54 protein-coding genes (2 of these 54 cut by a window edge) are annotated in these 56,240 nt (G+C 63.7%); 24 read left to right on the forward strand and 30 right to left on the reverse strand.

The genetic code is table 11. The annotated features are described in order from the left end of the window. Positions 1–97: the final stretch of a hypothetical protein gene (locus ACPPVR_RS12580; RefSeq protein WP_426614532.1), read on the forward strand. Its footprint begins 293 nt before the window's first position; only the last 97 of its 390 coding nucleotides appear in the window; its start codon lies off the left edge, out of view; its stop codon occupies positions 95–97. Between the two features lie 1,090 nt (positions 98–1,187). Here the strand turns inward: ACPPVR_RS12580 and ACPPVR_RS12585 are convergent. Beyond that, the gene (locus tag ACPPVR_RS12585) at positions 1,188–1,556 is read right to left on the reverse strand and encodes a hypothetical protein (RefSeq protein ID WP_426614533.1); all 369 of its coding nucleotides are present in this window, start codon (positions 1,554–1,556) and stop codon (positions 1,188–1,190) included. Positions 1,557–1,808: 252 nt separating this feature from the next. Between ACPPVR_RS12585 and bamA the strand changes: the two genes are divergently transcribed. Then, positions 1,809–4,322 carry an outer membrane protein assembly factor BamA gene (gene bamA, locus ACPPVR_RS12590; RefSeq protein WP_426614534.1) on the forward strand — a complete coding sequence of 838 codons (2,514 nt, stop codon included), beginning with the start codon at positions 1,809–1,811 and terminating at the stop codon, positions 4,320–4,322. Here the strand turns inward: bamA and ACPPVR_RS12595 are convergent. The 6 genes from ACPPVR_RS12595 to ACPPVR_RS12620 all read right to left on the reverse strand — a co-directional run bounded on the left by ACPPVR_RS12595 (position 4,319) and on the right by ACPPVR_RS12620 (position 10,269). Continuing rightward, positions 4,319–5,551, reverse strand: coding sequence for a Zn-dependent hydrolase (locus tag ACPPVR_RS12595; RefSeq protein ID WP_426614535.1), 1,233 nt, complete (start codon positions 5,549–5,551; stop codon positions 4,319–4,321). The genes bamA and ACPPVR_RS12595 overlap by 4 nt on opposite strands. Then, the gene (locus ACPPVR_RS12600) at positions 5,544–6,329 is read right to left on the reverse strand and encodes an ABC transporter ATP-binding protein (RefSeq protein WP_426614536.1); all 786 of its coding nucleotides are present in this window, start codon (positions 6,327–6,329) and stop codon (positions 5,544–5,546) included. The genes ACPPVR_RS12595 and ACPPVR_RS12600 overlap by 8 nt, the downstream gene beginning before the upstream one ends. After that, complete coding sequence (locus tag ACPPVR_RS12605; protein ID WP_426616089.1) at positions 6,326–7,099, reverse strand: ABC transporter permease; 774 nt, start codon at positions 7,097–7,099, stop codon at positions 6,326–6,328. Before ACPPVR_RS12605 ends, ACPPVR_RS12600 begins: the two co-directional genes overlap by 4 nt. Positions 7,100–7,133: 34 nt before the next feature. Further along, positions 7,134–8,078, reverse strand: coding sequence for an ABC transporter substrate-binding protein (locus ACPPVR_RS12610; protein WP_426614537.1), 945 nt, complete (start codon positions 8,076–8,078; stop codon positions 7,134–7,136). A gap of 107 nt (positions 8,079–8,185) precedes the next feature. Continuing rightward, the gene (hutC, locus tag ACPPVR_RS12615) at positions 8,186–8,914 is read right to left on the reverse strand and encodes a histidine utilization repressor (RefSeq protein WP_426614538.1); all 729 of its coding nucleotides are present in this window, start codon (positions 8,912–8,914) and stop codon (positions 8,186–8,188) included. Continuing rightward, on the reverse strand, positions 8,911–10,269 hold the full coding sequence (locus ACPPVR_RS12620; RefSeq protein WP_426614539.1) for a formimidoylglutamate deiminase: 1,359 nt from the start codon (positions 10,267–10,269) through the stop codon (positions 8,911–8,913). The genes hutC and ACPPVR_RS12620 overlap by 4 nt, the downstream gene beginning before the upstream one ends. A gap of 85 nt (positions 10,270–10,354) precedes the next feature. On the opposite strand from ACPPVR_RS12620, the gene hutI reads away from it, so the two are divergent. Genes hutI through hutU form a run of 3 tightly spaced genes read left to right on the forward strand, consistent with a single transcriptional unit; the run spans position 10,355 to position 14,806 of the window. Further along, the gene (gene hutI, locus ACPPVR_RS12625; protein ID WP_426614540.1) at positions 10,355–11,569 is read left to right on the forward strand and encodes an imidazolonepropionase; all 1,215 of its coding nucleotides are present in this window, start codon (positions 10,355–10,357) and stop codon (positions 11,567–11,569) included. Continuing rightward, positions 11,566–13,125, forward strand: a complete 1,560-nt coding sequence (gene hutH / locus ACPPVR_RS12630; RefSeq protein WP_426614541.1) for a histidine ammonia-lyase — start codon at positions 11,566–11,568, stop codon at positions 13,123–13,125. Before hutI ends, hutH begins: the two co-directional genes overlap by 4 nt. Positions 13,126–13,135: 10 nt before the next feature. Then, complete coding sequence (gene hutU, locus ACPPVR_RS12635; protein ID WP_426614542.1) at positions 13,136–14,806, forward strand: urocanate hydratase; 1,671 nt, start codon at positions 13,136–13,138, stop codon at positions 14,804–14,806. A gap of 7 nt (positions 14,807–14,813) precedes the next feature. On the opposite strand, the gene ACPPVR_RS12640 is transcribed toward hutU, so the two are convergent. Beyond that, positions 14,814–15,434 carry a TetR/AcrR family transcriptional regulator gene (locus ACPPVR_RS12640; RefSeq protein ID WP_426616090.1) on the reverse strand — a complete coding sequence of 207 codons (621 nt, stop codon included), beginning with the start codon at positions 15,432–15,434 and terminating at the stop codon, positions 14,814–14,816. A 256-nt stretch (positions 15,435–15,690) separates the two neighbouring features. Here ACPPVR_RS12640 and ACPPVR_RS12645 point away from each other — a divergent pair, with 256 nt between their 5' ends. Genes ACPPVR_RS12645 through ACPPVR_RS12680 form a run of 8 tightly spaced genes read left to right on the forward strand, consistent with a single transcriptional unit; the run spans position 15,691 to position 24,066 of the window. Beyond that, entirely contained in the window at positions 15,691–16,551 is an 861-nt protein-coding gene (locus ACPPVR_RS12645) for an FAD binding domain-containing protein (protein WP_426616091.1), read from the forward strand. Further along, positions 16,548–17,072 (forward strand): (2Fe-2S)-binding protein, encoded by a 525-nt coding sequence (locus ACPPVR_RS12650; protein WP_426614543.1) that lies wholly within the window; start codon positions 16,548–16,550, stop codon positions 17,070–17,072. The genes ACPPVR_RS12645 and ACPPVR_RS12650 overlap by 4 nt, the downstream gene beginning before the upstream one ends. Next, positions 17,069–19,444: a xanthine dehydrogenase family protein molybdopterin-binding subunit gene (locus ACPPVR_RS12655; protein ID WP_426614544.1), complete on the forward strand. Its 2,376-nt coding sequence runs from the start codon at positions 17,069–17,071 to the stop codon at positions 19,442–19,444. Before ACPPVR_RS12650 ends, ACPPVR_RS12655 begins: the two co-directional genes overlap by 4 nt. Positions 19,445–19,468: 24 nt before the next feature. Continuing rightward, a complete protein-coding gene (locus ACPPVR_RS12660) occupies positions 19,469–20,719 on the forward strand; it encodes an ABC transporter substrate-binding protein (protein ID WP_426614545.1) in 1,251 nt (416 codons plus the stop codon). A 12-nt stretch (positions 20,720–20,731) separates the two neighbouring features. Continuing rightward, positions 20,732–21,607: a branched-chain amino acid ABC transporter permease gene (locus tag ACPPVR_RS12665; protein ID WP_426614546.1), complete on the forward strand. Its 876-nt coding sequence runs from the start codon at positions 20,732–20,734 to the stop codon at positions 21,605–21,607. Beyond that, the gene (locus ACPPVR_RS12670; protein ID WP_426614547.1) at positions 21,604–22,599 is read left to right on the forward strand and encodes a branched-chain amino acid ABC transporter permease; all 996 of its coding nucleotides are present in this window, start codon (positions 21,604–21,606) and stop codon (positions 22,597–22,599) included. Before ACPPVR_RS12665 ends, ACPPVR_RS12670 begins: the two co-directional genes overlap by 4 nt. Then, the gene (locus ACPPVR_RS12675; protein WP_426614548.1) at positions 22,599–23,354 is read left to right on the forward strand and encodes an ABC transporter ATP-binding protein; all 756 of its coding nucleotides are present in this window, start codon (positions 22,599–22,601) and stop codon (positions 23,352–23,354) included. The genes ACPPVR_RS12670 and ACPPVR_RS12675 overlap by 1 nt, the downstream gene beginning before the upstream one ends. Then, complete coding sequence (locus tag ACPPVR_RS12680) at positions 23,347–24,066, forward strand: ABC transporter ATP-binding protein (protein ID WP_426614549.1); 720 nt, start codon at positions 23,347–23,349, stop codon at positions 24,064–24,066. Before ACPPVR_RS12675 ends, ACPPVR_RS12680 begins: the two co-directional genes overlap by 8 nt. Before the next feature lie 6 nt (positions 24,067–24,072). On the opposite strand, the gene ACPPVR_RS12685 is transcribed toward ACPPVR_RS12680, so the two are convergent. Both ACPPVR_RS12685 and blaBJP read right to left on the reverse strand, forming a co-directional pair. After that, entirely contained in the window at positions 24,073–26,091 is a 2,019-nt protein-coding gene (locus tag ACPPVR_RS12685; protein WP_426614550.1) for a putative bifunctional diguanylate cyclase/phosphodiesterase, read from the reverse strand. Positions 26,092–26,415: 324 nt separating this feature from the next. Next, the gene (gene blaBJP, locus ACPPVR_RS12690; protein ID WP_426614551.1) at positions 26,416–27,306 is read right to left on the reverse strand and encodes a BJP family subclass B3 metallo-beta-lactamase; all 891 of its coding nucleotides are present in this window, start codon (positions 27,304–27,306) and stop codon (positions 26,416–26,418) included. A 267-nt stretch (positions 27,307–27,573) separates the two neighbouring features. Here blaBJP and ACPPVR_RS12695 point away from each other — a divergent pair, with 267 nt between their 5' ends. After that, a complete protein-coding gene (locus tag ACPPVR_RS12695) occupies positions 27,574–28,890 on the forward strand; it encodes an alpha/beta hydrolase (protein ID WP_426614552.1) in 1,317 nt (438 codons plus the stop codon). Between the two features lie 24 nt (positions 28,891–28,914). On the opposite strand, the gene ACPPVR_RS12700 is transcribed toward ACPPVR_RS12695, so the two are convergent. The 3 genes from ACPPVR_RS12700 to ACPPVR_RS12710 form a co-directional block, all read right to left on the reverse strand. Continuing rightward, entirely contained in the window at positions 28,915–29,193 is a 279-nt protein-coding gene (locus ACPPVR_RS12700) for a TonB-dependent receptor plug domain-containing protein (protein ID WP_426614553.1), read from the reverse strand. A 63-nt stretch (positions 29,194–29,256) separates the two neighbouring features. Next, on the reverse strand, positions 29,257–30,396 hold the full coding sequence (locus ACPPVR_RS12705; RefSeq protein ID WP_426614554.1) for a hypothetical protein: 1,140 nt from the start codon (positions 30,394–30,396) through the stop codon (positions 29,257–29,259). Between the two features lie 192 nt (positions 30,397–30,588). Next, complete coding sequence (locus tag ACPPVR_RS12710) at positions 30,589–30,885, reverse strand: hypothetical protein (RefSeq protein ID WP_426614555.1); 297 nt, start codon at positions 30,883–30,885, stop codon at positions 30,589–30,591. A 355-nt stretch (positions 30,886–31,240) separates the two neighbouring features. On the opposite strand from ACPPVR_RS12710, the gene ACPPVR_RS12715 reads away from it, so the two are divergent. Continuing rightward, on the forward strand, positions 31,241–32,050 hold the full coding sequence (locus ACPPVR_RS12715; RefSeq protein WP_426614556.1) for a substrate-binding domain-containing protein: 810 nt from the start codon (positions 31,241–31,243) through the stop codon (positions 32,048–32,050). On the opposite strand, the gene ACPPVR_RS12720 is transcribed toward ACPPVR_RS12715, so the two are convergent. Both ACPPVR_RS12720 and arsC read right to left on the reverse strand, forming a co-directional pair. Beyond that, complete coding sequence (locus ACPPVR_RS12720; RefSeq protein ID WP_426614557.1) at positions 32,024–32,722, reverse strand: ABC transporter permease; 699 nt, start codon at positions 32,720–32,722, stop codon at positions 32,024–32,026. The genes ACPPVR_RS12715 and ACPPVR_RS12720 overlap by 27 nt on opposite strands. Continuing rightward, entirely contained in the window at positions 32,719–33,084 is a 366-nt protein-coding gene (gene arsC / locus ACPPVR_RS12725) for an arsenate reductase (glutaredoxin) (protein WP_426614558.1), read from the reverse strand. The genes ACPPVR_RS12720 and arsC overlap by 4 nt, the downstream gene beginning before the upstream one ends. A 405-nt stretch (positions 33,085–33,489) precedes the next feature. On the opposite strand from arsC, the gene ACPPVR_RS12730 reads away from it, so the two are divergent. The 4 genes from ACPPVR_RS12730 (at position 33,490) to ACPPVR_RS12745 (ending at position 37,901) form a co-directional block, all read left to right on the forward strand. After that, entirely contained in the window at positions 33,490–34,341 is an 852-nt protein-coding gene (locus tag ACPPVR_RS12730; RefSeq protein ID WP_426614559.1) for a 3-hydroxybutyryl-CoA dehydrogenase, read from the forward strand. Between the two features lie 345 nt (positions 34,342–34,686). After that, positions 34,687–35,151: a group III truncated hemoglobin gene (locus ACPPVR_RS12735; RefSeq protein WP_426614560.1), complete on the forward strand. Its 465-nt coding sequence runs from the start codon at positions 34,687–34,689 to the stop codon at positions 35,149–35,151. A 266-nt stretch (positions 35,152–35,417) separates the two neighbouring features. Next, entirely contained in the window at positions 35,418–36,059 is a 642-nt protein-coding gene (locus ACPPVR_RS12740; protein ID WP_426614561.1) for a ubiquinol-cytochrome c reductase iron-sulfur subunit, read from the forward strand. 117 nt (positions 36,060–36,176) lie between these two features. After that, complete coding sequence (locus ACPPVR_RS12745; RefSeq protein WP_426614562.1) at positions 36,177–37,901, forward strand: methanol/ethanol family PQQ-dependent dehydrogenase; 1,725 nt, start codon at positions 36,177–36,179, stop codon at positions 37,899–37,901. 94 nt (positions 37,902–37,995) lie between these two features. Here ACPPVR_RS12745 and ACPPVR_RS12750 read toward each other — a convergent pair whose 3' ends face one another. The 7 genes from ACPPVR_RS12750 to xoxF5 all read right to left on the reverse strand — a co-directional run bounded on the left by ACPPVR_RS12750 (position 37,996) and on the right by xoxF5 (position 45,874). Beyond that, a complete protein-coding gene (locus ACPPVR_RS12750) occupies positions 37,996–38,256 on the reverse strand; it encodes a hypothetical protein (protein WP_426614563.1) in 261 nt (86 codons plus the stop codon). Positions 38,257–38,312: 56 nt separating this feature from the next. Further along, complete coding sequence (locus ACPPVR_RS12755) at positions 38,313–40,625, reverse strand: molybdopterin cofactor-binding domain-containing protein (protein ID WP_426614564.1); 2,313 nt, start codon at positions 40,623–40,625, stop codon at positions 38,313–38,315. Between the two features lies 1 nt (position 40,626). After that, the gene (locus ACPPVR_RS12760; RefSeq protein ID WP_426614565.1) at positions 40,627–41,079 is read right to left on the reverse strand and encodes a (2Fe-2S)-binding protein; all 453 of its coding nucleotides are present in this window, start codon (positions 41,077–41,079) and stop codon (positions 40,627–40,629) included. Between the two features lie 625 nt (positions 41,080–41,704). Next, positions 41,705–42,265: an S-(hydroxymethyl)glutathione synthase gene (gfa, locus tag ACPPVR_RS12765; protein WP_045006757.1), complete on the reverse strand. Its 561-nt coding sequence runs from the start codon at positions 42,263–42,265 to the stop codon at positions 41,705–41,707. A 33-nt stretch (positions 42,266–42,298) separates the two neighbouring features. After that, positions 42,299–43,408, reverse strand: coding sequence for an S-(hydroxymethyl)glutathione dehydrogenase/class III alcohol dehydrogenase (locus ACPPVR_RS12770; RefSeq protein WP_426614566.1), 1,110 nt, complete (start codon positions 43,406–43,408; stop codon positions 42,299–42,301). Between the two features lie 61 nt (positions 43,409–43,469). Then, entirely contained in the window at positions 43,470–43,958 is a 489-nt protein-coding gene (locus tag ACPPVR_RS12775; RefSeq protein ID WP_426616092.1) for a c-type cytochrome, methanol metabolism-related, read from the reverse strand. Between the two features lie 110 nt (positions 43,959–44,068). After that, positions 44,069–45,874 carry a lanthanide-dependent methanol dehydrogenase XoxF5 gene (gene xoxF5 / locus ACPPVR_RS12780; protein ID WP_426614567.1) on the reverse strand — a complete coding sequence of 602 codons (1,806 nt, stop codon included), beginning with the start codon at positions 45,872–45,874 and terminating at the stop codon, positions 44,069–44,071. Positions 45,875–46,392: 518 nt separating this feature from the next. On the opposite strand from xoxF5, the gene ACPPVR_RS12785 reads away from it, so the two are divergent. Continuing rightward, positions 46,393–47,361: a helix-turn-helix domain-containing protein gene (locus tag ACPPVR_RS12785; protein ID WP_426614568.1), complete on the forward strand. Its 969-nt coding sequence runs from the start codon at positions 46,393–46,395 to the stop codon at positions 47,359–47,361. A 53-nt stretch (positions 47,362–47,414) separates the two neighbouring features. On the opposite strand, the gene ACPPVR_RS12790 is transcribed toward ACPPVR_RS12785, so the two are convergent. From ACPPVR_RS12790 to ACPPVR_RS12805, 4 genes are read right to left on the reverse strand one after another with little or no spacing between them, the layout of a single operon-like run. Beyond that, the gene (locus tag ACPPVR_RS12790; RefSeq protein WP_426614569.1) at positions 47,415–48,443 is read right to left on the reverse strand and encodes an FUSC family protein; all 1,029 of its coding nucleotides are present in this window, start codon (positions 48,441–48,443) and stop codon (positions 47,415–47,417) included. Between the two features lie 13 nt (positions 48,444–48,456). Beyond that, on the reverse strand, positions 48,457–49,383 hold the full coding sequence (locus ACPPVR_RS12795; protein WP_426614570.1) for a substrate-binding periplasmic protein: 927 nt from the start codon (positions 49,381–49,383) through the stop codon (positions 48,457–48,459). Further along, positions 49,380–49,736 (reverse strand): c-type cytochrome, encoded by a 357-nt coding sequence (locus ACPPVR_RS12800; protein WP_426614571.1) that lies wholly within the window; start codon positions 49,734–49,736, stop codon positions 49,380–49,382. Before ACPPVR_RS12800 ends, ACPPVR_RS12795 begins: the two co-directional genes overlap by 4 nt. Positions 49,737–49,745: 9 nt before the next feature. Next, positions 49,746–51,410, reverse strand: coding sequence for a methanol/ethanol family PQQ-dependent dehydrogenase (locus ACPPVR_RS12805; RefSeq protein WP_426614572.1), 1,665 nt, complete (start codon positions 51,408–51,410; stop codon positions 49,746–49,748). 335 nt (positions 51,411–51,745) lie between these two features. On the opposite strand from ACPPVR_RS12805, the gene ACPPVR_RS12810 reads away from it, so the two are divergent. From ACPPVR_RS12810 to ACPPVR_RS12825, 4 genes are all read left to right on the forward strand, one after another. Beyond that, positions 51,746–52,138: a calcium-binding protein gene (locus ACPPVR_RS12810; RefSeq protein ID WP_426614573.1), complete on the forward strand. Its 393-nt coding sequence runs from the start codon at positions 51,746–51,748 to the stop codon at positions 52,136–52,138. 170 nt (positions 52,139–52,308) lie between these two features. Then, on the forward strand, positions 52,309–52,389 hold the full coding sequence (gene pqqA, locus ACPPVR_RS12815) for a pyrroloquinoline quinone precursor peptide PqqA (protein WP_018460299.1): 81 nt from the start codon (positions 52,309–52,311) through the stop codon (positions 52,387–52,389). A gap of 28 nt (positions 52,390–52,417) precedes the next feature. Next, positions 52,418–53,323: a hypothetical protein gene (locus ACPPVR_RS12820; protein ID WP_426614574.1), complete on the forward strand. Its 906-nt coding sequence runs from the start codon at positions 52,418–52,420 to the stop codon at positions 53,321–53,323. Positions 53,324–53,426: 103 nt separating this feature from the next. After that, positions 53,427–53,636, forward strand: a complete 210-nt coding sequence (locus ACPPVR_RS12825; RefSeq protein ID WP_045006746.1) for a hypothetical protein — start codon at positions 53,427–53,429, stop codon at positions 53,634–53,636. A 4-nt stretch (positions 53,637–53,640) separates the two neighbouring features. On the opposite strand, the gene ACPPVR_RS12830 is transcribed toward ACPPVR_RS12825, so the two are convergent. The 4 genes in view from ACPPVR_RS12830 to ACPPVR_RS12845 are tightly spaced (at most 59 nt apart) and all read right to left on the reverse strand, a layout consistent with a single transcriptional unit that may run on beyond the window. Then, positions 53,641–53,994, reverse strand: a complete 354-nt coding sequence (locus tag ACPPVR_RS12830; RefSeq protein WP_426614575.1) for a hypothetical protein — start codon at positions 53,992–53,994, stop codon at positions 53,641–53,643. A 59-nt stretch (positions 53,995–54,053) separates the two neighbouring features. After that, positions 54,054–54,764, reverse strand: a complete 711-nt coding sequence (locus tag ACPPVR_RS12835) for an ABC transporter ATP-binding protein (RefSeq protein WP_426614576.1) — start codon at positions 54,762–54,764, stop codon at positions 54,054–54,056. Then, complete coding sequence (locus ACPPVR_RS12840; RefSeq protein ID WP_426614577.1) at positions 54,754–55,491, reverse strand: ABC transporter permease; 738 nt, start codon at positions 55,489–55,491, stop codon at positions 54,754–54,756. Before ACPPVR_RS12840 ends, ACPPVR_RS12835 begins: the two co-directional genes overlap by 11 nt. A gap of 1 nt (position 55,492) precedes the next feature. Continuing rightward, on the reverse strand, positions 55,493–56,240 hold the 3' portion of the coding sequence (locus tag ACPPVR_RS12845; protein WP_426614578.1) for an ABC transporter substrate-binding protein. It continues 233 nt past the right edge of the window; the window shows 748 of its 981 coding nt (coding positions 234–981); its start codon lies off the right edge, out of view; its stop codon occupies positions 55,493–55,495.

The raw sequence follows: 56,240 nt of genomic DNA on the forward strand, positions 1-56,240 counted from the left end.
CGGTGCGGCTGCGGTTGGCGCAGCTGCGGCGGGGGCCTATTACCGCGGTGGCTGCGGCTACGACGCCTATGGCAACTGGGTTTGCCCTCCGTACTGAGCGGCGCGAGGCCGTTTTGAAACATGCGGCTCGAAGCCATGATGAAGTCATCGGCATGCTTTCTGTAACACTGGAGAGGAAGAAATGATCAGACCCGCCGTCGTTGCGCTCGTGCTATGCGTTGCTTCCTCAGCACAGAGTATGCCGTACGCCCCACTTCAGCTGCAGAACAATTCGGTCATTCCAGTTCGCCAAGGATGTGGGCTGGGACGCCAACTGGTCGATGGCATCTGCGTATCGAACGCCAAGGTGCGTGCCGCAGTCCGCAAGTGCAGCGCTCGAAAAATGCGCATGGTGAATGGTCTCTGTGAACCACGCGCCCGGCCTGTTGCGGCCCCTGCCGCGGCGCGACCTGCTGCAGCCCCTGCTGCGGCGCCACTTACGACCCAGCAACCTGTGGCTACTCCCGCACCGCCCCGTTGACCGGCCACGCAAGCGACAACGAACCCTGGAGGCTGATTGCCAAAAGTTTCCCGCAGAGCAATCGCGCTCTGCGGGCCGAACGGCCGTCACGGCAGGTCCGGCCGAGGATTCATAAAATATTATTGCACATCAGACACTTCCCCGGATCGCGACACAACGGTGAATACATCGGCCTCATCGCATTGATTTATTGAGGCTTTTTGGGCTCGGATACTCCCCTGCGCAGGGAAGGCCGTGTATTTGGCTTCACCTGTATGCCGCTGTGCAGTTCTTCTGCGTGCATTTTCGCACAGCGGACCGTGGGTGCCAGCCGGCACCCGGCCTTCCCTGCGCCCTCTTGGATATGAGGGTGGAGCGACGAAGCAAAACTCGGGCGAAACGCGCCGCGAGAATGCGAAACCGCGTCTGCAAGTTGAGATGAAAATTCGAGAATGACGATGATACACCTTGCTCCGTCATTGCGAGCGCAGCGAAGCAATCCAGACTGTCACCGCGGAGGAATTCTGGATTGCTTCGCTGCGCTCGCAATGACGATGTGGGGGAAGCGTGCGCCTCGATCTGCGCACGCGTGCCCGATCGTCGCGCCCCGTGGAATGTTGCTGAATGCGACCGGACATTGCTGACGGTCTTGCCCATCGAGGCGACCGCCAGGGTCGCGGACAGCCGGTCACCAGGAAATCGGCATCCTCTGCTCAAATCCGCCGAGGTCCGAGGCGGGGTTGAGAGGCTGCCGATCGAGCGGCCGATTGTTGTTCTGGCGCGCGAAGGACGTGCCGGGCGGAAAGGCGTAGTCGCTGAATTTGCGGTCGCCGGGCAGCACCTCGGTCCCGCCGTCCAGCCACGATCGCTTGCTGACATAGATGCGCGTATGCGGAGCGGACTGGTTGGAGTGATTGGGGCCGCGCCGACCGTAGTCATAGACGACCTGCCGTGCCGTCTGCTGCCGATCGCGGTTGGTGGCCGGGTCGGCGTTGCAAATGACGGTCGTGGCGAGGACGGCAACCAGCGCCAGTCTGGTCGTGACGATCGGGTTCATCGGGCGGACATTCCATGCGCGTGGGCTGATGCCGACGGCTCTCGCATCGCGCCTGCGGCCTGTAAACAAGCGATGTTTTGCGCGATGTTGCTGCTGCGCGCGCAAACGGGACGCGCGTGCGGCGTTCCGTGCGTCGAGGCGGGAGAGTCGCTCAATCAAATTCAATCCACGGAAACAGTACAGCAATCACAACGCCACACCGCGGCCACAGCCGTTTCGTTTCAGAGCAGTCAGGTGCTCTTGAGGTGTGGAATGTCGGTTTTGCGGGCCTGGCTTGTCGCGGTGGTGGTGAGTGGCGTGTCGATTGCAACGTCACTGCCTCTGGTGTTGTTGCCGCAGCCGGCAGCGGCGCAAGCAGCTGATACGATCGTGGTCGAAGGCAATCGCCGCGTGGAGGCCGAGACGGTTCGTTCCTATTTCAGGCCCGCCGCCGGCGGGCAGCTTGATCAGGCGGCCATCGACGAGGGTCTCAAGGCGCTGGTCGCGACGGGGCTGTTCCAGGACATCAAGGTCAACCGGGCCGGCGGCCGCATCGTGGTGTCGGTATTGGAGAACGCCGTGATCGGCCGGGTCGCGTTCGAGGGCAACAAGAAGATCAAGGACGAGCAGCTCTCGGCCGAGGTCCAGTCCAAGCCGCGCGGCACCTACTCACGCGCGATGGTGCAGTCCGACACGCTGCGGATCGCCGAAATCTATCGTCGCTCGGGCCGCTACGACGTGCGCGTCACGCCCGAGATCATCGAGCAGCCGAGCAACCGCGTGGATCTGATCTTCACCGTCGAGGAGGGGGCCAAGACCGGCGTCAAATCGATCGAGTTCATCGGCAACAGCGCCTACTCGGCCGCGCGCCTGCGCGACGTGGTCAAGACCCATGAGGGCAATCTGCTCTCCTTCCTCGGCAACAACGACATCTATGATCCGGATCGGGTCGAGGCCGACCGCGATCTGCTCCGCCGCTTCTACCTCAAGAACGGCTTCGCCGACGCGCAGGTCGTGGCCGCGTTGACCGAATATGATCCGGACAAGAAAGGCTTCCTCGTCACCTTCAAGATCGAGGAAGGCCAGCAATACCGGGTCGGCACCGTCGATTTCCGCTCCGGTATTCCCGACTTTGACGCGAGCTCGTTGCGCAATTTTTCGCGCGTCAATGTGGGCTCGCTCTACAATGTCGAATTGCTCGAGAAGTCGACCGAGGAGATGCAGATCGAGGCCTCGCGCCGCGGCTATTCTTTCGCCGTGATCCGGCCGAGCGGTGATCGCAATTTCGAAGCGCATACGGTGTCGGTCGTGTTCAACATCGACGAAGGGCCGCGCACCTATATCGAGCGCATCAATCTGCGCGGCAACACCCGCACGCGCGACTACGTTGTCCGCCGCGAGTTCGACCTCTCCGAGGGAGACGCCTATAATCGCGCGTTGGTGGACCGCGCCGAGCGTCGGCTGAAGAACCTCGACTACTTCAAGAGCGTCAAAATCACCACGGAGCCCGGCTCGTCCAGCGACCGCGTGATCCTGATCGTCGAGATGGAGGAGAAGTCGACCGGCGACTTCTCGATCTCGGGCGGCTACTCTACGACCGACGGTGCGTTGGCCGAAGTTTCGGTCTCCGAGCGCAACCTGCTTGGCAAAGGGCTCTATGCCAAGGCGTCGGTGACCTACGGCCAATATGCCCGCGGGGTATCGCTGTCCTTTGTCGAGCCTTATTTGCTCGACTACCGGATAGCGCTCGGAATCGATACCTATTGGCGCCAGCAATTGTCGAACAGCTACACCAGCTACGGCGTGACGACGCTGGGCTTCTCTCCGCGCCTGGGCTTCGCCCTGCGAGAGGATCTCTCGCTCCAGCTCCGCTACTCGCTCTATCAGCAGAGCATCTCGCTCGCCAGCATCTACAATAATTGTAACAACAACGCGGCCAATACGTCGCTGGCCTTCAACCCGACACCGGCTTACATCGCGAATGTCCTGGGTGGGGTGGATCCGACAAATTCCACGAGCTCCGGCGTCTACGGTTACGGCTGCTATGGCGACGGTGAATCGACCCTGCCGGTCCGAAAGGAGCTGGCGAACGGTCCGACCTTGACCTCGGCGCTGGGTTACACGCTGAGCTACAACACGCTCGACAACACCAAGAACCCGACCGATGGCCTGCTGATCGACTTCCGACAGGATTTCGCCGGGGTCGGCGGCGATGTGACGTATTTGAAGACCGCGATCGATACCAAATACTACACGCCGCTGGTGTCGGAGATCGTCAGCGTGATCCACCTGCAGAGCGGCATCCTCAACAAGATCGGCGACAACGATTTGCGCATGCTCGATCATTTCCAGATGGGGCCCAACCTGGTGCGCGGCTTCGCATCCAACGGCATCGGTCCGCGCGATATCACCTATGCCAGCTACGGCGCGGTCGGCGATGCTCTCGGCGGCACGAAGTACTGGGGCGCGTCCATGGAGTTGCAGATGCCGTTCTGGTTCCTGCCCAAGGAAGTCGGCCTGAAGGGCGCGGTCTACGCTGATGCCGGCTCGCTCTGGGGTTATCAGGGCCCGACATCCTGGGCGGCCACGGGCGAGGTCAACACCAAAGCCTGCCCGACCTGCGGCCTTCAATATGATGACAGCAGCGTGGTGCGCTCGTCGGTCGGTGTCGGCCTGATCTGGGCCTCGCCGTTCGGGCCGCTGCGCTTCGACTATGCGGTGCCGATCACGAAGGGCAAATACGACGTCGTCCAGGAGTTCAGGTTCGGAGGTGGCACGTCGTTCTAGCCGCCGAGTATCCGCCGGCACGCGTCGACAAACACCTGCGCACCAGCGACGATATCGGTATCCGCAGTGTTTTCGGTCCAATGGTGGCTGATGCCGCCGATCGACGGCACGAACAGCATCCCCGCGGGCATCACCGTCGCGAGCATCTGCGCGTCGTGGCCGGCGCCGCTTGGCATGCGGAGCGATCGTCCACCGGCAAATGCCTTGCTTGCGGCTTCGATTGCATCCTGAAAGCCGGCGTTCATCATCGCGGGCGCACCCGTGCGGATCTTCTCCACGGTCATCGTGCAGGGGCCTTTCGCGTTGACCTCGCTCGCCATGGTCCGCAGCAGCTCCTCGAGCCGCGCGATGACGGAAGGATCGTCATCGCGGATCTGGAACAGCATCTGGGCCGCGCCCGGAATGATGCTCGGTGCGCCCGGGTCCAGCGTGATCCGGCCGGTGGTCCAGACCGTACGCGGTCCGCACGCGGCCGGGAAACGCTCGTCGATCGCAACGCAGAACTTTGCCAGCGCCAGGCCGGCGTCCTTTCGCGCGGCCATGCGGGTGGTTCCGGCGTGGTTCTGCTCGCCAATGAAATTGATCTGGTATTGCCAGATGCCGACGATCGAGGTCACGATGCCGATCGCGAGCTTGCCGCTTTCGAGCGTATCGCCTTGTTCGATATGCGCCTCCAGATATCCGACGTGCCGGCCCGGTTCGACGGTGATGCGTGGCCGCCCCGCGAGTCCCATATCGGCGAGCGCGTCGCGCATGGTGCGGCCGCCGGTGCGGTCGCGCGCGGCGTCGATATCGGCCTCGTTGACCTGTCCGACATAGGAGCGGGAGCCGAGAAAATGGCCAAAGTGTCCTTCCTCGTCGCACCAGGCGCCAAGTTCAACCGCGCCTTCGAGCGATGGATCGGCGTTGAGCACGCGCGCGGCCTCGAGCGCATAGACGACGCCGAGCGGGCCATCGAGCCAGCCGGCATAGTTTTGGCTTTCCAGATGCGAGCCGGCCAGAAGCTTCGGCCCGGACTTCGCGCTATTTCCAAAAACGTTGCCGATGCCATCGATCGCAGCAGTGAGGCCTGCGTCAGGCAGCTTCCCCACGAGCCACTCCAGCGATTGCTTGTGCGGTTCCGAGAAGGTCGGCTTGTGCACGCCGGTTTTGTAAGCGCCGATGGCGCGGAGCGCATTGACATCGGCGAGGACGCGCGCGCCGTCGGCGGAGGGACGATTGTCAGGCATGTTCGGTAACCTTCAGCGCCTCGGTGCGGATCTCCTCGACCAGCCGTTCCTTCAACTGGACGAACTCGGGCGTGGTCTTGATCTTGTAGGAGCGTGGATGCGGCAGGTCTATCGCGATATCGGCCTTGATGCGCCCGGGACGCGCGCTCATGACGACGACGCGGCTGCCGAGGAAGATCGCCTCTTCGATGTCGTGGGTCACGAACAGCACGGTCTTCTGGTCGCGCTCCCAGATCCCGAGCAGCATCTCCTGCATCAGCGCCCGGGTCTGGTTGTCGAGCGCGCCAAAGGGCTCGTCGAGCAGCAGGATCTTTGGATCGTTGGCGAGCGCGCGCGCGATCGCCGTGCGCTGCTGCATGCCGCCGGAGAGTTGCTTGGGCCAGTGGTTCTCGAAACCGGACAGGCCGACCTGCCTGATGAAGGCGTCGGCGATCATGTTCCGCTCGTCCTGCGGCACGCCGCGCTCGAGCAGGCCGAAGGCGATGTTCTCGCGCACGGTCAGCCAGGGAAACAGAGTGTAGGACTGGAACACCATGCCGCGGTCGGCCCCCGGGCCGGTCACCTCGCGCCCATCAAGCGTGACGCGTCCGCTGGTTGGACGGTCGAGGCCTGCCACGATGCGGAGCAGCGTGGATTTGCCGCAGCCGGAGGGACCGAGGATGGTGACGAAGTCATTGGTGCCGATGGTGAGGTCGGTCGGCTCCAGCGCCTTCGTTGGGGCGTTGCCGTGGCGGGCTGGGAAGGTTCGCGAAACCTGCTCGATCTTCAGAATCGTCATGCGAGCTTCCACGGAAACAGCCAGGCGTTGAACGCCTTGAACAGGAAGTCCGAGACGAGGCCAATCAGGCCGATCACGATGATGCCGAAGATGATCTGGCCGGTGTTGAGCAGCGCCTGGCTGTCGGTGATCATGTGGCCGATGCCGGAGGACGAGCCGATCAGCTCGGCGACGATAACGTAGGTCCAGGCCCAACCAAGCACCAGCCGTAGGATCTCCGCGATTTCGGGCGCCGAGGAGGGTAGCAGCACGCGGCGGATGATGCCGCGGTCGCTGGCGCCCAACGTATAGGCCGCCTCAACCAGGTCACGCCGTGTCGCACCGACGGTCACAGCGATCATCAGGATGACCTGGAATACCGAGCCGATGAAGATGACCAGCAACTTTTGCATCTCGCCGATGCCGGCCCACAGGATCAACAGCGGAATGAAGGCGGAGGCCGGCAGGTAACGCGCGAAGGAGACGAAAGGCTCGAGGAAGGCCTCGACCGGCTTGTAAGCACCCATCAGCACGCCGAGTGGCACCGCGATGATCGCGGCTAGCACAAAACCGCCAACGACGCGCCAGATCGTCATGCCAATGTCGAACAGGAAGCCCTGTTTGGCAATCAGATCGACGCCTTCCTGCATCATAGTCAGCGGGTTGGCGAGGAACACTTTCGACACATGGCCGCCGAACGTCGCCCACGACCAGAGGGCAACAAACAGCACGAAGAACGCAAGGCCATAAGCCACGCGCTGCCTCGATGTCACGGGATCCAGGGGACGCATCAACGATCTATCCGGGTGGCAAATCTTGAAGAGATTACTTGATGAAGCTCGAATCGTAGAGGTCCTCGACCTTCGGCGCGGCCTTGATGATGCCGATCTCGAGCAGGAGCTCGGCGGCATCCTTGTTGAAGGCTAGGAAGTCGCCTGCGAAGAATTTCTGGTTGGCGGCCTTGTCCTGCCAGCGCAGGTATTTGGCCGAGTTGCCGAACGCCTCACCGGTCTGCTTCACGTCGGCGCCCATGATCTCATAGGCCTTGGCCTGATCCTTGGCGATCATGTCGAGCGCCTCGAAATAGCTGTCAGCAAGCGCCTGCGCGGCCTTCGGGTTCTCGCTGAGGAATTTCGGCGTGCAGCCGAAGGTGTCCATCACGATCGGATAGTCGAGCGTGGTGGCGATGATCTTGCCCTTGTCTGGCGCGGCGCGCACGGTCGACAGATACGGCTCATAGGTCATTGCGGCGTCGTTCTGGCCGGAGACGAAAGCCTGCGCGGCCGCGGCGGGCTCCAGATTGACGACGGTGACGTCCTTCACTGTCAGGCCGTTCTTCTTGAGCATCCAGGCCAGTGCGAAATAGGGCGAGGTGCCGGGCACCGAAGCGGCGACCGTCTTGCCCTTCAAATCCTTGATCGCAGCCACGTCGTTGCGCACGGCCATGCCGTCAGCACCAAAACTCTTGTCGAGCTGGAAGATCTGCTTGGTGGCGACGCCGTTGGCGTTCCAGGAGATCCAGGTCTCGACCGTCGTTGCCGCGCATTGAACGTCGCCCGAGGCGATCGCGAGATGGCGGTCCTTCTGCGGGATCTTCTTGATCGTGACGTCGAGGCCGTTCTTCTTGAAGATGCCGGCCTCCTTCGCCAGCGTCAGCGGCGCGAAGCCGGTCCACCCCGAAATGCCGACGCCGACCTTGACGTCGTCAGCGAGCACTGGAGTGGAGGCCGCAAGGGCAATGATTGTCGCAAACACTTTCGAACTACGCATGATTGTTGTCCTCCTGCCGATCGATGGATTGACGTCCTGGTGATTCCTGCCGGTCCATGCAGACCTGTTGCTCGAAGCGTTGCACGAATTGTGCCGACATCGTTCTCTCAGCCTCCCTTGAATCGGGCGACAAGGCGGTGAGAGTCACCGGGATAAAGCAGCCGCACGGCGGTGATGGTGCGCGCGCTGCGCCAGGTATAGCGGTCGATCACGAGGCACGGCGCGCCGACGGCGATGTCGAGCGCTTCCGCCGCGCGATCGTCCGCAATGATGGCGCTGATCGTATGCTCGGCCTCTGTCCATGGGACATGATGAAGCAGCCACGAGCCGGGAGGCTCGTGCGCAAAGTCGGCCGTCGCCGCATCCGGCACGGAGGCAAGATCAATCAGCCTGTCCTCGACGGCAAACGGCACGTTGTCAGCACTGTGCCGGCAAGTGATCGCCACCACTTTGCCGGCCTTCTTGACGCCGAGGCGATCGCGATCGGCGGCGGTGGCCGTGCGCAGCTTGCGATGCATCAGCTCGTAGCCGTAAGCGCGGCCGAGCGCAGTGATCTCGGCGCGCATGTCGGCGATCTTCAGCACCGCCGACTGATGTTGCGGCCGGCGCACGAACGAGCCGGCGCGCCGCCTCCGCTCGATCAGGTCGGCCTGGGCGAGCTCCGACAGCGCCTTGTTCACCGTCATGCGCGAGCAGCCGTAGCGTGCGACCAGCTCGTGCTCGAACGGAATGCGATGTCCGGGCGGCCATTCGCCGGTCAGGATACGCTTCTCGACGTCGGCGCGGATCCGCTTGTAAAGCGTCGGCTGGTCCGCCGCGTTGGTGGCAAGGCTCATGTGACGAGCCTTCGCACAGCAGCGTTGAAGCGTTCGCGCGCGGACTGGCGCAGTTCATGTTGCCCGCCTTCGACGACCTTGGCGCCGCCGGCCCAGACGCAATCGACCGCGCGGCTCCCTGCCGCAAATATCCAGCCGTCGATGATGGCATCGTGGGCGCGCCCCGCCAGTGACGGATGTGCGGCGTCGAGCGTAACGATGTCGGCGCGCGCGCCCGGCGTGAGTCCGACCTTCGCCTGTGCCAGCGCCTGTGCGCCGCCTGCCAAAGCATGGTCGAACAGCGTGCGTCCGGTCGAGCGGCCGGCGCCGCTTGAGAGCACGTTGCGCGCGCGATGCTTGAGACGCTGGCCGTATTCGAGCTGACGTAGCTCGTCGGTGACACCAATGAGCACGTTGGAATCCGTGCCGACGCCAAACGAGCCGCCAGCGTCGAAAAATTGGCGCGCAGGAAAGATGCCGTCGCCGAGGCTCGCTTCGGTGATGGGGCAGAGGCCGGCCACGGCACCAGTCTTCGCGAATGCGGTGACTTCGGCATCCGTTGTGTGGGTCGCATGGATGATACACCAGCGCTGGTCAACGGGCGCATGCTCCAGCAGCCATTGCACCGGCCGTTTCCCCGACCAAGCCAGGCAATCCTCGACTTCTTTCACCTGCTCGGCGGCATGGATATGCACTGGTCCGCGATCCGCGAACGGGATGATGGCCGCGAGTTCGTCGGGCGCCACCGCGCGCAGACTGTGCGGCGCGATGCCGATATTGGCGCCCGGTAATTTTGCGATCGTCTTGTGCGACGCAGCCATCAGTGCGGCAAACTGGTCGACCGAGCAGATGAAGCGGCGCTGGCCGGCATGTGGCGGCGCGCCGCCAAAAGAGCCGTGCGCATAAAAACTCGGCAGTAGTGTCAGCGCGATGCCGGAAGCCTCGGCAGCCTGCGCAATCCGTGAAGCCATCTCGGCGATATCGGCGTAGGCCGTGCCGTCGCGGTCATGATGCAAATAGTGGAATTCGCCGACGCGGGTAAAACCCTGCTCCAGCATCTCGACATATAGCAGCGTCGCGACGGCCGCGACGTCGTCCGGCGTCATGGCGAGCGCGAAGCGATACATCGTCTCGCGCCAGGTCCAGAACGTATCCGTGCTGTCGCCGCGCAGCTCGGCCAATCCCGCCATGCCGCGTTGGAACGCGTGACTGTGCAGGCTCGCAAGTCCGGGAAGCGCGATTTGGTGACGTTCGTCGCCGGCGGCCGGCGCCACGCCCGGAGTCACCGCTTCGATCGTGCTCGCGGTGACGATCACCTGTACGTCATTGGCCCAGCCCGAGGGCAGGAGCGCGGAGGCGAAATGCAGTCGGGTCATGATTACACGCCGGCTGGACAGAACCTCCCCACGATTATATGTCTAGACATATAAGTCAAGCATCCCACGACCAAGGGACGTCCGCATGGCAGAACGCTTCGACCGGATCTGGCACAACGCCCGGCTCGCCACGATGCGCGCCGACCGTCCCGATCTCGGCGAGATCGAGCACGGCCTGATCGCCTCGCGCGGCGGCCACATCGCCTATGCGGGCGCTGAGGCAGACTTTCCGGCGGATGCCGATGCGATCAAGCGCATCGATTGCGAAGGGCGCTGGATCACACCTGGCCTCGTCGATTGCCACACCCATCTGGTTTACGGCGGCAACCGCGCACACGAGTTCGAATTGCGCCTGAAGGGTGCGAGCTACGAAGAAATTGCGCGCGCCGGCGGCGGCATCGTCTCGACGGTGGCTGCGACGCGGAAGGCAAGCGAGGCTGATCTCGTCGCGAGCGCGCTGCCGCGGCTTGACGCGCTGATCGGCGAGGGCGCAACCACCGTCGAAATCAAGTCCGGCTATGGCCTCGATACCGAGACCGAGATGCGGCAGCTCGCCGCCGCCCGCAGCCTCGGCCGTCAGCGGCCGGTTGCGATCCGCACCTCCTTTCTCGGCGCGCACGCGCTGCCGCCCGAGGCCGATGACGACAAGGACCGCTACATCGATCTTGTCTGCATGGAGATGCTGCCGGTCATCGCAAAGGCGGGCCTGGCGGACGCCGTCGATGCCTTCATGGAGGGCATCGCCTTCTCGGCTGAACAGACGGCGCGAGTGTTCGGGACGGCGAGGGGGCTTGGCTTGCCGGTCAAGCTGCATGCCGATCAGCTGTCGAACCTCGGCGGTGCTGCGCTCGCAGCAAAATTCTCCGCGCTATCGGCCGATCATCTCGAGCACACTGATGACGCCGGTGCCGCCGCGATGGCGAAGGCAGGAACGGTGGCGGTGCTGCTGCCCGGCGCATTCTACTTCATCCGCGAGACACAAAAGCCGCCCGTCGAAGCGTTCCGCAAGCACGGCGTCCAGATGGCGCTCGCGACCGACTGCAATCCCGGCAGCTCGCCGCTGACCTCTCTTCTGCTCGCCATGAACATGGGGGCGACGCTGTTCCGGATGACGGTGGCCGAATGCCTCGCCGGAATCACCCGCGAAGGCGCGCGAGCGCTTGGCGTTCTCGACGAAACCGGCACGTTAGAGGCCGGCAAATGGTGCGACCTCGCGATCTGGGACATCGAGCGTCCGGCCGAGCTGGTCTACCGCATCGGCTTCAATCCGCTGCATCGACGGGTGTGGAGGGCACAATGACGGAACAGCGCGCAGCGATCGTCGTCAAACCGGGAACGGTCAGCCTCGACGATCTCGCACGCGTGCTGCAAGGTGCTCCAGTCGTACTCGATCCGTCGTTCTGGCTGCGCGTCGAGGCGGCGGCGGAAATTGTGGCAAAGGCCGCGCAAGCCGACGTCCCCGTCTATGGCATCAACACCGGCTTCGGAAAGCTCGCCTCGAAGCGGATTCCACCGGACCAAACTGCGCTGCTCCAGCGCAACCTCATCGTCTCGCATTGCTGTGGCGTCGGCCTGGCCACACCGGAGCCGATCGTCCGCCTGATGATGGCGTTGAAGATCATCTCGCTCGGCCGCGGCGCCTCCGGCGTGCGACGCGCGGTGATCGAGCAGTTGCAGGCCATGCTGGCGCAAGGCGTCTATCCGCTGGTGCCGCAGCAGGGCTCGGTCGGCGCCTCCGGCGATCTTGCGCCGCTTGCACATATGACCGCCGTCATGATCGGCGAGGGGCAAGCGATCGTCGGCGGCAAGACAGTCTTCGGCGGCGAGGCGCTTGCAGCGGTCGGCCTTGCACCGTTGACGCTCGGCCCTAAAGAGGGCCTTGCGCTGATCAACGGCACGCAGTTCTCAACGGCCTATGCGATCTCCGGCGTGCTGCGCGCATTTCGTCTGGCGCGTGCCGCGCTTGTGACCGGTGCGCTGTCGGTCGATGCGGCGATGGCATCGACGGCGCCGTTTCGTCCCGAAATTCAGGCGCTCCGCGGCCATCCCGGGCAAATTGCAGCGGCCGCGACATTGATGGCGTTGCTCGATGGTAGTGATATCAGGCTGTCGCATCTCGAAGGCGATGAGCGCGTGCAGGATCCCTATTGCCTGCGCTGCCAGCCGCAGGTCGCGGGTGCTGCGCTCGACCTGATCACGCAGGCGGCGCGCACGCTGATCGTCGAGGCCAATGCCGTTACCGACAACCCGCTTGTGCTGGTCGAGACCGGCGAGATCGTTTCGGGCGGCAATTTCCACGCCGAGCCGGTGGCCTTTGCCGCCGACGCGCTCGGGCTCGCATTGTCAGAGATCGGCGCGATCAGCGAGCGGCGCATCGCGACGCTGGTCGATCCCGCGCTGAACTTTGGGCTGCCGCCATTCCTGACGCCCGATCCCGGCATCAATTCCGGCTTCATGATCGCCGAGGTGACGGCGGCCGCGCTCTACGCCGAGAACAAGCAGCGCGCGGCAGCCTGTTCGATCGACTCGACGCCGACCAGTGCCAACCAGGAAGATCACGTCTCGATGGCGGCGCATGCCGCGCGACGTCTCTCCGACATGGCCGACAATCTCGCCGCCATCCTCGGCATCGAGCTGTTGGTTGCTGCGCAAGGCATCACGTTGCGCGCGCCGCATGCGACGAGCGCGGCACTCGTCGCCGTCATCGCCGCGCTTCGCGAGCAGGTGCCTGCGCTCGGTGCCGACCGGTACATGGCTGATGATCTCGCCAAAGCGGCCGCGCTCGTCGAAGCCGATGCACTACCGGCCGCAGCGCTCGCAGCTCTTTCAAATGATCCGTTTCCAAGACTTGACTGAAGAGGTCTTCATGAACCGCCGATTGGACAATGACCGCACCATCCGCGCCCCTCGCGGCAGCGAGATCAGCGCCAAGAGCTGGCAGACCGAAGCGCCGCTGCGCATGCTCATGAACAACCTCGATCCCGACGTCGCCGAGCGCCCGAGCGAGCTGGTGGTCTATGGCGGCATCGGCCGTGCCGCGCGCGACTGGGAAAGTTTTGACCGCATCGTCGCATCGCTGCGCGAGCTCGAAGGCGACCAGACCTTGCTGGTTCAGTCCGGAAAGCCAGTTGGCGTTTTCCGCACGCACCCGGATGCTCCGCGCGTCCTGATTGCGAACTCCAACCTCGTGCCGCACTGGGCGACGCTCGATCACTTCAACGAGCTCGATCGCAAGGGCCTGATGATGTACGGCCAGATGACCGCCGGCTCCTGGATCTATATCGGCAGCCAGGGCATCGTGCAGGGCACTTACGAAACCTTTGTCGAGGTCGGACGCCGCCACTACGGCGGCAGCCTTGCCGGCAAATGGATTCTGACCGCTGGCCTCGGCGGGATGGGCGGCGCGCAGCCACTGGCCGCGACCATGGCCGGCGCCTCGATGCTTGCCGTCGAATGTCAGCCGAGCCGCATCGAGATGCGGCTGCGCACGGGCTATCTCGATCGCCAGGCCGCGACGCTCGATGAAGCACTCGCGATCATGGCGGAGGCCGCGAAGACCAAGAAAGCGGTCTCGGTCGGCCTGCTCGGCAATGCCGCGGAGATTTTCCCGGAGCTGGTGCGGCGTGGCGTCAAGCCCGACATCGTCACCGACCAGACCAGTGCGCATGATCCGATCAACGGCTATCTGCCGAAGGGCTGGACGCTCTCCGAATGGGAGACGAAACGCGCCGCCGATCCGAAGTCGGTGGAGCGCGCGTCGAAGACGTCGATGGTCGAACACGTCCAGGCCATGCTGGATTTCCATGCGCAGGGAATCCCGACGCTCGACTACGGCAACAACATCCGCCAGATGGCGCAGGACATGGGCCTGAAGAACGCCTTCGATTTCCCAGGCTTCGTTCCCGCCTATATCCGTCCTCTGTTCTGCCGCGGCGTCGGGCCGTTCCGCTGGGCTGCACTGTCGGGCGATCCCGAGGACATCTTCAAGACCGACGCCAAGGTCAAGGAGCTGATGCCTGATGACAAGCATCTGCACAATTGGCTCGATATGGCCAAGGCGCGCATCAAGTTCCAGGGCCTGCCGGCCCGGATCTGCTGGGTGGGCCTCGGCGATCGGCATCGCCTGGGTCTTGCCTTCAACGAGATGGTGGCAAGTGGTGAGTTGAAGGCCCCGGTCGTGATCGGCCGCGATCATCTCGACAGCGGCTCGGTGGCAAGCCCGAACCGCGAGACCGAGGCGATGAAGGACGGATCGGATGCCGTGTCGGACTGGCCGCTGCTCAACGCGCTGCTAAATTGCGCGAGCGGCGCGACCTGGGTGTCGCTGCATCATGGCGGCGGTGTCGGCATCGGCTATTCGCAGCACGCCGGCATGGTGATCGTCGCCGACGGCACGCCGGAGGCCGCAAAGCGCATCGAGCGTGTACTCTGGAATGATCCCGCCAGCGGCGTCATGCGCCACGCGGATGCGGGCTACGAGACTGCGATCGACTGCGCCCGCGCCACCGGGCTCGACCTGCCGAGCCTGCCGAGGTAACCGCGCTTTAATCGCGCGCCAGGAGTTTCGGCATCGTCGTCTTCGCGCCGTCCAGGAAGGTCTGGACGGCGTCGCGCACGATGGCGTCGAGATCGGACGGGATCGGCGTCTCGTAGATGAACTTGCGGATCGCGAGATAGAAGATGCGGCCGTGCAGGCCCCAGAGCAGCTCGGTCTCGCGCTCGCTTAGCGGATTTGCCGACGCATCGGGTAGCCTTAGATCGTGGCGCAGCTCCGCGGTGGCGGGCTCGATGATCTCGCGGCGGACGATGTCGAGATAGCGGCCGGTGATGCCGAACGACTTCATGCCGGACGAGACGAAGATCCGCACCCAATTGTACTCGAACACGCGCGCGACATAGTCGAGATAGAAGCGCGTGAGCCGCGCCTCCAGCGACAGCGAGCGGTCGCGGATCAGCGGCCCCCAATCCGGTGACCAGCGGCTGAGATAGACCTCCTGATAGACGCGCTCGATCAACGCCTCCTTGCTCGGGAAGTGGCGATAGATCGCCGAATGGGTGATGCCCATGCGTTTGGCAAGCTCGCGGGTCTGGCCCTCGAAGCCGCGCTCGGCAAAGAAGCGGATGGCTTCGTCGACGATCGCGCGCTCGCGGTCAGCCGCGCGCATGTTGCGGCGCTTTGGCGCGGCTGTGTCACGCGTTTCGGTCCGCCGCTTGGTCGGTCGCTTCGTCGTCTTCTGCGTCTTCTTCGCCATTTTGCCGTTGAATCGCGATCCCTTCCGCCTTCTTAGCCTAAAGGTACATTTGTGACCAAATGGTCATTTCCTGTTGACCGCCCGCGGGCGGCGTGTCAGGATTTTGAGACCAGATGGTTACAAATCTGGCGTCCAGGCTGATGAGCCGATGGATCTCGAGGAAACGGCGGTGAAGGCGAGGGCTTTCAGCTATTTTCGTGCGGCTACGATCGACCAGGCGCTGGATGCCCATGCGCGCGCTGGCGACGACGCGCGTTTCATTGCCGGCGGCCAGAGTCTCGTGCCGGCGCTGTCGCTGCGGCTCCAGGCGCCGCGGCTGCTGATCGACATCACCCACATTGGCGAGATGCGTGGCGTCAGGCGCGAAGGCGCGTTTCTGCGCATCGGCGCGCTGACGCGTCACTGCGAGATGCTGAGCGAACCGCTGATCGCCGAATTCGCGCCGCTGCTGCATGCCGCCGCGCCCTTCGTCGCTCATCCGGCGATCCGCAACCGCGGCACGTTTGGCGGCAGTGTCGCGCTGGCCGATCCCGCATCGGAATTCCCGGCGATGACGCTGGCGCTCGATGCCGAGATCGAGATCGCTGGCGCCACGGGTAGCCGGCGCGTCAAGGCCGACGACTTCTTCCTTGACCTGTTCGAGACTGCATTACAGCCTGGCGAGCTGATCACGGCGATCTACGTTCCGCTGTTCAAGGCCGACCAGCGCTTTGCGTTCGACGAACTAGCGCGACGGCGCGGGGACTATGCGCTGGTCGGTTGCGGCATGGTTGCGACCTGCACCGGCGATCGCATCAACGACATCCGCATCTCCTTCTTTTCCGTCGGCAATACGCCGATACGGGTGAAGGGAGCTGAGGCGACCCTGATCGGCTCCAGCCTCGATGCGGCGCGCATTGCCGCCGCGCAGGCTGCATTGGAACAGGATCTCGCGCCACCAGAAAGCGATGAGGTGCCGCCCGCAATGCGACTGCATCTCGCGCGCGTGCTGCTCGGCCGCCTGCTCGGACGTCTCAGAGAGGGCGCATGAGTGGCTTCGACGAGAGCCTCCTGGATGAAGCCGATGAAACCGTGCGGGTCCGTTTCGTCGTCAACGGCCGCAGGGTCGCCTGCGAGGTCGCGCCGCGCGAGACGCTGGTCGATTGCCTGCGCAACGCGCTCGAGCTGACGGGCACGCATGCCGGCTGCGAGATGGGAGCCTGCGGCGCCTGCCTGGTGCAGCTTGACGGCCGCGCCGTGCATTCCTGTCTGATGTTCGCAGTTCAGGCCGACGGCGCGGAGATCAATACCATTGAGGGACTCACCGAGAGCGGCGTGATTGCCGATCTCCAGGCCGAATTCCATCGCCGCAATGCGTTGCAATGCGGCTTCTGCACGCCGGGCATGCTGGTCAACGCCCAGGAGCTGTTGTCGCAGGTGGCGAGGCCTAGCCGCGAAGATATCCGCGACGCGCTGTCGGGGAATTACTGCCGCTGCACCGGCTACGAGTCGATCGTCGACGCGATCGACGCCGTCGCCAAAGCACGCAGCGAAAGCGGAGGCACGACATGAGTGCGCCGCTGACCTCGCTCGATCGCCCCAATTCCTATATCGGCCGCTCGGTGCCGCGCCCGAACGCCAAGCGGTTGCTCGCCGGGCGCGGGCGCTATGTCAGCGATCTCAGGCTCCCGCGCATGCTATACGCGGCGTTCCTGCGCAGCCCACACGCGCATGCAAAGATCGTATCCATCGACACGACGCAAGCCGCTGCGCTTGAGGGCGTGCATCTGGTGGCGACGGGAATTGATCTCGCAAAGATCTGCACGCCCTGGACCGGCACGCTGGATCACTTCAAGGGCATGACTTCGACGCCGCAACTGCCCTTGCCTCTCGATCGCGTGGTCTGGGCCGGCCAGGCGGTGGTCGCCGTCGTTGCCGAGAGCCGGGGGATCGCCGAGGACGCGCTGGAGTTGATCGAGATCGAATACGAGGACCTGCCGATTGTCGCCGACATCGACAGCGCGCGCGAGGCTGGCGGGCCGCTGATCAATCCCGGCAGCGCCAATAATGTCTGCTTCCGCAGCCGGCTCGACAACGGCACCGTCGACGATGCTTTCGCGAATGCCGCCCATGTGGTGGAAGGGGTGTTTTCCTTCGGCCGCCACACCGCGGTGACGCTGGAGCCGCGCGCGATCGTTTCCGACTACGATCCTTCCGCTCGCATGCTCACCGTACATCACGCCACCCAGACGCCGTATCAGTTCCAGGACCTCTATTCGCGTCACTACGGCATTCCAGAGGCTCGCGTTCGCGTCATCGCAACTGACATTGGCGGCTCATTCGGGATGAAGCTGCATGTCTATCACGAGGACATGGCGGTGGTCGGTCTCTCGATCCTGCTCGGCCGTCCCGTGAAATACGTCGCCGACCGCATCGAGTCCTTCGTTTCCGACATCCACGCCCGCGACCATCGCGTCCACGCCCGCATGGCGCTCGACGCCAGGGGTGAAATCTTGGCGATGGATGTGCTGGATCTGACGGCGATCGGTGCTTTCTCGACCTATCCCCGTACCAGCGTGGTCGAGGGCAATCAGGTGATCCGCCTGATGGGTGCGCCGTATCGGTTCAAGAACTACCGCGCCACACTCGAGGTGATCTTCCAGAACAAGGTGCAGACCAGCCAATATCGCGCCGTCGGCCATCCCATCGCCTGTGCGGTGACCGAACGGCTGGTCGACATGGCAGCAATCAAGGTCGGCCTCGATCCCTTCGCCATCCGAGCGCAGAACGTGATCGCCGACGATGCCTATCCGCAGACCTCGCCGACCGGCTACCGCTTCGAAGCGCTGTCGCATCAGGCTTGCCTGAAGCGCCTGCACGACATGATGGACTATGAGGCGCTGCGTGCGGAGCAGGCGAGCTTACGCAAGCGTGGCATCCACCGCGGCATCGGCATTGCGACCTTCGTCGAGATCACCAATCCTGGCCCGGCCTTCTATGGCGTCGGTGGAGCGCGCATCTCGTCGCAGGACGGCGCGATCCTCAGCCTGACGCCGTCGGGCGAAGTGCGCTGCCTGATCTCGGTCACCGAGCAAGGGCAGGGCACCGAGGCAATCATCAGCCAGATCGTGGCTGACCAACTCGGGATCGCGCAGGAACACGTCAAGGTCATCACGGGGGATACCGAGGTCACGCCGCATGGTGGTGCCACCTGGGCCTGCCGCGGCGCCGGCATCGGCGGCGAGACCGCGCTCCAGGCGACGCGCGTGCTCAAGCGCAATATTCTGGAGATCGCGGCGCTGATCCTTCAGGAGCAGCCGTCCGCGCTCGACATCATCGACGGCCAGGTCGTCGACGCCGCGACACGGCAGCAGCGCCTGCCGATCTCCGAGATCGCCCGCATCGCCTATTTCCGCTCGGACACACTGCCGCCGGGTACGCAGCCACAGCTCACCGTGAGCCATCATTTCGCGCCGCAGGGTTATCCCTTCGCCTTTACCAACGGTATCCAAGGGTGCTCGATCGAGGTTGACGTCGAGACCGGCTTCATCAAGGTGCTCAAGCACTTCATCGTCGAGGATTGCGGCCGCGTTATCAATCCCATGCTGGTGGACGAGCAGCTCCGCGGCGGCATTGTCCAGGGGCTGGGTGCGGCGCTGTTCGAGGAATGCCGCTACAGCGAGACAGGCCAGCTCATGAACGGTTCGCTCGCCGACTATCTCGTGCCGATGCCGATGGAGATGCCCGACATCGTCATCGCCCATGTCGAGACGCCGACGGCCGACACGGAACTGGGCGCCAAGGGATGCGGCGAGGCCGGCACGGCGGCGGCGTCGGCCTGCGTGCTCAACGCCGTCAATGATGCGCTCGCGCCGTTCGGCGCGACGATCAATTCGATCCCGATCACGCCCGCAAAAGTCCTGAAGGCCCTGAATCTTTACTAGAAAAAAGAACTCCTGGAGGAAATCATGCCCAAATCCGGTTCGCGCCAGTCACGCATAAGAATCTCCCGCCGCACCGCGCTGGCCGGCCTGTCGGCAAGCGCCGCACTGCTCGCCATGCCCCGGCTGGGACGCGCCGCGGACGAGACCATCCGCATCGGCTTTCCGACCCCGCTGACCGGCCCCTTCGCCGCCGAAGCGCGCGATCAGGTCAAATGCGCCGAGCTCGCCGTCAAGCTCGTCAACGACAAGGGCGGCGTTAATGGGCGCAAGGTCGAGCTCCTGGTGCGCGACGACAAGCTCAATGCCGGCGAGGCTGCGACCCGCACGCTGGAGCTGATCGAGAAGGACAAGGTCCATGCCGTGGTCGGCGCGCTCTCCAGCGCGGTGCAGCTTGCTGTCAACGAAGTGACCCGTGCCCGCGGCGTGATCTACGTTTCGATCAGCCAGTCCGACACGATCAACGAAGCCAAGGATTTCAGCAAGTATACATTCCACGAGGCGCTGAACCCGCACATGACCACGGCGGCGGTGGCGCGGCAGACCCTGAAGAAGGGCATGAAGGTCGCGCATCTGGTCGCGGACTACGCTTACGGCCACGAAATGCTGCGTGGCTTCAAGCGCGCGCAAACGGCGATCGGCGCGGACAATGTCGGTGAGATCCTGCATCCGTTCGGTGCGGCCGATTATTCCACCTTCATGCCGCGCCTGATGTCGCTGCGGCCGGACGTGCTCTGCATCTCCAATTTCGGGCGCGACCAGGCCAATGCGATCAAGCAGGCGGTGGATTTCGGCGTCAAGCAGCAGATGAAGATCGTTGTTCCCGTCATCCTGCACAACCAGCGGCTCGCGGTCGGACCCGATGTGTTTGAGGGCGTGGTCGGCGGTGCCAACTACTATTGGGGCCTGGAACCGCAGAGCAAGACGGCTGCCGAATTCAACGCGGCGTTCCGCAGTGCCAATGGCGGGGCGATCCCGACCGACTACGGCGCCTACGGCTACTCGGGCGTTGGGTCTCTCCTGCAAGCGATGCAGGCCGCCGGCGGCACCGACACCGACAAGGTCGTCGATGCCCTGGAGAAGCTGCAATACGATTTGACCAAGGGCCCGCAGCACTATCGCAAATGCGATCACCAGTCGGTGCAGTCGGTGCTGGTGCTGGAATCCAAGAAGAAGTCCGCCATGGCCAATGACAACGATCTGTTCGCAATCCTCGCCAACGATACGGGCTCCGACGACATGCTGCGCAGTTGCAGCGAACTCGGCCACGCCACTTAAAGCTTTATGACGATGGACCTGTCACTGATCATCATGCAGCTTCTCTCCGGGATCGCCCTTGGCGCGGTCCTGGTGATCACGGCGCTTGGCCTGACGATCGTGTTCGGCATGCTGGGCGTGGTCAATTTCGCCCACGGCGCGCTGTTCATGATCGGAGCCTATGCGGGGCTGTATGTAGCGTCCTATACCGGCAGCTTCTGGTGGGGACTGCTGCTCGCTCCCATCCTGATCGGGGCCTTCGGCATGCTGATCGAGTTTGTCTTGATCCGGAGGCTTTATGGGCGCTCGATCGACGATCCGCTGCTGCTTACCTTCGGCCTCAGTTACATCCTGGTCGAGGGCGTACGCATCGTGTTCGGCAGCGATGGCATTCCGTTTCCGACGCCGCCGCAACTGATCGGCGTGGTCGATCTCGGCGTGGGCTTCTTCCCGCGCTACCGCTTGTTTGTCATCGCGCTGGTGGCCGTGGTCCTGCTGGTGCTGTGGCTGACGCTCGAGAAGACTCGCATCGGCCTGATCGTGCGTGCCGGCGCCCGCGATCCCACCATCATGCAGGTCCTTGGCGTCGACATCGGCCGGGTATGGCTTGCGATCTTCGGGCTCGGTGTCGGGCTGGCCGCTCTTGGCGGCGTGCTCGCGGGTCCCATGCGCAGTGTCAATCCGGAGATGGGTTCGCTGGTGCTGGCGGAAGCCTTTGTTGTGACCGTGATCGGCGGCCTCGGCTCGATCGTGGGTGCTGTTGTCGCCGGCATCATGGTCGGCATTTCCATCAGCATCGTGGCGCTGTTCGCGCCGGAGATGGCGACCATCGTGATGTTCGCGCTGATGGCCGTGGTGCTGCTGATCCGGCCGCAGGGCCTGTTCGGCGTGAGGGGGAGGACCGCGTGACGTCACCATCAAGCGGCGAAGCGGTCGCAAAACCCGGCTCGAGCGGGCTCGCCTGGATTCTCGACCAGCGCGTGCTCCTCTCCATCGCAGTGCTTGCTGTGCTGCCATGGCTGCTGCCGTCCCAGGCGCTGGCCGTGAACGTGCTGATCTATGGCGTCGTGGTGATGGGGTACAATCTGCTGTTCGGCTACACCGGGTTGTTGTCGTTCGGTCAGGCCGCCTTCTTCGGTGCGGGTGCATACTTCACAGGAATCGCCATCGGCCGCTATGGCATGCCGTGGTTCGCTGCGGTCGCGATGGCCGTCGCTCTCAGCACCTGCCTTGCGGCCGTGATCGGCGTGGTCTCGACGCGCACCCGCGGCATCTATTTTTCGATGGTGACGCTCGCGCTCGCCCAGCTTGTCTATTACGTCGCGCTTCAGGCTTCTTCCTTCACCGGCGGCGAGAACGGTCTGCGCGGCTTCACGGTCGATCACATCGGCCTGTTCGGCCTCTCCGTCAATTTCCTCGACCCTGTCAACAAGTACTACGTGCTGATGGTTCTCGCGGCATTGGCGATGTGGTTCCAGTCACGCATCCTGAACTCGCCGTTCGGCGCCGTCATCGAGGCGATCCGCGAGAATGAGCAGCGGGCGCGGGCCTGCGGCTACAACGTCGAGCGCTGCAAGTTGATCGTGTTCATGCTGTCGGGCGCGATCTCGTCGCTCGGCGGCTGCATGCTGGCGCTGCATCTGTCGATCGTGCCGCTGGACATCCTGCACTACCAGACCTCCGGCATGATCGTGATGATGGTGCTGCTCGGCGGCGCGCGCAGCTTCTTCGGCCCCTTTGTGGGTGCTGCAACGTTCCTGATCCTGGAGGAGGTCATCTCGCTCTACACGTCCCATTGGCAGATTTTTGTCGGTACGATCTTCGTTCTGTTCGTGCTGTTCCTGCCCAAGGGTATCTGGGGCACGCTGCTCGACGCTTTGCCGATCGGAAAGGCCAGGTGATGAGCAGCGAATTGCTCCGTGCCGAGGGTATCGGCAAGCGCTTTGGCGGCTTCGTTGCGCTCGAAGGCATCAGTGTCTCCTTCGCGACGGGCCAGCTCACCTCGATCATCGGGCCGAATGGTGCCGGGAAAAGTACGTTCTTCAACATCCTATCCGGCGCGCTGACGCCGACGTCGGGCAAGCTGCACTTCAGGGGACGCGAGCTGAACGGCCTGCCGCAGCACCGTTTTGTGCACCAGGGCATCTCCCGCTCCTACCAGATCACCAACATCTTTCCCGACCTGACCGTGCACGAGAACGTGCGCGTGGCGGTGCAGGCGCTGACCGTAAGCTACGACATCTGGCGCAACCGCACGCGTCTTGCCGAGCTCAGTGCGAAGGCTGACGCCGCGCTGGACGCGGTCGGATTGCTCGGCAAGCGCGGCGAACTGGCGAAATTCCTGTCGCATGGCCAGCAGCGCGCGCTGGAGATTGCGATCGCGCTGGTCTCCGAGCCCGAGCTGCTGCTGCTGGACGAGCCGACCGCCGGCATGGGGCCGGAGGAGACCAAGGACATGGTCGCGCTGCTCGAACGGCTCGCCGACAAGCGCACCGTGCTGCTGGTGGAACACAAGATGAAGATGGTGCTGGGCCTGTCCAAGCGCGTCGTGGTGCTGCATCACGGCCGGCTGCTGGCGGACGGCGCGCCCGATGAGATCAGACGCAATCGGGAAGTCCGCCGGGTCTATCTCGGACAGAGTGAAGGCTATGGCTGAGACCGCGCTGCTCGAAATCGAAGACCTTCATGCCTGGTATGGCGCGAGCCATATCCTCCACGGCATCTCCCTGCATGTGAATCCGGGCGAAGTGGTTGCCCTGGTCGGCCGCAACGGCGCCGGCAAGACCACGACCTTGCGGGCGATGATGGGCCTGATGCCGAAGGCGACAGGCCAGGTGCGCTTTGCGGGCAGGGAGCTCCTGTCGCTCCGCGCCCATCAGCGCTTCCACCTTGGCTTGGCCTATGTGCCCGAGGAGCGCCGTATCGTCCCAGGTCTGTCCGTGCGCGAGAATTTGCGCCTCGGCCTCGTGGCGGCCGGCGGCGACATCGATGAGCGCACCGCGATCGATGAGATCGCCGAGACCTTTCCCCGCCTCAAGGAGCGTCTCGACCAGGAGGGCGTGACGCTCTCGGGCGGCGAGCAGCAGATGCTGGCAATCGCGCGCGCCCTGATCGGCAGGCCCAAGATGATCCTGCTCGATGAGCCCTCCGAGGGCATCATGCCCGTGCTGGTGGAGGAGATGGGCGTGCTGTTTCGCCGGCTGCGCGACGAGGGCAGGACGCTGCTGCTGGTCGAGCAGAACGTCGAATGGGCCCTCCGGCTGGCCGACCGCGCCGTGATCATCGACCAGGGCGAGGTCGTGCATCAAAGCAGCGCTGCGGCGCTGCTTGCGGACAAGGACATCCAGGAGCGCTATTGCGCCGTGTGAGCGGCTTTAGGCCGTGGCCTTGATCGCTCGCGCTGCGGCGCCGTCGAGGCGCTGCCGCTCCCTCGCAAGGTACTCATCGATCATGTTGCCCGGCATGGGCTTTGCGAAGTAATAGCCCTGGATGAAGTCGCATCCCAGGCGCCGCAGGCTGTCGAGCTGGGCACGGGTCTCGACGCCCTCGACGACGCAGGCGATCTCCATGTCGTCGCATAGGCCCGTTAGCGACTTGATGATCTTGTGGCTGACCGGATTGTCGTTGATGTCGGCGACGAAGCTGCGATCGACCTTGATCTTGTCGAGCGGCAGGCGGTGCACGTGGCTCAGCGACGAATAGCCCGTGCCGAAATCGTCGAGCGAGATGCCGCAGCCCATCGCCTTCAGTGCGGCGATCGACTGCTGCGCGCGCACGAAATCGAAGGTGACGGCGGTCTCCGTGATCTCGAAGTCGATCCGGCGCGGCGGCACGCCGCTGTTCTCGACGATGGTGATCAGCGGCAGGATGCCCTCGGGCGAGCAGATGTCATGGGCAGAGAGATTGAAGGAGAGGCGAATATTGTCAGGCCAGGTCCTGGCTGTCGCGAGCGCGCGCACCAGCAGCGCCTGCGTCAGTGGGCGGATCAGGCCGATGCGCTCGGCGGCCGGGATGAAATCGGCCGGCGAGACCCAGCCGAGCCGGGGGCTTTGCCAGCGCGCCAGTGCCTCGAAGCCCGCGGTGTGCTCGCTCATGGCATCGACGATCGGCTGGAACACCAGCTCCATCTCGGCGCCGAAATCGGATGTGCGCAAAAGGTTCTCGATGACGCCGCGGCTGCGGATCTCGGCTTCCAGTTCGCTTGAGAAGATTACGGTGCGGCCGCGCAAATGGCGCTTGGCGTGGTAGAGCGAATAGTCGGCGCATTCATAGAGCGCTTCCGCCGCCGTCGCCGAGTGCGGGAACAGCGCAAAGCCGGTCGAGCAGGACAGGCCGGTATGCGAGGTATCGAGCTGGTAGGGCAGCTTGACCTGGTCGCCGATGCGCCGACCGAGCCGCATCAAATCGTCGTCGTCCGGATCGCCGCAGACCACGAGACCGAATTCGTCGCCGCCGAGGCGCGCGAACTCGACGCGGTTCGGGCTAAAGCCTTCGCAGACCTCGCGGATGCGGCGGCCGGCCTCGATCAGGACGCGATCGCCTACGGAATGGCCGTAATTGTCGTTGATCGGCTTGAAGCCGTCGAGATCGATGATGCCGACAGCAAGCCGAACGCCCCGGCGCTCGGCATCCCCAAAGGCGCTCGACAGCTCGGCGAAGAAGCGGCGGCGATTCGGCAGCTCGGTCAGAGAATCGAGATTGGCGAGGCGGAAGTTCTCGTCGGAGAGCGCTTGCGTCGCCACCTGCTGCGCGAGGAGCGATTTGCGGCTTGAGACGAGATCGGCAAAGTCGCGATAGTAGATGAACAGCACCGTCACTATCGCGCCTGAGACGAGCAGGTTATTGACCGCGATCGCCTTCAGCGTCGGCTCGCCCGTGGCCCAGAAGAACAGCACATAAGGTACGTCCACGGCCAGGGTGACGATCAGCGCCGCCGAGCGCAGATGCATCAGCGAGAAGATGCAGCCGATCACAGTTACGGCCATGTAGAAGGCGACCTGGCTCTTGGCGAAGGGATCGCCGTAAGGATAGAGCGCGAAGGACCAGGCGGTGAAGCCGACGCTGATCGGAAATGTCAACCAGTTGGTCGCGCGCAGATTGCGGAGGATGTCGGCATCGCTGCGCACGAGATGGCGCTGGCGCAGCCACCAGAAGGTGCGGAGTGCGGCAAGCAAGGTCAGCACGCTCGGTACGATCATCGTCAGCCAGTCCGGCGCGACGTTCAAATAGGTGTAGGCGACCGCGATCGTGTTGCTGATCAGGATGAAGTAGAGCAGCGGGATCTGCTTGGAGAACGCGTCGAACTGCGCGCGCGTCAGGTCCGGATTGTCGGCCGGCACGCGGAACAGCCGCACGGCAGCGGCGAGGTGAGCTTTCAAATCGACGACAGGCATTGCAATACGAGCCCCGGATCCCTTCAAAACGGAGGCGATCTTGCACGGCGGGGGTAAAAGACGCGTTAGATGAGTTCAGCGCCGGGAAGCCAGCGCAGGTTGCACGTTACCGCAGGATTTTCCGGCCGCGTGCATTGGTGAGGCAGTGTGAGGCATGAGAGGCGGAGCAGGCGGCGTATCGCAACAAAAACCCCGTAAGAACCGCAGCTACGTTCCGCTAACCATGGCATCCGCGGCGGTGCGGTGCAGCGTATTGCCGCGCGGCGATAGCCCGCGGACGCGGTCCACCTCTTCCCGCAGGAAGAGGTGGAGAGTGTAACGGAGCTACTTCGCCGGCTGAAGCGCCGCCGTTTGCTTGGCGAGCTGCTTGTCAAAATCCTCCGACAGGCCGGTCACGTAGGCCGGAAGCTCGCCCGGCTTGACGAACGGATTGGGCGAGCCATCCTTGATCTGCTGCGCGCGCTTGTCCTGCATGCCATAGACCTCCGGATGCGGCCCGAGCAGCACGTCGATCTTCATCGCCTTGGCCTTGGCGAAGGTGGCGCGGTAGTCGTCGACGATGCCGGCATAGGTGGGCTGGCCGACCAGCCGGTTCAACGCCACGGTGCCGCTACAGAAGAACAGCACCTCGCGGTCCTGGCTGCCGTCCTTGACGGTCATTTCCCAGCTCGTGCAGCCCGGCGAATGTCCCGGCGTTTCGTGCGCCGTCAGCGTGGTGTCGCCGAGCGTGACCTTGTCGCCCTCCTTCACCGCGCGGTCGACCTTCACCGCGGGAAAGGCGAGGTCCTCGTTCTTCTCGTCGCCCGGATAATAACCGCCTTCGAGCAGCGCCTTGTCGCGTTCGCCGGCCACGAGCTGCGCGCCGGTCTCCTTCTTGATCTCGGCAAATCCGCCGGTGTGGTCGAAATGCGCGTGCGTGTTGAGGATGACCTTGATGTCGGCGACCTTGAGACCGAGCTTCGCGATGTTATCCTTGATCATGCCGGTCGACTGGGGAAGTGCCGTATCCATCAGGATCAGGCCTTGCGAGGTCTTGATGATGTAGACGGCGATGCCGTCGGTGCCGACGTAATAGATGTTGCCGATCAGCTGGAACGGCTCGAACGGCGTGGTCCATTTCTTGGTGACCGCCGCAATGAAATCCTTGACGGTTTGCGCCTGCGCAACCGGTACGAACAGTGCCAACGCACACAGCGTGGCCGTGAGTCTTTTCATGGTTTGCCTCCCCGGATGTTCTTGTCGTTGTGATCGCACGCGACTTTTGCGCGCGCCGACCGGCCGCAAGCTACGTGCTGCGCGATATGGCAGCAACGGCCTCATGTCCAAAAAATTTCGGGCCATGCGCGGAATAACGGTCGGTGTCCGGTTTGAGCATGGCGGCTATTGCTGCAACGCAGTCGGCCGGCGTTTGACCGCGCGCAGGCCGCCCGCCATACTTTGCCTCAAGACGAGCCGGTAAGACTCGTCGGCATGGGAGCTGAAATGACCAATCCATTGTCCGTCCTCGCGGGGACGCTGATTTCCGTCGTCTCCTTCACGTCGATCGCACTCGCGCAGCCGGCCTGTGTGACCCAGAACATGGCCGTGCCGTCCGGCGCCAACACGAGCGAGAAGGCGGCGCCCTTCTTCATTGATACCACGGGTCTCGACTTCAAGACGACGCCGCCGACGCGCGATCCCTCCAACCCCAACTATCCGCGTGCGACCGAGCTGCCCGACGGCACGCTGCCGCCGCCCGGCGCCGAGGGCAATTTCATCATCGGTCCCACCCACAATCCGGCGCCCGAGACCATCGCGAAAGAGGGCGTGCCGCGTGGCACGACAAAGTCCTTCACGCTGTCGTCGAAGGACAGCACGATCTTTAATCCCGGCCTGATCCGCGACGATGTCGCGGGCTGCACCAATTCCTCGATCATGACGACCGTCACCGCGCCGGGCGACAAGTCGAATATGCTCGTCACCACCAGCCATCCCGGCATCTGGTCACGTACCATCGACGTCTACGTGCCGGCGCAATATGCGTCCGGCACAGAGGTGCCGTTCATTGTGATCGGCGATGGCGGCTCGGCCGCCTACAAGGATCTCCCGACTACGCTCGACAATTTGATCGCGCAACGTCGCGTGCCGCCGATGATCGCGATCCAGATCGGCAATGGCGGCCAGGATGCGCAGGGCAGCCAGCGCGGGCGTGAATATGACGCGGTGTCGGGCGCCTACGCCCAGTTTGTCGAGCGCGAGGTGCTGCCGTTGGTCGAGCAGAACGCCGGCGTGAAGCTCACCAAAAACCCCGACGGGCGCGCGACCATGGGGCTGAGCTCGAGCGGCGTGGCGGCCTTCACCATGGCGTGGTTCTACCCCGATCTCTATCACCGCGTGCTCGCGTTCTCGCCGACGATGGTCAACCAGCAATGGCCGCATGATCCGTCGCTGCGCGGCGGCGCCTGGGAATATCACAGTGCGTGGACCGGGCCGACCACACCCAACCTCATCTCGAAGGCCGGCGTGCTCACGCCGGCCGAGCCGCCCGAGGTGCCGCTGATCCTGAGCGCGCCGACCAAGCCGATCCGCTTCTGGTTCTTCGGCGGCGACCAGGATCTGTTCTATCCCAACCCCACCATTCCCGACGGCATGCACGACTGGACCTTGTCGAACGAACTGACGGCAAAGGTGCTGGCGGAGAAGGGCTACCACTACCAGTTCCTGTTCGTGCGCAACGCCAAGCACGTCGATCGTCCGACCATCGCGCAAACGCTGCCGTCGGCGCTGGAATGGATCTGGAAGGGCTATCCGATTCCTTGAGTGCCGCAGTCGCGCGCGAAATGCCTATCGTCCGATCGTCACGCCGGCGGTCGAGCGCATCGCGTCCCTGAGGCTCGTCGCGTTCATGTCGTCGAGGACCTGCCGCGTCAGCACGGTGGTCTGGCCAGGCGTATTGAGGATCGTCTCGCCACGCGAAGAGGAGAGCCGGTCGGCCTTGTACGGCGCAGCCGGACCGGCGGCGACCGCAGGCGTGTGGCGCGGCCGCTTGCTGGAAGCGGCAAAGGCGCTGTGCGAGACGCAGAGAGCGGCGATCACGACCAATCGCAGTGATACTGCGGGCATGCGATCTCCCATATCCGGGGCATTAGCCTAGCATATGGTGGGCGTCGTGGCAGGGCAAAAGGATCAGGCGAGCGCGGCTTGGCGTTCCCGCACCGGTTCGCGGACCCGGTCGGATTTCCCTGGCTCGGCAAGCCGGGTGAAGCTGCGCTGGTTCGCATGGGCGGGCGCTTCGACGATGACGCCCTCGCAGACGATCTGGCCGCCGAGCATCTTGAATTCCAGCTTGTCGTAGCGCGGCATCGTCTCGCCGGGCTCGGGCGGTAGCAACTCGATGCGACCCTGGATGTTCAGCGTGGCCTCGCCGGTTCCGTGAAGCCGCGGATTCCACATCCTGATTCCGGTTTCGGCCCAGCGTTGCCGGATCAGCGCTGCGCGATCGACGGGGTCGGCAGCTTTCGCGCGCGCCTTCGGTGCGCTGCGGATCTGCGAAGCCGGCGGCGGTTCGATGCTCGTGGCCACGGTAGGCGAGCGGGCGGTAGAGTCCTCCGCGGCAACCGCTGTGATGAGCGGAGGATCGTTCGCGAGGACTGGCTCGATCTCTGTCGCGGCGCCGGGGGAGGGATCGCTATCGATGCTGATCTCGGGGACGTCAGTCACGGAGACTTCGGCGCCAACCGGAAATACTGGCGTCTCATCGGTGGCGACCGGTTCGACTTCCGCGGAAACACCGGGTGAGAGATCATCGTCAACGACGAGATCAGAGACGTCAGCGGCAGCCATCTCCACGTCGACAGGCGTAACAAAGACCGCTTCGGCGACGACAGTCTCAACTTCTGGGGTGAGGTCAGGGGATGTATCGCTACTGACAACGAGATCAGAGACTTCTACCGCGCGGCTTTCGACAACGACGGAAAAGAGCGAAGTCTCCTCTACGGCCACCGTCTCAAGTTCGGTGGGCGCCTCTTCAGATGAATCGTCGCTGACGTTGATATCAGACGGCGCGGCCAATTGGCTCTCTACTATGACGGAGACAGCCGTGTCACTCTCCGCGGTCTCAGCCGTGGCTGCGATGTCTGCGTCGTCGTGCAACGGACCGGTGTCGGTGTCGAGAGCCGGAGCGGCATCCGCGATGTCGAGAGGCGACGCATCCGGGGTAATTGACGTCATTTCGATGCTGCCGCTGTGCGGCAGAGGCCGAAGCCGGGTGAACGCCCATTTCACCGCACGAATGCGGCGCAGCAACGATATCAGTTTCGAAAGCACTGGGAGTTGTCCAAGAGGTACTCGGCGTAAGGCAATCGCTGATTCGCCAGCAATGGAAAAACTGCCCCGGCCGTCACACCCCTGTCAATGTAGGTGGGACCAATTGCAGAACATCCACACATCCCTCGCGTGTAAGAGAGGCGATGCAAGCGACGTCTCGCCCGTGGCGCGACGCCGACTGTGTCGCAACGCTCATTCGAAATGCATGGATGCGAACGGATCTTCTTCGCGATCGGGCAGGCGCGTCGGAGGAAGCGGGCTAGCCGCGTGCTCGGCTTTGCGGATGTGCGGATGCGCCGGTGCGTGCTTGCGGACGAGCGCCGCAGCGCGCGTATCGCATTCCATTCGTTGCCCGCGCCATGCGCAGTCGATGCCTGACGGCGAGCCGATGCCTGCGCCGCCAGGCTGTCCGGGCCAGGCCTGCGCCGGGCCGGCTATCGCGAGCGAGAGGAGTAGCCGCAGGGCGGCGACGATGATTGTTCTTGTCATGGGAGGCTCCAAAACCGTTCCATCAACAGGATCGAGCGGGACGCGAGAAATTCCGCGCCACCGCATGGTCTCGCGACCGTTCACGCGGGCTTCAAAAGCCGTGAGGAGGACGTGAGGGAGATCCCCTTGGCAAGCGATGAGCCGTTCCACGATACCGTGACGTTCGCTTATATCGTCGGCGATGACAGGCTTTGGCTGGACGAGGCCGATTGGATGAAGGAGCCGGAGCCATGGGCAATCCGCAGAACCATGCGGTACTGTCCTGGTCGCTGATCCTGCGCCGAACGTCGGGGTTCCCCGCATCGCTCTGGCGAAGGTAGGTTGCCGCGCCAGGCACCTGACGTGAGGACGATCCATGAGAAAATTGGCGGCCATCGGAGCGGTTCTGCTTTGGTCCACGATCGCCTTTGCGCAGGAGCGCACCATCACGGTGGCCTCGACGACGTCGACGGAACAGTCCGGCCTGTTTGGCTATTTGCTGCCCCTGTTCTCGAAAGCCGAGGGCATCAATGTGAAGGTCGTTGCCGTCGGCACCGGGCAGGCGCTGGATATCGGACGGCGCGGCGACGCCGACGTCGTGTTCGTCCATGACAGGCCCGCAGAAGACAAGTTCATGTCCGAAGGGCAGGGCGTGAAGCGCTTCGATGTCATGTACAACGACTTCATCATCGTCGGACCGAACAGCGATCCGGCGCACATCGGCGGCGGCAAGGATGTGGCCGAGGCACTGCGCAAGATCGCGGCGGCAAAGGCGCCGTTCATCTCGCGAGGCGACAACTCCGGCACGCATGCGGCGGAGCTGCGGCTTTGGAAGGAGGCGGGCGTCGACACTGGTGCCGGCAAGGACGGCTGGTATCGCGAGATCGGTCAGGGTATGGGGCCAGCGCTGAACATGGCGTCGTCGTCGAACGCCTATGTTCTGTCGGACCGCGGCACATGGCTATCGTTCAAGAACAGAGGCGAGCTTGCGATCCTGACCGAGGGCGACAAGCGGCTCTTCAATCAGTACGGCGTCATGCTGGTGAACCCGGCCAATCATCCGAACGTGAAAGCGCAGGACGGGCAGGCCTTCATCGACTGGCTGGTCTCGCCGAAGGGACAGGCCGCGATCGCCGGCTACATGGTCGGTGGCGAGCAGTTATTTTTCCCCAATGCGTCCCACTAGCAGGAAGGCGACTGTCGACACTGCCACGCTGAGCGCGAGCAGGATTAGCCCGAGCCCGAGCGCCAGCGGCAGATCGCCCTTGCTGGTCTCGAGCGCGATGGCGGTCGTCATCGTGCGCGTGAAGCCGCGGATGTTGCCGCCGACAATGATGATGGCGCCGACCTCGGCGATTGCGCGCCCGAAGGCGGCGAGGAAAGCCGTCAGCAGCGAGGTCCGGCCGAGCGCGAACAATAAGCCAATGCTGCGCAGCGTCGATAGTCCGTCGATCCGCGCCATATCGCCATATTCGGCCCACAGCAGTGTCGCCGGCCTGTGCACCAGCGCGACCACGATCGGCGCGGCGAGTAGCGTCTGCGCGATCACCATGGCAGCCGGCGTAAACAGCAGGCCGGCCGCCCCGAGCGGACCGGACCGCGACAGCAGAAGATAGAGCGCGAGCCCGACCACGACCGGTGGAAGGCCGAGCAGCGCGTTGGTCAGCACGATAATGACCTGCCGCCCGCGGAAACGGGCGATCGCAAGAAAAACTCCGATCGGCGCGCCGATCAGCAGCGCGACGATGCTGGCGGTCAGGCTGACGCGCAACGACAACGCGACGATGCCGAGGAGCTCTGGATCGGCCGCGCCGATGAGCGAGAATCCGGTGGCGATGGAGCGCTCGAAGTCGTTCATTCGCCCTGCTGCGCGGACAGCAGATCCAGCACCAGTTCGGAGCGACGGCAGAGCTTGACGCCTTTCGGCGTGACCACGACCCGCCTGTTGATCAGGATCGGATGCGCCATCATGGCGTCGAGGAGCTGATCGTCGGTCAGGGCTGCGTTGCCGAGCCCGAACTCGGCGTAGGGCGTGCCCGTCTCGCGCAGCAGCTCACGCAACGAGAGGCCCATGCGCGCGACGAGCTGCTGTAACAGCGGCCGCGACGGCGGCGTCTCCAGATATTCGATCACGTGCGGTTCGATGCCGGCATACTGGATCATGGCGAGCGTATTGCGCGAGGTGCCGCAAGCGGGATTGTGGTAGATGATCGCGTCCATGGCGAAAGGCCTTTCGATATTCTGACGATTGTGAGAATGATGGCGGCCTGTCAATCCGGTTCTCCGACCCTTTGTCATTCCACGGTCGCCAGAAGCTCTATTTTCATTTTGCCGAAATCCGCGAAGCCTGCGTACCGGACCGCGGGCGCCAGCCGACGCTCGACATGCCCCGAGCCCCAGGCACCATCAGCAGGCACGAGGAGGCGTAAAATCCAGGCAAAGCAGGCCTCGGGAGCGCCAAATCATGCCCTTCGCGACCGGGAAGCGGCTTTATTCCCGCCATGGATGCTTTAAGGAAGGGGCAGGACCGGGTCGCAGGCGCCCAGCGGCGGTGCTAGACCCTGATGCAGCAAAAGGGTGGGGCCCTGTGCCGGCCCGCCCGCAGGATGAGAAGGATTTGACGCAATGATTCAAACCGTTGGCATCATCGGAGCAGGGACCATGGGCAACGGCATTGCCCAGATCAGTGCCGCGGCCGGGCTTTCGATCGTGATGGTCGACATCTCCGATGCTGCGGTGAGCCGCGGTGTCGCCACCGTCGGCGGCAGCCTCGAGCGCCTGGTCAAGAAGGAGAAGATGTCGGCGGCCGATCGCGAGGCGACGCTCAAGCGCATCACCGGAACGACCGATCGCGCCAAGCTCGCCGACTGCGATCTCGTCATCGAGGCCGCGACCGAGAACGAGGAGCTCAAGGTCAAGATCCTGAAGGACCTCTGCGCGACGCTGTCACCGCGCACGCTGCTGGCGACCAACACCTCGTCGATCTCGATCACCAAGCTTGCCGCCGCGACCGATCGTCCCGACCGATTCATCGGCATGCACTTCTTCAATCCGGTGCCAGTGATGGCGCTGCTCGAGCTCATTCGCGGCTTGCAAACCTCCGACGACACCCACGCCAAGGCGCTCGATTTCGCCAAGCGCGTCGGCAAGGTGGCGATCACGGCCAAGAACAGCCCGGGCTTCGCCGTCAACCGCATCCTCTGCCCGATGATCAACGAGGCGATCTTCGCGCTCCAGGAAGGGATTGCAACGGCGGAAGAGATCGATGCCGGCATGAAGCTTGGCTGCAACCATCCGATCGGGCCGCTGGCGCTGGCCGATCTCGTCGGGCTCGACACCATGTTGTCGGTGATGGAGGTCTTTTACAAAGGCTTCAACGACCCCAAATACCGTCCAGCGCCCTTGCTCAAGGAAATGGTCGATGCCGGCCATCTCGGCCGCAAGACGGGGCAGGGCTTTTACATCTACAGCGCCTGATGAAGGCGCCGGCGACGGGTGTTGGGAGCATGATCCGGAAAAGTGCGTAGCGGTTTTCCGACAAGATCATGCTCAAGACAAAGCGCCCGCCGTCTGATCCCGCAATTTGCGCTGCGACAAAGACGGACGCAGCGATTTACCCCAGCATGGACGCGGGCCGCGCTGTTCCTTCTCTCCTTGTGGGAGAAGGTGGCGCGAAGCGCCGGATGAGGGGTTGGTTCCGCGAGCCCAAATGCTTGGGGGAGTACGCGGAGAGAACCCCTCACCCGTCTCAATCGCGCGATACGCGATTGATCCACCCTCTCCCGCAAGGGGAGAGGGGAAGACAGAACGGACGAAGAAAATATGTCGGATCGACTGAAGGCCGAGCGGGAAGCTGCGGCCGAGCGGCGGAACCTGCTGGTCCAGGACGCGATCGAGCGCACCGGGATCACGGAGGAGATGATTGGGGAACTCGTGACCCGGTTCTACGGACGTGTGCGTGAGGACGCGCTGCTGGGGCCGGTGTTCGCGGCTGTGCAGGATTGGGACGAGCATCTCGCCAAGCTCAAGAACTTCTGGTCCTCCGTCGTGCTGATGACGGGCCGCTATCATGGTTCGCCGATGCGGGCGCATATGCCGCTCAGCCTAGTCGGAGATCATTTTGATCGCTGGCTCGACCTGTTCGAACAAACCGCACGCGAGATCTGTCCGCCGGTTGCCGCCGCGCTGTTCATCGACAAGGCGCGGCGCATCGCCGATAGTTTTGAAATGGCATCGGCGACGGTGGCGGGACGCATTGCATCGCCGCGCCATGTGCTAAGATCCTGAAATCCAAAATGCCTGCCTGAGAAACGTGCAACGGCATTGATGTCAGGTGGCGTCGCGCCGAACGACAGCGCGTCGCACCAATTCCAACATCATCGGTCTGATCTGCAAAATCATCATGCTGTTCGCGCGGTGTGGCGTAGAACTTGCGAAAACGCGTTTGAATGCGTTGATTTTCGTTCAATCAAAGCGAGCAAAGCCATATTGATGCACTGCGGCGCCAATTCTCCGCCTTCTTTTCGGCAGAGTTCCAGCGCCTGCTAGGATGCATGTCGAGTGCATCGTTCAACACCTCATCCTTCGACAACATTGCGGAGCCTGAAGCTGGTGCGTGCGTAGAGCAAACGCGTCGAGCTCTCCTGCTCGCCGCGATCGCCACCACCGCCTGCCTCGGTTGTTCCACGCAGGTCCGTGCCGGCGAGGATTTGCCCGGCTCAGACGAACGGCCGCAGAAGGGCGATCTGCTCGTCTTCTCCGAAGGCGATCAGGAAGGAAAGCTCGTCACCTCGGCCGATCTGCCACTCGGTGGGCCGCCGGTGCATGCCTGGCCGAAGGATCCGAAGACGTCGGTCGTGCGCAGTGCCTCGCGGCTCAACGAGATCCTGATCATCCGGCTCGACCCCGAGGAACTCGACGAGCAGACACGCGCGCGCGCCGTCGACGGCATGATCGCCTATACGGCGATCTGTTCTCATGCCGGCTGTCCTGTCACCGCCTGGGTCAAGAGCGATGTCGGCGACAACGAGGTGTTCAAGTGCATGTGCCACAACTCCGAATACGATCCCCGCGCGGGCGCGCAGGTCGTGTTCGGGCCGGCGCCGCGACGGCTCGCCGCGCTGCCGCTGGCGCTCACTGACGGCTCGCTCAGCGTTGCCGGCAGCTTCATCGGAAAGGTAGGTGGCCAGGGATGACGGACCGCGGGTCGCGCCCGCATCACGACAGGCCGCATCCGCCAACGTGCGGGTGATGAGATCAACGACAAGAATTCACCAAACGAATTCAAAACGGATGAAAAAGGGGATACGTCCATGACCAGGAAGCAATGGTTACTGTCTGGCTTCGTCGCCTTCACCTGTCTTGCCTCGACCGCCGCCGTTTCAGGCCCGATCGAGAACTACTCTCCGGTCACCGCGCAGCGCCTGGAAAATCCGGAGCCGGGCAACTGGATGCTCTATCGCCGGACCTATGACGGGCAGGGCTATAGCCCGCTCGACCAGATCAACACCACCAACGTCAAGGATCTCACGCCGGTCTGGACCTTTGCCACCGGCGTGGTCGAAGGCCACGAGGCGCCGCCGATCGTCAACAACGGCGTGATGTTCGTGGCGACCCCGATGGGGCAGGTGATCGCGCTGAACGCCAAGACCGGCGACGAATATTGGCGCTACAAGCGGCAGCTCCCGGACGATTTGTTCCAGCTGCATCCGACCAGCCGCGGCGTCGGCCTGTGGGAGGACAAACTCTATCTCGCCACCACCGACGACCATGTCGTCGCGCTCGACGCCAAGACTGGCAAGGTGGTGTGGGACACCAAGGTGCAGGATTACAAGAAGGGTCAATACATGACCCTGATGCCGCTCGTCGTCGACGGCAAGGTCATCGTCGGCGGCTCCGGCGGCGAGCTCGGGGTGCGCGGCTACGTCGCCGCCTACGATGCCAACGACGGCAAGGAGTTGTGGCGCACCTTCACCATTCCTGGCGAAGGCGAGCCCGGTCACGACACCTGGCAGGGCGACGACTGGAAGACCGGCGGCGGCTCGGCCTGGATGACCGGCAATTACGACAAGGACACCAAGACGATCTATTGGGGCGTCGGCAATGCCGCACCTTGGCCCGGCGAGACGCATCCCGGTGACAATCTCTACACCTCGTCGGTGCTCGCGCTCGATCCCGGCAACGGCAAGATCAAGACCTATCACCAGTACCACCAGAACGATTCCTGGGACTGGGACGAGGTCGATGCGCCGATGCTGGTCGATCTGCAACGCGACGGGCGCAGCATCAAGAGCCTGATCCATCCCGGCCGCGATGCGATCTTCTGGGTGCTCGAGCGCACCCCGACCAAGATCAACTACGTCGCCGGCTGGCCGTTCGTTGCCAGTGATGTCTGGAAGGGTATCGATGAGGGCGGCAAGCCGATCGTCGATCCCGCGCACAAGCCGGTGATCGGCAAGCGGGTCGAGTTCTGTCCGTCGCTATGGGGCGGCAAGGACTGGCCGTCGGCGGCCTACAGCCAGAAGACCGGCCTCGTCTACGTGCCCGCCAACGAGAACTTCTGCGGCGGCTTCACCGGCGAGAAGGTTCCGCTCAAGGCGGGCGAACTCTGGCTCGGCACCAAGCCGGAGGACATCGGCCTGATGGCGAAGCCGGGCGCGGATCATTTCGGCGAGCTCCAGGCCTGGGATCCGGTGACCGGCAAGAAGGTGTGGCAGCACAACTTCCCGAAGTCGCAGCTGTTCGGCTCGGTGACGGCAACGGCGGGCGATGTTCTCTTCGCCGGCGGCACCAACGACCGCAACTTCCGCGCCTTCAACGCCAAGACCGGCGAAGTGCTGTGGGAGCTGAAGACCAACTCCGGCATCATGGGCATGCCGGTGTCCTATGAGATCGACGGCACGCAATACGTCGCGATCCAGTCCGGTTGGGGCGTTGATGCCCAGCGCATCCAGGACGCGCTCGCGACCAACAATATCGGTATCGAGTCCAACGTGCCGCAAGGCGGCGTGATCTGGGTGTTCGCGCTGAAGAAATAAGCTCCGCGGCGGATCGAAGAAGGCGGAGCGGGGGCGAGAGAATGTGGCGGACGGCAACGTCCGCCGCATTTTTTTGCGTGCGATCGGCAGCGGTTCATTTCCCCTGTCGGTCGACCTTGTCCTTCTCCTTCTGGTTCATTTCCTGAACCTTCGGGTCGGTGCTGCTCTGCCCGGTGGTCTGGGTGGTCGAGGCGGGCGGGGCAGTGGCGTTGGGGAGAGAGTTCTGGTCCGGCGCGGTGGGACGCGTCGCCGTGGTCGGCGGTGTGGTGCTGCTTTGGGCGAACGCGCCTGCAGTCGTCAAAGAAAAGGCGCCCGACAGCAGCGAGACTGCGAGCGCCTTTGAGATTTTGGTCATCGATCTGCTCCTGTCAGATCGATGGAAACGGCTTAAGGCCGCTGAATGTTCCGGCCTCACGCCTCCAATTGCTTGCCGAGCGGAAGCGCGCGGATGCGTTTTCCCGTCGCGGCGAAGATCGCGTTCATCAGCGCGGGCGCAAACGGCGGCACGCCGGGCTCGCCGACGCCGCTCGGCGGCGTGTCGGGCCCGGGCGGCACAATGTAGACGTTGGTGACCAGCGGAGATTCGTCCATCCTGACCACCTGGAAGTCGTCAAAGTTCTTCTGCACCACCTTGCCGTCCTTGAAGCTGATCTCGCCATATTTGGCGAGGCTCAGGCCCATGATCGCAGCGCCCTCGATCTGCGACTGGATGCGCTCGGGGTTGACATAGGTGCCGCAGTCGATCGCGGTATCGACCCGCGGCACCGTCAGCTTGCCCTTGTCGTCGACGGCGACCTCGACGATCGTCGCGATGTAGCTGACGAAGCTGCGATGCACCGCGATGCCGAGGCCGTGCCCCTTCGGGACCTGGCGTCCCCATTCGCCTTTTTCGGCGACTAGCTCGACCACTTTGCGCAGGCGCGCGGTGTCGATCGGGTAGCTGTCAAAGGGCTCGCCGTAGTTCCACATGTCCTTCACGGCGGGCTTGACGATGCGCGGGCTTCCGATCAGCGCGAGCAGCGTCTCCTTCTGGTCGCGGCCGGTCGCGTTCGCGATCTCGCCGACCATCGACTGCACCGCAAAGGCACGCGGGATGTTCGAGACCGAGCGGAACCAGCCGATGCGGGTGAACGCTGCGGCTTCCGGGTTCTCGCAACTGATGTTGGCGATCTCGAACGGCATGTCGACGAGCCCCATGCCGAGCTCGAACGCCGCCGCGTGATTGGCACCGGCGGCGAAGGTCGAGGCGATGGTGGGCGCCACGCTGCGATGGCGCCAGGCGATGACCTTGCCGCCCTTGTCGAGCCCTGCCTCGATGCGTTCGACCGAGACGGTGTGCAGGAAGTCGTGATGGAGGTCGTCCTCACGCGTCCATTGCACCTTCACCGGCGCGCCGAGCTCCTTCGACAGGAGGGCGGCCTCGAGCGCGAAATCGCATTTCGACTTGCGGCCGAAACCGCCGCCGAGCAGCGTGACATTGACGGTGACATTGCCCTCGGGAATGCCGAGTGTCTTGGCGACGTCTTCGCGCGTGCCGCCTGGGCTCTGCACCGGCGCCCATATTTCTGCCTTGTCGCCCTTGACGTCGGCAACCGCGACCGGCGGCTCCATGCTGACATGGGCGAGGTGCGGCAGATAATATTCGCCGACGACGACTTTGTCGGCACCCTTCAGCGCAGCGTCGGCGTCGCCTTCCTGGCGCACGACGAGACCCGGCTTGCGCGAGGCCTCCTCGAGCTCCTTGCGGAAGGCGACCGAGTCGTACTTGCCGTTGGCGCCATCGTCCCAGACCAGCTTCAGCGCATCGCGGCCCTTGATCGCCGCACCGGTGTTGCGGGCGATCACCGCGACGCCGCCGAGCGGCTGGAATTTCGAGGGCCACGGCCAGCCGCGGACCTGCATCACCTTCTCGACGCCGGAGATTTTCATCGCCTCAGCCGGGTCGAACGAGACCAGTTTGCCCCCAGTCACCGGCGGGCGCGCGATCACGGCGTATTTCATGCCGGGTAGCCGCACGTCGGCACCGTAACCCGCCTTGCCGGTGGTGATGTCGTGGAGATCGACGATGCCGACCTGGCCCTTGGTCAGATAGCGGAAATCCTTGGGGTCCTTCAGCTTGAGGCCTTCGATGCTCGGCACCGATTCCTTGGCAGCGTCAGCCGCGAGCTCGCCGAAGCCGAGCTTGCGTCCGCTCGCGCCGTGGACGACCTCGTGATTGACCGCCTTGACCTCGGTCGCCGGCACGCCCCAGCGCTTGGCGGCGGCCTGCTCCAGCATGGTGCGGGCGGAAGCGCCGATCTGGCGCATCGGGATCAGATAGTGCCGCGTGCTGCGCGAGCCGTCGGTGTCCTGGTTGCCGAACTTGACCTCGTCGCCATGGGCCTGCTGCACTTTCACTTTCGACCAGTCGGCTTCCATCTCCTCGGCCACGATCAGTGGCAGGCTGGTGCGCACGCCGGTGCCCATCTCGGAGCGATGGGCGAGGATGGTGACGGTGCCGTCCGGCGCAACCGCGACGAAGACGCGCGGATCGACCACGACGCCATGCGGCATCTTTCCGGCGCCGGTCTCATAGGCAAAGGCCTGGCGCGACATCACGGGTGCGGCGAGCACGAAGCCGCCGGTGATGCCGAGCCCCTTCAGGATGCTGCGGCGTGAGATCTTTTCGACCTTCAGGTTCTTCTCGAAGCCACGGAGCTTTCGCGGATTGTCGATGAAATTCATGTCACACTCCCGTCGATGCGAGATGGACCGCATTCTCGATACGCTGGTAGCAGCCGCAGCGGCAGATGTTGCCGGCCATCGCCTCGCGAATCTGGTCGTGCGACGGCTTTGGATTGTCCATCAGCAGGGCAGCCGCCTGCATGATCTGGCCGGCCTGGCAGAAGCCGCATTGGGGAACGTTGACCTGGCGCCAGGCCTTCTGGACGGCGTGGTCGCCGGTCGGATGCAGTCCCTCGATCGTGGTGATCTCGCGTCCGGCGACGTCGTTGATCGACGTGATGCAGGAGCGCACCGCCTCCTTGTCGACGATGACCGTGCAGGCGCCGCACAGGGCTTGGCCACAGCCGAACTTGGTACCGGTCAGCCCGGCCTCGTCGCGCAGGAACCAGAGTAGCGGGAGATCCGGGTCGCCGTCCCAGCTCTGTTCCTGGCCGTTGATCTTCACCTTGATCATGATCGTCCCTCGCTCTTCATAAGCTTTGCCGATTTTGGAAGTGCCGACCTCGGTCGCCACCATGGTCTGTGCGTCGTCGCAACCGCAGCGCGGCCCGTTGTCCCGCGCGGGCAAATCCCGGCAGGGGGCAGAAATGCGAATCGCGATGTCCGGATGTGTTCGATACCTCCCGTCTTGTTCTTGATTGATTGAACTTCGCGCGGCATCGTTACGCCACGATCCTAGCAGAGATCGGGCCGTCCCGGCATTCACAGCCGGGTGTTCTCGACGTGAAGAGATTGCATCCGTGGTTTGTCAAAAGCAGGGCGCGGCAGGACGTCGCGCGCTCCGTGCGACTACAAAATTGGACGAAAAAAGCTTCGTCCGCCAGAGGGACTGCGCGGACGAAGCAGGATGCCTCAGTCGAGGGAGGGAGAAACGCAGGGCACGCTGACTTCGAGAAGGAAGGAGGCGGCACTGCGCAGTCGTTTAGAGACCAGGACTGAGGGAGCGGAACGCGCTCGCATACGCAAAGTGCACAGGCGGCGACATGGCCGCAGTCATTTGAGAGCCGCACCTATCCGGCTCGCTGGCGGCGCTTGCGGCCAGCGAGCGGAGAGGCGTGGCGAACGTCTGGCGGCCCTGTTCAGGCGGCTTTGGCTTTCGCAACGTGGGTTGCGATCGCGTCCATCAGCGCCGGCGACAGGCAGTCATAGGGCTCGAGCCCGATTTCCTTCAGCCGCGAACGGATGCCGGCCATCTGCTCCGGCTTCACGCCCGATTCGATCACCGAGGAGACGAAGGCGGCGAATTGCGGCGCCTGCGAACCCTGCTCCTGGAACAGCTCCGGATGGACGAAATCGAGACCGTAGAACGGATGGTTCTTGTTCTCGATGCGGCCATACATGTGCGTGCCGCAAGCCTTGCAGGCGTGACGCTGGATCACCGCGGAAGCGTCGACGATCTGGAGCTTGTCGCCGTTCTCGAGCACGGTGACGTTCTGGCGCGGCACGACCGCGACGACGGAGAAGTTCGCGCCCTGCGGCTTCCAGCACTTGGTGCAACCGCAGGCGTGGTTATGTGCCACGTCGCCCTTGATGCCGACCTTGACCTGATGGTCCTTGCATTTGCAGGCGAGCGTGCCGCCGGCAAAGTGGCCGGTGCCTTGTTTGAGGCCGTTGTCGATCGAAGGGTGGAGTGCAGTCATGGGTCGATCCTCCTTGGGTGTGACGCTTTCGAGCTAGAACACGACGACTGAACGAATTGATTTGCCCTCATGCATCAGGTCGAAGCCCTTGTTGATGTCTTCGAGCTTGAGCGTGTGGGTGATCATCGGATCGATCTGGATCTTTCCGTTCATGTACCAGTCGACGATCTTCGGCACGTCGGTACGGCCGCGCGCGCCACCGAAGGCGGTGCCGCGCCAGTTACGGCCGGTGACGAGCTGGAACGGACGGGTGGCGATTTCCTTGCCGGATTCGGCGACGCCGATGACGATCGAGGTACCCCAGCCGCGATGGCAGGCTTCCAGCGCCTGACGCATCACGGTGGTGTTGCCGGTGCAGTCGAAAGTGTAGTCGGCACCGCCGTCGGTCAGGCTCACGAGATGCGGGACGATGTCGCCGGTGATCTTCTTGGGGTTGACGAAATCGGTCATGCCGAACCGGCGGCCCCATTCCTCCTTGGTGTCGTTGATGTCGACGCCGATGATCTTGTCGGCGCCGGCCATCTTGGCGCCCTGGATCACGTTGAGGCCGATGCCGCCGAGGCCGAACACGACCACATTGGAGCCCGGCTCGACCTTGGCGGTGTTGACGACGGCGCCGACGCCGGTGGTGACGCCGCAGCCGATGTAGCAGCTCTTGTCGAACGGCGCGTCCTCGCGGATCTTCGCCACCGCGATTTCCGGCAGCACGGTGAAGTTCGAGAAGGTCGAGCAGCCCATGTAATGGTAGATCGGCTTGCTCTTGTAGGAGAAGCGGCTGGTGCCATCGGGCATCACGCCCTTGCCCTGCGTCGCGCGGATCGCGGTGCAGAGATTGGTCTTCTGGCTCAGGCAGCTTTTGCACTGCCGGCATTCCGGCGTGTAGAGCGGAATGACGTGATCACCCGGCTTCACCGAGGTCACGCCGGCGCCGATTTCGCGGATGATGCCGGCGCCCTCATGGCCCAGGATCGACGGGAAGATGCCTTCGCTGTCGAAGCCGTCGAGCGTGTAGGCGTCGGTATGGCAGATGCCCGTCGCCTTGATCTCGACCAGGACTTCGCCGGTCTTCGGCCCTTCCAGATCGACTTCGACGATTTCGAGCGGCTTCTTGGCTTCGAAAGCGACGGCGGCACGTGTCTTCATTGGTAACTCCTCAAATTCTCGCAGGACGCCAAGATTTAAGTCTCGGCCGGGCTGCAAACGTTCACTTCTTGCCCATGCACGAATCTTCGTTGCTGGTATAGGCTTCGTTCTTGTCCTCGTGCTTCCCCGGACGGGCACGGCCCCAGGCATCGTTGGAGCGGGAACGCAGATAGACGTAGAGATCGTCCATGTAGCAAGCGACGTTCGGATTATCGCCGAACGCCGGCATTACGTTCTCTGCGGCAGTCGAGATGTTCTTGCGGCCGGAGGCGACGACGCCCAAAAAGTCGGCATAGCTCATCGTCTTGAGCGAGTCCTTCAGCGCCGGCGCGTAGGTCGATCCCATGCCATCGGGGCCGTGGCAGACATGGCAATCCGAGTGATAGCGGCGGTACCCGGAATAGGTATACCAGTCGACGGATTCGCCGTTGATCTTGTAGGTCGGGTTTCCCTCCTTATCGAGCCATTCGCCAGTGTCGTTCTGCTTGACGGCAGTCGGGTCGCCCGAGCCGTCCGCAACAGCAATTCCCCCGGACGTAACGAAGAACATCGCAGCAATGATAGAGCAGATTTTACGCAAGAGATTTTCCTCGGAAGCGTTCGATGGAGACGAGCCGGCGCGTGGAGCTGATCCACGCGCCGGGAGGATACGGGCCGAGGCTAGTTCGCCGGCAGCGCGAACACGGTCAGCGTGCCGCCGAGCGCGGTGTAGTTGCTGAGCGCCGCGTAGCCACCGACTGCGCCGAGACCGGCGGTCGGATCGGTCAGGCCTGCGGCGAGACCGATGCCGGCCCAGCCACCCACGCCGGAGAGCACTGCGATATACTGCTTGCCGCTGTTCTCATAGGTGGTGACGTTGCCGATGATGCCGGAGGGAGTCTTGAACTTGTAGAGCTCCTTGCCGGTCTTGGCGTCGACCGCCTTCAGGTAGCCTTCGAGCGTGCCGTAGAACACCACGCCGCCGGCGGTTGCGAGCGCACCCGACCAGACCGAGAACTGCTCCTTGTTCGACCAGACGATCTTGCCGGTCTTGCCGTCCCAAGCGATGAAGTTACCCATATGGGTATCGCCCTGCGGCGGATACATCGAGAGCGTCGCACCCACATAGGGCTGGCCCGCGGTGTAGCTCACCTTGAACGGTTCGTAGTCCATACAGACGTGGTTGGTCGGAACGTAGAACAGCTGCGTGTCCGGCGAGTAGGCTGCCGGCTGCTCGTCCTTGGAGCCGAGCGCGGCCGGGCAGATGCCCTTCACGTTGTGGTCCTCACCCGCCTTGTCGGTCGAAGCTGTGTCGAGCACCTTCGGACGGCCATAGGTGGCTGAGCTCTTGTCCATGTCGACGCCGGAGGTCCAGTTCACCTTCGGATCGTACTTTTCGGCGACCAGCAATTCACCGGTGACACGATCGAGCGTATAGCCGAGGCCGTTACGGTCGAAATGCGTCAACAGCTTGCGCGGGGCGCCGCCAATCGTCTGATCGCTGAGGATCATCTCGTTGACGCCGTCGTAATCCCACTCATCGTGAGGCGTCATCTGATAGACCCACTTGGCGACGCCTGTATCCGGATTACGCGCCCAGATCGTCATCGACCATTTGTTGTCGCCGGGACGCTGCTTCGGATTCCAGGTCGAGGGATTGCCCGATCCGTAATAGACGAGGTTCAGTTCGGGATCGTAGGAGATCCAGCCCCAAGTGGCGCCGCCGCCGATCTTCCACTGATCGCCTTGCCACGTCTTCAGGCTGGAATCCTTGCCGACCGGCTTGCCGAGCGCGGTGGTCTTGTCGTCCACCAGGATCTGGTCGTCCGGTCCTTCCGAGAACCCGCGCCAGGCCAGCTTGCCGGTCTTGATGTCGTAGGCGGACATATGCGCCTGGACACCAAACTCGCCGCCGGAGATGCCGACCAGCACCTTGTCCTTCACGACCAGCGCTGCCGAGGTGCCGGTCTCGCCCTTGCTCGGATCGCCATTCTTCGCGGTCCACGCAACCTGACCGGTCTTGGCATCGAGCGCGACGAGGGTGGTGTCGGCCTGATGCAGGAAGATCTTGCCGTCGCCGTAAGACAGGCCGCGGTTAACCGTATCGCAGCACATCACCGGGATGACGTTCGGATCCTGCTTCGGCTCGTACCGCCAGACGATCTTGTTCTCGTTCGATAGGTCAATGGCGTAGACCTTGTTCGGGAACGGTGTGTGGACGTACATCATGTTGCCGATGATCAGCGGGCCGCCTTCATGGCCGCGCAGCACGCCGGTCGAGAAGGTCCAGGCGACCTGAAGCTTGCCGACATTTTGTGCATTGATCTGGTTCAGCTTGGAATAGCGGGTGTTGGCATAGTCGCCCGCCGGCATCACCCAGTCTTTCGGGTTCTGCGACATCTTGTTCAGCTCGTCATTGGCTGAAGCGCTGCCGACGGCGAGAGCCGCCGCGGAGCCAAGAAGGGTCGCCAGTAGTACCTTGCGCATAGTCATTCCTCCGTTGATCTCGTTTATTGTTTCCGAAGCATTGCTCAATCACCGGGCTTTTCGTCCGGCGTCTGCTCGTGCAGGGCGGTCGCGATTGGGACCAGAAACGATGCTGGGCTGTTTCCTCCTCCTGATGAGATCCACAGGTCCGCGTGCAGGAGCGGCCCGTTTTTTTTGTTCCTGCCGCAATTCCTAACGACTTCGCTATCGGGAAACTTGCCCAAGAGAGAAGCCGCTTTGCTCGATAGCGCACGAAGCCGAAGTTTTTGATTTTGCAGTAGCGAATTCAGCGGCTTCCACGCCGCTTGGCGCGGCGCTCAACGCTTATGTTCCCCTTGACGGCGGTGTAACTAAGGCGGAGGATTAACCTTCAAGGGTGGCAATGGAACGATGGCGCACGTTCCAAAAGACCGCCCAATTTGAGGTAAACGTCACGCAATCATGGCTGAGGGCTCCGGCAGCGCTGGTCGCGATTCGCGTCGAATCCCGGATAACACCAGTGGCTGGATTCTGGATTAATGTCCGACACAATTCATACGCTCTCGACGACCGGAATGACGCCGAAGCGGCAGATCCAGAGCTGGATCGACGGGCTGACGAGCCTGTGCGGGCATTTCGACGTCGATCCGCTGGAGGCGTCCTCACTTGAAGGCCGCATCGACTACACTTCCGTCTCGCGCCTGAAGCTTTGTCAGATCGAGGTGAGCCAGCATCGCATCGCGCACACGCTGGCGCGGGCCAAGGCCAATGAACACCCCTACATCAAGATCCATTTCCAGACCTACGGCGTGTCCTATTTCGAGCAGGAAGGCCGCCACATCGAGCTGAACCCGGGCGACATCATCGCCTATGACGTCTCCTGCCCGCATTCGATCATCAGTCCTGCCTTTACGCGCCACGACGTGGTGATCGTGCCGAAGTCGCTGCTCCGCGACCGCGGGTTCCCGTCGCAGCGGATGCCGGCTTGCAAGCTTTCGTCGCGCACCGGCACGGGACGGATCGCCCATGATTTCGTCCATGCCACGTTCGACGAAGCGGCAAAGCTGTCGGCGAACAGCGCGGTCGGCGTTGCCGATTCGCTGATCGATCTGCTGCTGCTGCCGCTGCGCGAAGCCGACACGATGCTCGATCGGGTCGGGCCCGAGGCGATGTATGTGCGCGCGCAGTTCTTCATCCGCGAGCATTTGCGCGATCCGGATCTGTGCATCGACCAGATCTCAGCAGAACTCGGCTGCTCCAAGCGTTATCTGCACATGCTGTTCTCCGAGCGCGGCACCACCGTGAGCGACTACATCTGGCAGGCGCGCTTGCAGAACTGCCGCCAGGAACTCGAAGCGCACGCCGGCAAGACCATCACCGACGTCGCGTTCTCCTGGGGCTTCTCCAGTTCATCGCATTTCAGCCGGGTGTTCCGGAAATACTTTGGCGTGGTGCCGTCCTCGATCCACAAGGCACAGCAGGGCACTGTAGCCTCGAACGAGCATTAGGCAGCAGGGCGGCCCGTTTGCTTTCAGCGCGATGAAATTATGGTGCGCCGCAGCTAGGGTAGCTGCGACGGCCCAGTTGCTTTCCGTAAGCGCAGCCATACGATCTCCGTTAGGGCCACCGCGATGAGGCCGAAGGCGCCGCCGGTGATCACATTCGCGACGCGTTCCTCCGCGATGCCGCTGGCGCCGCCGGCAAAGGACGCGGCGAGCGCAATGAAGAAGCAGCGCAAGCCGAAGCCGACGACATAACGGGAGAACGAGATCAGCGTGAGCGTGGCCGCAAGAACCGCAAGCGCATAGCCGATACGGCTCTGCGGCAGCGCAATGCCGATGAGGAAGCCAAGCGGGACGCCGACGAACGCGCCGATGGCTCTCTGTTTCAACTTTCCGGTGGACGCGGAGAGATCACCGACCACGACGCTTGCGGCCGACCACATCACCCATTGCCCCTGCGCGAGATCGAGGATCTCGACCAGTGCGGCTGCGGCGAACACAGCCAAGGCGGTTGCGAGCGCGGGCAAGAACCATTCGGCCGCCGGTGGCCCGAATGAGGTCGCGGCGTCACCGCGTCGTCGCTGGTCATAGATCTGGATTCCACAGGCGATCGCGAGCGCAATCGGCGAGGACACGACGATCATGCCGGCATGGCGTAGGGCCTCCGAAGCACTCACGCCTTCCCGCACTTCGCAGGCGAGATAGACGGCGGGGATGAACACCCAGTTGCCGAGCGTGCGGAAATGTTCGCCGTAGCGCGTCGCAGCGACCGCAAGGAAGCCGGCGAGCGCGGTGAGCACCACGAACAGCGGCTTGATCGGGGCGGCAAGGAAGAGCGCGGCAAAGGTCGCGAGGATCGCGAGGTAGTGCCAGGCGATCACCTTCGGCGCCAGGTGCAGCCGCAGCGCAGGAATGAGCAGCGAGACCGCGACCAGCCCCAAATTCAACAGCGCCGTTTCGCGCGAGATGAAATAGGCGGCGACCATCGGGCCGACGACGATCAGCGCGCGCAAGAGCTCGCCGGTCTTGATTTCCCGGGACAGGACATCGCGCAGGCCGGCTGCGGGCGGGATGGTCGGGGAGTTCACGATGGCACCAATCTCACCGCTGAATGATCTGCCTCCAGACATCGCCGAGGATCGCGGGCTCGCGCGGCGGCAGGTAGGTGAGCCCCGCCTGCTTGCCGAATTCGGCAATCCCGCCTTTGGCGGCAAGCTCCGTCAGCGCCTTGTTGGCGGCCTCGATCAGCGCGGGGTCACTCGCAAGCGCGACATAGCCGCGATTGGCGCCGATCGGGTAATAATAGCCGGAGGCTGATATCGCGGTGTCGGGATGGGCGGCGCGATGAGCGTCGAAGCGGGCAAGGTCGATCAGCGTCGCATCATAGTCGCCGTGCTCGAGCGCGCCTAGCAGATCATCGCGGCCGGGCACGAGATGGGTGATATTGTCGATCAGGCGCCCCTTGTCGAAAGTCATCAGGATAGCGTCGCCCAGCGATCCGCTCTCGATCGCGAGGCGGAGGCCGCCGAGATCGCCGATATCGCCGATCTTGCGACTCTGCGCCTTCGGCCCGAGCACGACCGTCATTGGCGAATAGAGATAAGGCTGGCTCGGCGCGAGCACGCCGAGCGCGACGCGGCGGCGCCGGTCGTCGCGCGTGGCGCCGGCGAAATCCGGAAGCCGGGCGGTCTTCATGCCGGGGACCACCAGCGAATCCGTCGTCAGCGCGTAGCCGCCGACGAGCGCGCAGCGGCCGTCGGAGAGCAGCGCATTGGCCTCGAGCTGCGGGCTGGAATCCTCATCCAGCTTGCTTTCGAACCACTGGATCCTGAGCGGCCGTCCCATCTGATCCGCGATCGCCTGCGCCAGCGACACGTCGAAGCCTGAATCCGGCTTGCCGCGGTGGTGCACCGAGAGCGGCGGCCGGTCTTCGTCGAGGCAGATGCTCAACGGATCAGCCGCGCGAGCCGTCGTCGTCAGAGCGAGAAGCGTCCCAGCGAGACCCAGCGCCGCCAGCCAGCCCCTCATGGTTTCCTCCGGCTCGAGATGAAGGCCCAGAGATCGCCGATCTCATCGTCATTGAGAACGTCGCCCCAAGGAGGCATCTTGTTGTTCTTGCCGTTCTTCACGGTGGTGACGAAACGCGTCCTGTCGTCGGGAAAGGTGCGCAGGTCCGGCGTGATGGTGCCGGAGTTCATCATGTTGGGGCCATGGCAGTGCGAGCATTTCTCGGCATAGGTCGACTTGCCGTGGTCGATCTGCATTTGCGCAGGATTGCCATTTGAATCATCCGCGGCACGAACGGTCGCCGCAAGCGCGACCGTCAATGCCGCGACGGCGGCGATTGTCGCCGCCGTCCTGTGAGATACCCGTCTCAGCACGTCTAGCCGTTACTGCTTGATCGCAAAGACCCACAGCGAGCCGCCGGGCGGCACTTTTGCCAGCCGCTCATCGCCGGAGAACAGCGAGTAGACGCCGCCATAGCCGCTGGTCACCGCGACATATTGCACGCCGTCCTGCTGCCAGGTCACCGGCTGTCCTTCGATCCCCGAGCCGGTCTGGAACTGCCAGAGTTTCTTGCCGCTGTCGGCATCGAAGGCTTCGAACTCGCCGGTCAGCGCGCCCGTGAACACGACGCCACCCGCGGTCGACAACACGCCGGAGAAGCGCGGGATGTCGCTCGCCGCCTCCCACTTGGCCTTGCCGGTCATGGGATCGATCGCCTTCAGATGGCCGCGCGCGCCGTCACCGAACTCCCAGGGATCGGTCAGGTCCATGCCGAGATACCATTCACCCTGCTTGAAGGTGGCGGGCTCCGACTTGTACTTGCCGCCGAAGGCGAGGGTGTTGGCGTAGGCGAGGCCGGTCTGCGGATTGAACGACATCGGCTCCCAGTTCTTGCCGCCGAGGATCGACGGATAGACCGTCACCTTCTTGCCCTCGCGCGCGCCGGTGACGACGTCGGTCTCGATCGGGCGCCCCGTCTTCATGTCGATGCCGGTCGCCCAGTTCACCTTCACGTAAGGATTGGCCGCGAGCAGCTTGCCGTTGGTGCGGTCGAGCACATAGAAGAAGCCGTTGCGGTTGGCATCCATCAGCACCTTGGTCGGCTTGCCCTCGACATTCATGTCGGCAAGGACCATCTCGGCCACGCTGTCATAGTCGAACGGATTGTTCGGCGAGAACTGGTAGTGCCACTTGATCTTGCCAGTCTTGGGATCCATCGCCAGCACGGAGCAGGTGTAGAGATTGTCGCCGGGACGCACCGCTGCATTGAACGGGCCGGGATTGCCGATGCCCCAATAGACCGTGTTCAGCTCGGGATCATAAGACCCGGTGATCCAGGTCGAGCCGCCGCCGAGCTTCCAGGTGTCGCCCTTCCAGGTGTCGCCGCCGGGCTCGTCCGGCGAGGGGACCGAATGGGTGCGCCAGAGATGCTTGCCCGTTGCCGGATCCCAGCCGTCGATGAAGCCGCGGGTGCCGAACTCGGCGCCCGAGATGCCGGTGATGATGACACCGTCGGCGACCAGCGGGGCCACCGTCATCGAATAGCCTTCCTTGATGTCGGCCGCCTTCTGCCGCCACAGCTCCTTGCCGTCTTTGGCGTCGATCGCGATCACGTTGGCGTCGAGCGTGGTGCGGAACAGCTTGCCCTCGTAGAGCGCGCCGCCGCGATTGATGATGCCGCAGCAGACGATGCGCGGCGTCTCGGCCGGATACTCGATCTTGGACTTCCAGATCTGCTTGCCGGTCTTGGCGTCGACCGCCATGGTCGCGTTATGCGAGGTCACGTAGATCACGCCCTGGTAGACCAGCGGCTGCGATTCCTCGCTGCGATCGTCGTTGAAACTGTAGTTCCAGACCGGGACGAGATTCTTGATGGTGTCCTTGTTGATCTGGTTCAGCGTCGAAAAGCGCTGGAGATTGTAGCCCATCCCGTAATTGAGAACGTTCGATGTGTCGGTCGCACCCTTGACCAGTTGCTCGGTGGTCTGGGCGTTTGCATACGTCGATGCAAGCATGACGAGGCTCGCGGCCATCGCAAAGCGTTTCATCCGTTCCTCCCAATATGCGCGCCTTTTGACGCTGCGATTGCAACAGTCGTTCGGAAACCAAAACGCGTCAATACGAAAGTCGAAAGCGCGCTGCCGATATGTTGGACGCCAGATGCCAGGTTTTGCGCGGTAATCTCCGAGATATTTTGCACGTCTTGCGCGAATGCGCTGCATCAATTTCCGCGGCACGAAGATTGGCATGACACGAGATTCGGACGCGACCAGGTTCCGCCTGTCGAACGGGACGTTGCAATTCCGCTTGAACCGGGCCCCGCTCGCGGACTTATGTTGTCGCGACCCCGCTCGAATCGGGTTGCTTGATCAGGGAGGTTTTAATGATATCGCGCCGCTCCGTTGCACTTTCGTTGATAGCTGCATTGCTGGCCGGTCCGGCCTGGTCGGCATCCGGCAGTGCCGTCAAGATGTTCGATACCGACAATGACGGCACGCTCGATCTCGCCGAGGTCAAGAAGGCGGCCGCCGCGCTGTTCGCCAAGCTCGATCCCGACCACGACGGCACGCTCGACGTGCGCGAATTGCGCGGACGGTTAACGGCGAAAGAACTCGCGGCCGCTGATCCCGATCACGACGGGACCCTTACGCTCGACGAATATCTCGCCGTGGTCGAGCAGCGCTTCAACGCCGCGAATCCCGATCATGATGGAACACTGGATGCGAAGGAGCTGAACTCGCGCGCGGGGCGTGCGCTGCTGCGGCTGTTGCGGTGAGAGCAGCGGTGCTTGACTGGGAGCGAAGGCAATTTGCCCGAGAGGGAACTGTGTGCGCGCAATTCGCTGCATCGCTGTATCAGCGGCTCGATTCGAGGCTTGCGCGGCGTTTCATGCAGCCCTAGGTTTCGCGGGCGCGATGGTTGCGCACAATGCCTTGGGAGACCCGAATGGCTTGGAAAGCTCCGAAGATCGTGGAAGTGCCGGTCGGCATGGAAATCAACATGTACGCCTGCGCTTTGCGCAAGTAAGACCACCTGACGACCTGCCGCGGCTTCGATGGCAAGCGCCGTCGAAGCCGTGGTAGTGTTCGCAATGCGCATTGGAGCCCACACAATCTGGACAGCGTTTGCGTGCAGCGTCGCGCTCGCACCGACATGCGCCAGCGCCGAAGAGGGATTTGATACCGAGCACATCTTCGGCTTCCTGATCGGCACCGATGTCGGCAATCCCGGCGAGCGCGAATTCCAGAGCCAGACGACGGGTCGGTTCGGCAAGGGCGCCGGCACCTATCGCGCCATCGGGCAGGAGGTCGAGATCGAGATCGTGCCGTTGCCGAACTTTCGCATCGAGGTCGGCGGCACGACGACGTTGCACGACATCACCGGCGTCCCCGATATCGACGACCGCCGCCAGCTCAATTTCCAGGGCGCCTCGCTCGACTTGCGCTATCGCCTGCTCGACCGGGAGCGTGCGCCGTTCGGCCTGACCGTCGCTGCCGAGACCCATGGCGATCGTATCGACGAGATCAGCGGCGCAAAGGGGCGGATGTACGGCACCGACTTCGCGCTCGCCTTCGACCGTGAGCTGATCCCGAACTTTGTCATCGGCGCGCTCAACCTGATCTACCAGCCGGAGTGGGCGCGCTTCGAGGTGACAGGACTGTCCGAGAAGAGCTCGACCATCGGCGCCGCCTTCGCTGGCATGGTGCGCGTGCGGCCTAATTTCCTGCTCGGCGGCGAGATGCGCTACTTCCGCCAGTATGAAGGCATCGGCCTCGGCGAGTTCGCAGGGCAAGCCCTGTTCGTCGGCCCCACCGCTTATTTTCAGATAACCGAGAGCTCGCGGCTTACCTTGAGCTGGAGCATGCAGGCCTGGGGGCGCCCAGCCGGATCAGCGGCCAATCTCGACCTCGTCAATTTCGAGCGCCACCAGGCGCGGTTGGTGTTTGGCGTGAATTTCTAGTGGAGCGGGTTCCATCTGGTCCTCACGCCAGATTGAAACTTCCCGCTCTTTGGCGCGTATCACTTTATGCTAATCTTTAGTGCCCCCGCGCGAGGATCCCGGCATGAACCCGATCGACCTTGTGGTGACTGTGTGTGCGGTGCTCTCGCCTGCGACCTGCGAGGAGCAGCATATTGTGTTCAACTATGCGGGGTCGCCGACGCAATGCGCGATGGCTGCGCCGCCCTATATAGCGCAATGGGTCGGTGATCATCCGAAATGGCAGGCGGTGCGGTGGCGCTGCGAATATCCGCACCCGAACGACAAGGCTTGATCCGTTACCTGGTGCAGTCCTTCAGATCCTTATCGGCGATCGAGAACACCGCATCGGCCTTGATCTCGATGTCGCGGACGACGCATTGGCGCGCGTTGGGATAGCTGACTTTGGCGTCGTAGCGGCCGGGCTCGACACCGGTGATGCGCAGCCGCTCGTCGTGGTCGACCTCCTTGTCCTTGTCGTTCAAGGTCTGGTTCGGGCCCCAGTCGGTCTTGCCGGCCGGTGAGAGCTGGAAGCCGGAGATCGTCTCGCTCGTCAGATTCCAGAGCCTGATGCCCTTGCCCTTGGCCTGCGCGAGCGCCGCACCCGGCATCGCAACCAACAGGATGCCGACCGCAATCAGCGTACGCCGCATGGTAAACCTCCCAAGAAACTTGCCAAGTAACCTCGTTTGGCTCAGTTGATCACGAGTTGTCATTTCGATTCAAGCTGCAGTGCTGCGAGCTGCGCCCTGATCCTGCCGAGTTCGACCTCGCCGCGCTCGGCGCGCGGAATCGAGATCGGCACTTCCCGGACGATGTGCGCCGGGCGCGGCGACAGGAAGAACAGGCGGTCGCCGAGACGGATCGCATCGTCGAGGCTATGGGTGACGAGCAGCGTCATCATCGGCCGGCTCGCCACCAGCGTCGCGATCTCGTCGCGCAGGCGGCCGGCGAGTGCATCGTCGAGCGAGGCGAGGGGCTCGTCGAGCACCAGCAGATCGGGCTCGACCCCGAAAGCGCGGGCCAGTGCGACGCGGCGGGCGAGGCCCAACGACAATTCACCGGGAAAATGGCTGCGATGCGCCTCCAGCTCCAAAATCCTGAAAAGCTCGGCGAGCTTCGCGTCGGTGATATCGGGCGCCGCAAGCCGCACGTTCTGTTCGACCGAGCGCCATGGCAGTAAGCGCGGCTCCTGGAACACCATGCCGATCCGGGCTTCTGGCGGGCGCGCGACGTGGCCTCGAAAGTCACGATCTAGCCCGAGGATGATGCGTAGCATCGTGCTTTTGCCGCAGCCGGACGGACCGATCAGCACGCCAACCTCGCCGGATTGAAGCGAGAATTTGATCGGCGCCAGCACTTCGTGCGTTCCGCCCGCGGCACTTTCGAATGTTTTGCCCGATATCTCGACCTCAAGCCGCACGGGGGCGCCACCGTGTTGCACGGGCCTCGAACGGCTGCACCAGTGCGGTCTCGATCACGAGCACGACGGCGGCGAATGTCAGCGAATAAGCGAGCAGCCGCGGCGTGTCGAACAGCTGGAAGGCGACGCCGATCTCGAAGCCGACGCCGTTCGGCCGCCCCAACAATTCGGCGACCAGCACGATCTTCCACACCAGCGACAGGCCCGAGCGCGCGGAGGCCGCGATATAGGGCGCGAGCTGCGGCAACACGACATGGCGAAATGCGCGCCAGCGCGGCATTGCGAACACGGTCGCCATCTCGTCCAGCGAACGGTCGAGCGCGCGGGTACCCTCGCGCAAGGTGACGACGGCGGTCGGCAGTTTGTTGATGGCGATCGCCGCGATTGCGGCGGCTTCGGTGAGCCCGGCCCAGATATAGGCCAGCACGATCACGACCAGCGCCGGCAAGTTGAGCAGCAGGATGAGCCATGGATCGCCGAGCCGGTCGGCGAGCTTCACCCGTCCCATCAGGTAACCGATGGCGCTGCCGAGCGACATCGCCAGCACGAAGGACAGCGCGACGCGCGCGAGCGTGGCGCCGAGATGCAGGAACAGCGCGCCGCTAGAGGCTTCCGCAATGATGACGTTGAGCACCGCGGGCGGGGAGGGCAGCTTTGCGCCGCCGACGAACAGCGCGGCTGTCCACCAGATTGCAAGCAGCAGGGCAATCGACAGAAGGCGCAGCACCTCAGTCTCCGGGCACGGCGTGATAGAAGGTGCCGGGATCAAGCTCCGCCGCCGGCCCGACCAGGTCGCGGCCGCCGGTTTCGGCCAGCACGCGATAGAGCACGCGCGCATCCGCCTCTTCGTCGGTGATGCTCCGGCGCGGAATGCCGTCACGATAGCGGTCGCGGTAGGTCTTGAGCATGGCCTCATCGGTTGCGCCGGTGAGCGGCGCGATCTTGTCCCACGCCGCATCCGAAGTGACGAGCAACTGCTTGGCCTTGCGGGTCATCGCGATGAAGCGCGCCACCGCATCGCGATGGCTCGCCGCCCAGCTTTCGTCGAAGACATAGCCGACGGCGGAGACCGCTCCCTTGGCGCCTAACTTCGGCAATATCTCCTCGATACCGGCGAGGCGCCGAAAGCCCTTGGCCTCGAGCTGGGCGCAGAAATTCCAGAAATTGAGGCTCGCATCCATCTCGCCGTCGAGCGCCTTTGCGGCGATCAAAGGCGGCGCGCCATAGGCGATGGTCGCTTCCGACTTCAGGTCGATGCCGTCCTGCTTCATCCGCGCTTGCAGCAGCAGCCAGCTCTTGTCGATGGGACCACCGCCGACGCCGAGCTTGCGGCCCTTCAGATCGGCCAGCGTCTTGATCGGCGACGCCGCCGGCACCATCACCGCGCCGAGCGCGCTCGAATAGGGATAGAAGGTCAGCTTGGCGCCGAGCGCGCGCTCGCGCGACACCCACAGCCAGTCCGACAGCATCATGTCG

It is taken from the genome of Bradyrhizobium sp. McL0616, from assembly GCF_049993385.1.
Classification (GTDB): Bacteria; Pseudomonadota; Alphaproteobacteria; order Rhizobiales; family Xanthobacteraceae; genus Bradyrhizobium.

Bases quoted from the DNA above. Each gene is read 5' to 3' on its own strand.
- hutC (WP_426614538.1), bottom strand. From the start codon at position 8,914: ATGAGCCTTGCCACCAACGCGGCGGACCAGCCGACGCTTTACAAGCGG.
- ACPPVR_RS12735 (WP_426614560.1), top strand. From the start codon at position 34,687: ATGTCGGATCGACTGAAGGCCGAGCGGGAAGCTGCGGCCGAGCGGCGG.
- ACPPVR_RS12710 (WP_426614555.1), bottom strand. From the start codon at position 30,885: ATGACAAGAACAATCATCGTCGCCGCCCTGCGGCTACTCCTCTCGCTC.
- ACPPVR_RS12775 (WP_426616092.1), bottom strand. From the start codon at position 43,958: ATGTTCTTCGTTACGTCCGGGGGAATTGCTGTTGCGGACGGCTCGGGC.
- bamA (WP_426614534.1), top strand. From the start codon at position 1,809: ATGTCGGTTTTGCGGGCCTGGCTTGTCGCGGTGGTGGTGAGTGGCGTG.
- hutU (WP_426614542.1), top strand. From the start codon at position 13,136: ATGAACCGCCGATTGGACAATGACCGCACCATCCGCGCCCCTCGCGGC.
- ACPPVR_RS12730 (WP_426614559.1), top strand. From the start codon at position 33,490: ATGATTCAAACCGTTGGCATCATCGGAGCAGGGACCATGGGCAACGGC.
- ACPPVR_RS12785 (WP_426614568.1), top strand. From the start codon at position 46,393: ATGTCCGACACAATTCATACGCTCTCGACGACCGGAATGACGCCGAAG.
- ACPPVR_RS12650 (WP_426614543.1), top strand. From the start codon at position 16,548: ATGAGTGGCTTCGACGAGAGCCTCCTGGATGAAGCCGATGAAACCGTG.
- ACPPVR_RS12700 (WP_426614553.1), bottom strand. From the start codon at position 29,193: ATGCCCGCAGTATCACTGCGATTGGTCGTGATCGCCGCTCTCTGCGTC.
- ACPPVR_RS12745 (WP_426614562.1), top strand. From the start codon at position 36,177: ATGACCAGGAAGCAATGGTTACTGTCTGGCTTCGTCGCCTTCACCTGT.
- ACPPVR_RS12695 (WP_426614552.1), top strand. From the start codon at position 27,574: ATGACCAATCCATTGTCCGTCCTCGCGGGGACGCTGATTTCCGTCGTC.
- ACPPVR_RS12680 (WP_426614549.1), top strand. From the start codon at position 23,347: ATGGCTGAGACCGCGCTGCTCGAAATCGAAGACCTTCATGCCTGGTAT.
- ACPPVR_RS12810 (WP_426614573.1), top strand. From the start codon at position 51,746: ATGATATCGCGCCGCTCCGTTGCACTTTCGTTGATAGCTGCATTGCTG.
- ACPPVR_RS12770 (WP_426614566.1), bottom strand. From the start codon at position 43,408: ATGAAGACACGTGCCGCCGTCGCTTTCGAAGCCAAGAAGCCGCTCGAA.
- ACPPVR_RS12640 (WP_426616090.1), bottom strand. From the start codon at position 15,434: ATGCGCGCGGCTGACCGCGAGCGCGCGATCGTCGACGAAGCCATCCGC.
- ACPPVR_RS12595 (WP_426614535.1), bottom strand. From the start codon at position 5,551: ATGCCTGACAATCGTCCCTCCGCCGACGGCGCGCGCGTCCTCGCCGAT.
- ACPPVR_RS12830 (WP_426614575.1), bottom strand. From the start codon at position 53,994: ATGCGGCGTACGCTGATTGCGGTCGGCATCCTGTTGGTTGCGATGCCG.
- ACPPVR_RS12820 (WP_426614574.1), top strand. From the start codon at position 52,418: ATGGCAAGCGCCGTCGAAGCCGTGGTAGTGTTCGCAATGCGCATTGGA.
- ACPPVR_RS12805 (WP_426614572.1), bottom strand. From the start codon at position 51,410: ATGAAACGCTTTGCGATGGCCGCGAGCCTCGTCATGCTTGCATCGACG.
- ACPPVR_RS12610 (WP_426614537.1), bottom strand. From the start codon at position 8,078: ATGCGTAGTTCGAAAGTGTTTGCGACAATCATTGCCCTTGCGGCCTCC.
- ACPPVR_RS12715 (WP_426614556.1), top strand. From the start codon at position 31,241: ATGAGAAAATTGGCGGCCATCGGAGCGGTTCTGCTTTGGTCCACGATC.
- hutH (WP_426614541.1), top strand. From the start codon at position 11,566: ATGACGGAACAGCGCGCAGCGATCGTCGTCAAACCGGGAACGGTCAGC.
- blaBJP (WP_426614551.1), bottom strand. From the start codon at position 27,306: ATGAAAAGACTCACGGCCACGCTGTGTGCGTTGGCACTGTTCGTACCG.
- gfa (WP_045006757.1), bottom strand. From the start codon at position 42,265: ATGACTGCACTCCACCCTTCGATCGACAACGGCCTCAAACAAGGCACC.
- arsC (WP_426614558.1), bottom strand. From the start codon at position 33,084: ATGGACGCGATCATCTACCACAATCCCGCTTGCGGCACCTCGCGCAAT.
- ACPPVR_RS12755 (WP_426614564.1), bottom strand. From the start codon at position 40,625: ATGAATTTCATCGACAATCCGCGAAAGCTCCGTGGCTTCGAGAAGAAC.
- ACPPVR_RS12585 (WP_426614533.1), bottom strand. From the start codon at position 1,556: ATGAACCCGATCGTCACGACCAGACTGGCGCTGGTTGCCGTCCTCGCC.
- ACPPVR_RS12620 (WP_426614539.1), bottom strand. From the start codon at position 10,269: ATGACCCGACTGCATTTCGCCTCCGCGCTCCTGCCCTCGGGCTGGGCC.
- ACPPVR_RS12760 (WP_426614565.1), bottom strand. From the start codon at position 41,079: ATGATCAAGGTGAAGATCAACGGCCAGGAACAGAGCTGGGACGGCGAC.
- ACPPVR_RS12655 (WP_426614544.1), top strand. From the start codon at position 17,069: ATGAGTGCGCCGCTGACCTCGCTCGATCGCCCCAATTCCTATATCGGC.
- ACPPVR_RS12750 (WP_426614563.1), bottom strand. From the start codon at position 38,256: ATGACCAAAATCTCAAAGGCGCTCGCAGTCTCGCTGCTGTCGGGCGCC.
- pqqA (WP_018460299.1), top strand. From the start codon at position 52,309: ATGGCTTGGAAAGCTCCGAAGATCGTGGAAGTGCCGGTCGGCATGGAA.
- ACPPVR_RS12685 (WP_426614550.1), bottom strand. From the start codon at position 26,091: ATGCCTGTCGTCGATTTGAAAGCTCACCTCGCCGCTGCCGTGCGGCTG.
- ACPPVR_RS12825 (WP_045006746.1), top strand. From the start codon at position 53,427: ATGAACCCGATCGACCTTGTGGTGACTGTGTGTGCGGTGCTCTCGCCT.
- ACPPVR_RS12665 (WP_426614546.1), top strand. From the start codon at position 20,732: ATGGACCTGTCACTGATCATCATGCAGCTTCTCTCCGGGATCGCCCTT.
- ACPPVR_RS12600 (WP_426614536.1), bottom strand. From the start codon at position 6,329: ATGACGATTCTGAAGATCGAGCAGGTTTCGCGAACCTTCCCAGCCCGC.
- xoxF5 (WP_426614567.1), bottom strand. From the start codon at position 45,874: ATGCGCAAGGTACTACTGGCGACCCTTCTTGGCTCCGCGGCGGCTCTC.
- ACPPVR_RS12740 (WP_426614561.1), top strand. From the start codon at position 35,418: ATGTCGAGTGCATCGTTCAACACCTCATCCTTCGACAACATTGCGGAG.
- ACPPVR_RS12795 (WP_426614570.1), bottom strand. From the start codon at position 49,383: ATGAGGGGCTGGCTGGCGGCGCTGGGTCTCGCTGGGACGCTTCTCGCT.
- ACPPVR_RS12675 (WP_426614548.1), top strand. From the start codon at position 22,599: ATGAGCAGCGAATTGCTCCGTGCCGAGGGTATCGGCAAGCGCTTTGGC.
- ACPPVR_RS12660 (WP_426614545.1), top strand. From the start codon at position 19,469: ATGCCCAAATCCGGTTCGCGCCAGTCACGCATAAGAATCTCCCGCCGC.
- ACPPVR_RS12720 (WP_426614557.1), bottom strand. From the start codon at position 32,722: ATGAACGACTTCGAGCGCTCCATCGCCACCGGATTCTCGCTCATCGGC.
- hutI (WP_426614540.1), top strand. From the start codon at position 10,355: ATGGCAGAACGCTTCGACCGGATCTGGCACAACGCCCGGCTCGCCACG.
- ACPPVR_RS12605 (WP_426616089.1), bottom strand. From the start codon at position 7,099: ATGCGTCCCCTGGATCCCGTGACATCGAGGCAGCGCGTGGCTTATGGC.